Genomic DNA, 57,671 nt, shown 5'->3' with positions numbered 1-57,671 from the left:
CTCGCCGCCGAGATCATTTTTGACCGCGGTCTGGGTGACCTGTTCGTGGTGCGCACCGCCGGCCACGTCGCCGGCACGGAGGTGCTCGGCTCGATCGAGTTCGGCGCGGCGGTCCTCAACGCCCCGCTGGTCGTCGTCCTTGGCCATGACTCGTGCGGGGCCGTCGCCGCGGCCTGCTCTGCGCTCGAGGACGGGCAGACGCCGGGCGGCTTCGTCCGCGACGTCGTCGAACGGGTGACCCCGAGCGTGCTGGCAGCCCGCGCCGCCGGACGCGAGAGCGCCGACGAGATCTTGGCCGAGCACATCGAGCACACCGTGGACTTGCTGCTGGAACGCTCCCGCGTCCTGGCCGAGAGGGTGGCTGATGGCCGTCTCGGGGTGGTGGGCCTTTCCTACCGCCTGGCGGATGGCAGCGCCCGACTCGTCGCCGTCCGCGGCCTCGATGCGGAGGTCCCCGCCACATCGTGACCGCCTCCCCCGTTCGCGGAGCGCATCTGGCAGGCCGCGAAGGCACACGGTCGCCCAGGTGCCAGTGCACCGAGTCCGCGTCCGGTGACAGACCCGCTGTGGTCCGCAGGTGGCCCCTGCGGACCACACCCGAGGTGGGGCTGACCTGGCCGAAGCCGTCGGAGGACAAAGCCGTGATGACTCCGCCGAAGCCTCCGGCGCACGAAACCGGTCGCGCAATCGCCGCCGGCCTGGCCATCACCGCGCGCGACGGCCAGGTCGGCGCCGCATCGTCGTCGAGGGTGCGGAGGCGTACCGTCATCGTGCCGTTTTCCGGTAGACCGCGAGGACGGCCGGGCCGGCCTGCTCGGCCGACACGCACTCCAGTTGGGCGTGGGGGCCGCCATCGGGGAAGAGCCGTCGACCGGTGCCGAGGACAGTGGGGAAGGTCAGCAGCCGGTACTCGTCGATCAGGTTCTCGGCCATCAGTGCGTGGACCACGCTCGGACTCCCGGTGACGATCACATCGCGCTCTTCCCGGTTGACCGTCTCCACGAGGTCCGCGTCGATCACCCGCGAGTTGGCCCACGTCGAGGTGTCGGTCAAAGAGCGGGAGACGACCAGCTTGGGCACGGCGTTCATGCGCCTGGCGAAGGGATCGTCCCGTCCGGGCCAGAGCCGTGAGAACAACTGCCACGTCGTGCGGCCCAGCAGCATGACCCCGTCGTCGAGGGTGTCGCCGAGGCGGAACTTGTCCCCGGCGACCGTCTCGGGACCGTGCCGGAACGCCCAGCCGCCGGACGGCGTCCCGGCGGAGCCGTCCGGGTCGGACACGATGCCGTCCAGGGTGATGAATTCGATGACGATGACGCTCATGGGAGGGGCCCTTCGTTCGACGCTCACCCGTACGTACCGGCGGCGCCGTCCGAACTCATCGCGCCCGGCGGAATTCGTCGAAGGAGATCCGTCGGGGCAGGCCGAAGGCGACGAGTACGCGCGGATCGGCGAACACGGCGTTGTGGGCGACCAGGCCGCCGGTCACGGTGAACACCTGCACGGTGTGCAGCTTCAGCCCGCTCCCGCCGGGCTCCGGCGCGTAGGCGGCGAGCGCGGGCTGTCCGTTGGCGGTGAGGGACCTCGTGCCCCAACCCGCCCCGCGCATGCGGAACACGCGGTCCATGAACAGGCCGTAGTCGCGGCTGCCCCGGTACCACAGCGGCACCGGCGGCATCTCCAGTACGGCCTCCGCGGTGAGGAGCCGCACGAGCGCGGGAACGTCGGCCGCCTCGAAGGCCCGTGCGTACCGCTCGACCACCGCGCGGACGCCGGGATCGGCCTGTGCATCGACGTCGACGGCTTCTCCCGCATCCGCGAGGGCGGTCCGGGCCCGTTGCAGCGCGCTGTTGACGGCCGCGACCGTCGTCCCCATTTGTTGCGCGACCTCGGCGGCGGTGAATTCGAGGACTTCGCGCAGCACCAGGACGGCGCGCTGCCGCGGTGGCAGGAGCTGCGTGGCCGCCACCAGCGCAAGCCGCAGGTCGGTCCGTACCTCTGCCTCGCACCGCGCGTCGGGGAACGGCTGAAGCCAGGGGATGCCGAGGGCCGGGGTGAGCGTCGCCCCGGGATCCTCGCTGGGCGTGCCCAGCCCGGACGGCAAAGGCCGCCGCGCCCGGCCCTCCAGCGCGGTCAGGCACACATTGGTTGCGATGCGGTACAGCCAGGTCCGCACGGACGCGCGTGCGGGGTCGTAGCGGTGGCGAGCCTTCCAGGCGCGCAGCATCGTGTCCTGCACCAGGTCCTCGGCCTCGTGGAACGAGCCCAGCATCCGGTAGCAGTACACCAGCAGTTCACCGCGGTATGGCTCGACGTCCACGGGCCCATCATGGCGCAGGGGAGAGGCACAGGGAGACCGTCGCACCGAAAGCCGCGTTGCCGCACGTCGTCGGCTACCGCGAGGCCGGCCACTACCAGGTCTCCCACACGGTGGATTGCCGCCAGAGCGCGCACGGGGCAGTCGGCGGTGGTCCTGCCGGCGACCCGCCGCATCACGGCCTCGGCGCCGGGCGGCACCAGTACCCCAAGGCGTCGACATCCGCGCCACCGTGGTGATGTCGTACCCCGCGACCGACCGCTGCGGCTCGTAAGCGACCCCGCGTCTCGGTCCTCCCGCTGAACGCCCACTCAGACGAGCCAGTCGGCACGAGCGGGCTGCGCCGGCGGTGATGGCGGCGCGGTCGGGGCACCGGTCGGGAACCTGTCCAGGTGGTGGAGGAGTTTGGTGCGCAGCGGTGCTGCCTTGGGGTGGCCGAGTTCGTCGAAGATCGTCAAGGCCCGCGTCCAGGCTTCACGGGCCGCGGTGGAGTGGGCGGCAGCGTGATGGGTGTCGCCGAGGTCGGCGAAACTGGAGGCTTCGTGGTAGCGGTCGCCGGTCTTGTGGAACAGATCGAGAGCTTGCAGGTAGCAGTCGACCGCCTGCCGGTACTGGCCCAGGTGGTGGTGGACGTAGCCAAGGGCGTCCCAGGCGTACGCCTGAGCGTCGGCGTCGTCGATCTCTTCGGCCAGTGCGAGGGCTTCTCGGCTCCGGGCAAGGGCCTGTCGGCGGTCGCCGAGCCTGGCGTGATACCGGCCGATGTGGTTGAGGGCGATGGCCTGTCCGCCACGGTTGCGGGCGGCCCGGAAGTGCGTGAGGGCTTGGCGCGCGTGACCGAGTGCCTCCCGGCAGTGGCCCTGGTTCAAGGAATTCCGGCCGAGTTCGTGGTGGATGCGGGCCCGGCCTGCGTGGTCGTCGAGTTCACTGAACAGGGCCAGCGCGCGCATGTAGTGGGTGTGGGCGTCGTCCTGGTGTCCCGTGCGGTCGTGGATGAATCCGAGACCGTGGTGGGAGGTGGCCTGTCCGGTCTTGTCGTCCTGGCGCCGAGCGGCGTCGAGGGCGGTGGTCAGGGAGGCGGCCAGCGCCGGCCAGTGTCCCTGCCGGTCGAGGAAGGTGGTGAGGGCCGCGGCGAGCTGCCACGTATGGGTGTCGAAGCCCGCGAGGGTCTGGTTGACGGTGGTGAGGAGGACGTGGCGCTCGGCGGTGAACCACGTGAGCGCCTGCTGGTGGTCGGTGAGTTCCTGGAGGGTGACGCCCGGCTGGGCCCGGGCGGGGGCAATCGGGTCCCGTGTGCAGGTCAGCAGCGCGTCGGCGGCGCGGGCCGTTTGCAGGTAGTGGTCGAGCATCCGGTGTACGGCGGATCCCCGGGTGTCGTCGCCGTCGTGTGTGGTGACCAGTTCGGTGGCATAGGTGCGAAGCAGGTCGTGGAAGGCGTACCGGCCCGGGACGTGCTCCATGAGGAGGCTGCCGCGGGTCAGTTCGGTCAACAGGACGTCGGTGCGGGCGCGTGGCAGACCGATCAGCGAGGCGGCCGCAGGCAGGGCGATGTCGGGCCCGGGATGGAGTGCAAGGAGCCGAAAGAGCCGGGCGGCGTCGCTGCCGAGCGTCTGGTACGACGTGGAGAAAACGGCCCGTATCCGGGTGACCGGGTCCCCGCCGTCCAGGGCGTCCAGACGGCTGTCGGCCTGACGTAGTTCATCGGCGAGGGCGGTGAGCGGGAGGCGGAGTTGGGCGGAGGCGCGGGCGGCGACGATCGCCAGGGCAAGCGGCAGCCCGGCGCACCGGGTGACGATCTCTTCGACGGCGGCGGGTTCGGCAGTCGTCCGTTGCGAGCCGAGACGTTCGGTCAGCAGGTCCCGGGCCTGAGCCGGGGCAAGCAGGTCGATGGTCAGCAGATGGGCGCCTTCTGCCACGGCCAGGCTGGTGAGGCGGTTGCGGCTGGTGACCAGAACCAGACAGCCGGGGGCGCCAGGCAGCAACGGCCGGACCTGATCGGCGTCGCGGGCGTTGTCCAGCACCACGAGTACCCGTCGGTCGGCCAGAAGGCTCCGGTAGAGGCCCGCTTGTGCTTCCAGGGAGTTCGGGATGCGGGCTGGGGGCACTCCGAAGGCGTCCAGGAACCCGCGGATCGCCTCGGCCGGGCCCACCAGGGAACCCCCAGGGTCGAATCCGCGGAGGTTCACATAGAGCTGCCCGTCGGGGAAAACATCCCGTCTCCGATGGGCCCAGTGCAGTGCCAGCGCGGTCTTGCCCACGCCTGCCGTGCCCGACAGGGCCGAGATCACCACCGCGGGCGGCGGCACCGGCCCGTTGCCGGTAGGGGCCGGCAGCAGGCCGTCGAGCTGGGCGAGTTCACTGTCGCGGCCGGTGAAAGCCGCGACGGCCAGTGGCAGTTGGGCGGGGTGCGTACGTGACGATACGGACTCTTCTCGTAAGAGGTGGGGGGCGGTGTCCTGGCGCAGGATGGCCGTCTGGATGGCCCGCAGCGCCGGGCCGGGGTCGATGCCCAGGTCGCGGGCCAGCCGGCCGCGGACGCGATGGTAGTGGTCCAGGGCTTCGGCGGAACGGCCGCCGCGGTGCAGTGCGAGCATCAGCTGGCCGGCCAGACGTTCGTCCAACGGATACGCCGCCGCGCGGGCCGACAGCTCGGGCAGCAATGCGGCGTGCTGTCCGAGGCGTAATCGCACATCGGTCAGGTCCATGTGCGCCGCGAGTCGTTCCTCGAGCAGGGTGTCGCGCAGGGCGTTCAGCCAGGGAGTGTCCAGGGTGGCGAAGGGCTCTCCGCGCCACAGCCGCAGGGCCTGTTCCCACAGGGCCGCGGCGCGGGTGTCGTCCCCGGCGGCGCGGGCCTGTGCCAGGAGGCGGCGGAAGGCGTGCATGTCCACGGTCACCGTGTCGGCGGTGTTCAGCACGTAGCCGCCCGGCTGCCGCGCGATGAGCACGTCGCTCGTGGCGGCCAGAGCCCGTCTCAGCCGGGAGAGATAACCGCGCAGGGTGGTGACAGCCCCCCGCGGGGGACGGTCCCCCCAGACCCGGCCCATCAGCTGATCGGCCGTCACCGGACGGTTGACGTCCACCAGCAGCACCGCCAGGACGCCCCGCTGCCGCGCATGGCCCAACGTCGCGGACCGGCCGTCGATGTCGGCCTCGATACTGCCCAGCACGCCGAATTCCACCGTCATCCTGCCCCCCCCCAGACCCGGCTACCGCACGCCTGTTCCTACCCGTTCGAAGAGCCCGATTCAACGCTTGTCCAACGTTTGTCCACGGCCGGCCCGGCACCTTGGTGCACGGCGGTAACCGCTCCCGCGGACTCCGCTGGTCCGTGTGACGACGGACCGGACGGTGGTACGGCGATGAGTTCGGACACTGCCGCTGATTGACGCACAGAGCTCGATCGAGACACTGAAGGAGCCGTGGAACCCATGAAGGTCACCAAGCCCAAGAGACTGGGTCTGCTCATCGCCGCGTCGGCGATGGCCTGCGCCGGCCTGACCGCCACATCGACCGGGGCAAGCGCACAGGCGAACCCGGGAGCCGTGCCGGCGGCAGCCGCGTCCGCCCGGCCGCTCGGTATCGGGGCAGCCTTCACCCTGATCAACAGAGGGACCGGCAAGTGCGTGGAGGTCGCGGGCGGTTCGCTGGAGGACAACAGCTGGGTGGTGGAGAACGACTGTCTGGCCAACAACACCGTGCCCAACCAGAACTGGCTGCCCGAGTCCGTGGGCAACGGCTTCTACCGTCTGCGGAACCTCAACACCAACCTGTGCCTGGACTTCGCGACCGCGGTGAACGGGCAAGGGGTCAAGGATCACGTCTGCGGCAACGACCTCTACCAGCGGTGGAAGCTGAGCGTCGCGCCGGGCGTCCCGGGGTACCTGACCGTGGTGAGCGCAAGGGCGCCGTTCTGCCTCGATCTCCGGGACGGTTCGGCATCGAACGGGACGCAGATCCAGATCTGGCAGTGCCAGGTCGGCAACAACAATCAGCTGTGGCGCCAGGGATAGCCCACAACAGCGCCCCGGCAGACCTCATCCCTCCCACGACAGCGACCTGAGCGTCTCGGCGCCCGCTGCCCTGCTGGGACCGGGCGAGTGATCCGGTGGCTGGGGGCCGGGACGTCGTTTGTGCGCGAACCCGTCGGTCTTGGCACCGCCGTCCCGCGCCTGTCCTGGACCACGCTCATCGACGCTGCGAAGTGGCATCGGACGGCCTACGAGGTGGAGGACACCGGGCAGGAGGATCGGAGCCGACCGTGCCGCGGGTCGACTCCGACGACTCCGTCGTCGTCCCCTGGCCCTTCGCACCGCTGACGGCCCGCGACCGGGTCGCCGTCGTACCTTGCTAGAGGGCCCTGGGGGGGGGCAGTTCACGGAGGACGGTCTCGATACCTCCATCTTCCAGGTCTGCGGCGGAGGCGAACCACGGTGGTTCGCCTCCGCCGCGCTGATCACGACGAAAGTGGTGTCGGCGGCGTCCAGTTCGCCGACGAGTCCAAACAGGAAGCGTTCGGAGGGTCCTCGTGGCCTTACCCGCTTTCCGCCTCCACGCGGCGGAACGTGTGTCGCGTCGGTGACGCGAGCGGCCCGCGCTCGGCGGCGTCGCGGACACCGGCCCGAACGCGCCACTTGTGGATCAACAACACCTACGAGCCGGGCACTCAGCTGCTGTCCACGAGCCGTGCCGAGCGCGAGGGAACAGCCGGGGTCGACCGTGCGGTCACCTACGACTACGACGAGTCGGGCAACGTCGACTCGGTCACCGACGCCTCCCGGCAGGGCACGGACCGCCAGTGCTTCCGCTACGACAACCTCCAGCGGCTGACCGAGGCGTGGACCCCCGCCGGGGACTGCGCGGCGGCCCCCGACGCCACCGCGCTCGGCGGCCCCGCGCCGTACTGGCAGTCGTACACCTACACGGCGGGCGGCAACCGCGACACCGACACCCGGCACGACATCACCGGCAAGGCCGCGGGAGACGTCACCCGCACCTACCGCTACGACGAGAACGGCAAGGGCCAGCCCAACACCTTGACGTCGGTGTCGTCGGCGGGCGCCGTCGTGGGCAAGGACGCCTACACCTACGAGCCCGGCGGCGGCACCGAGTCCCACACGCCGAGCGCGGGGGCCAAGCAGACGTTCGTCTGGGACTCCGAGGGCAACCTCTCCTCCGTCACGGAAGGCTCCGCCACCACCCAGTACCTGTACGACGCCGACGGCAAGCGCCTGATCAGCCGCGGTCCCGGCGGTGTCTCGACGCTGTACCTGGGCGCCACGGAGATCACCTGGACGAAGGCCACCGGGAAGACGACCGCCCGGCGCTACTACGACCTCGGCGGGGCGAGCGCCGTGCGTCAGGACGACGGCAAGCTGTCCTTCGTCGTCGCCGACCCCACGGCACCGGCGAGATCGCCGTCGACGCCACGACGCAGGCCATGGTGCAACGGCGCACCGTGCCCTTCGGCGAGGCGCGCGGCACCGTGCCGCCGGCCGGAGCCTGGCCGGGGACCAAGGGCTTCGTCGGCGGTACGCAGGACCCGACAGGGCTGACCCATCTCGGGGCACGGGAGTACGACCCGAGGACGGTCCGCTTCCTCAGCGCCGACGCGGTGATCGACCCGACGGACCCGCATCAGCTGAACGGCTACGCCTACGGGCACAACAACCCGCTGCGGCGCAGCGACCCGACGGGCGACTACGACCCGGACATGATGGCGTGGTGCCAGGACAACCCGGGCCGGTGCCAGGGCGGCAGGATCATCCCGAGCAAGCCCTCGAAGCCCCAAGAAGAACCCCAACCCCGGCATGGACAGGAAGCGCGCCCATATGCCGGACGTCCAGAACGAGTGCCTCAAGGGCATCATCAAGGAGCTCTACATCAGGCCGCAGGTGGCGGACAAGGACGTGAAGGGCGACGGCAAGACGGCCACGGTGCTGATCGAGGAGATGAACGAGGGCAAGGGCTTCGGCGGCGACGGAACGAAGTGGCACATCGAGAAGACGGTCGACAAACTCGGCGGACTGCGTGAAATACGAAGGAGTGTGGGCGTGCAGGGGATAACCTCCGACGATCTGGTCACGCAGCTTCTGCGACTGCTTCCGGAAGTGAATCCATATCTCGAAAAGGCGGCGAGGCGTCATGATCTGAGCGCGTCGCAGGTCACCCACTGGGAACAGGTGAACACTCATCCGGGGACACTCGTGTCCGAGGTGCTCGCGCATCCCCTGTTCCAGCCTCTGATGGAATCCCCGGAAATCGACGCACAGGGGGAAGATTTCCTGAAGCGCTGTTTCGAATTCATCGAGGCGCTCGAGGAGGACCCCACGGGCCGGCTGGTGGACACGGCCTACGTCACTTTCGTGGAGTCCTTCCTGGAGAGCCGAGAAGTGCTCGACCGCGCCTTCCGGTTCGCCTGGCCCAGGACCCGTGCCGAGATCCTGTCCATGCTGCGAGCCTGGAACGTCCCCGTGGACCCCGCCTGGGAGGACGCGTCGGGGGAGGGCGGAGAACAGGGCTGAGACCACCCGCACCTGCCCTGCTCATCAGCCACCGTGCGCAGGGGGCCTCGCGCCTGACGGTAAGCAGGTGAATGTCCGCATGGTAGATGGTGGCGATCTTCACATGGCGGGTGGCGATGCCGCGAGCCTGCTTGAGGCGGTTGACGCACCCCTCGACGGTGCCGCGCTGGACGACCTGGGCTGGTGACGGCACGCCACGTACGCTCGTGCGTTCGGCTCCCGGGGTAGGCGGTGCAGCCTCCCAGAAGCCATCGGCCGGCAGGTCGCCTCCTCGCGTCACGGACGCAGGGCATCCGCCGTTACACCGGGCTCGGTCTCCAGCGCGTCACGGTCCAGCGTCAGCATGACGAGGAAGAACAAGGCGCCTGCCAGCAGCAGCCCGCCCACGATCACGACGGAGACCAGCGCCTCACTGGGCGAGACCAGCACGAACAGCGCGATGATCGTCCACACCAGCGCGCAGATCGCCACCGGCAGCTCGAAGCGCCCGAGGTCGAATGCGCCCTTCTTTCGGTCCAGCCGTCTGCGCACCGCCAAGTAGAGAATGATCGTTGCGGCGTAGATGAGGGCCGGGAGAATCGTGGAGGCGGTGATCAGCTCCAGCAGCGCGGCCCCCGGCAGAGCGACCATCAGGACGACCCCGAGCACGAAGATCAGGACCGTCGCCGGGACCGGCGTCTGCGTGCGCGGGCTGACCCGCCGCATCAGCCGGTGGGCCGGGAAGCGCCGGTCCCGCGCCATCGCGAAGACCAGGCGTGCGCACGCCGTCATGGCGACGACGCCGGCGCCGAAGAACGCGAAAGTGATGGCGACCAGCAGCACCCGCTCTGTGACCGGGCCGAGCTGGTCGCGCATGATGGCCGCCACCGGCGACTCATTCGCGGAGATCCGTGGAACGTCCTCGATCGCGACGGTGAGCGCGATGAGGAACAGCATGCCCAGCACCGCGGCCGCCACCACCGACCCCACGATCGCGCGCGGCACGGTGCGGTGCGGGTCCTTGGCCTCCTCAGCCAGATTGGCCGCCGAGTCGAAGCCGACCAACGTGGCGAGACCCATGATCATTGCAAGCATCAGACCGCCACCGACGGCGAAGTAGTCAGGGGCGTGTGCGACGATCCCACGCGAGGTGAGGTTGCCTGCCGCGCCGTCGCCGGTGACCAGCACGGCGACCGCCAGCGCGATCGACAGGACCACCACCAGAGCCACCTCGATGACGACAGCTGCCGTGTTGATGACGCTGACGATGCGGGTGGAGACGATGGCCAGCACGGTCTGCACGAGGAGCACCACCAGCGTGATGACCCGCGCCGCGTCCTCGTCGGCGTTCATGCCGACGAGCGGCATGAACGCCTGGCTCGCCAGCGCGTTGTCGATGGCGACGACGGCGACCGCCAGGAAGCAGAAGGAGAGCCAGCCGAACCCCCAGCCGACCTTCGGCGTGGCCAGCCGTGAGGCCCATTGGTAGGAGGAGCCGCTCAGCGGAATGCGGGCCGCGAACTGCGCGACCACCAGAGCCACGAGAACCTGCCCGATGCCAGCGACGGCCCACAGCCAGATCCCGACCGGCCCGGCGGTCTGGAGCACGTCGTCGTACGTACCGAAGATGCCGACCGCCACCGAGATGAAGGCGAACGAGATCGCGAACACCTGGAAGGAGCCGAGCGACCGCTTCAACTCCTGCTGATAACCGCCGAGCTGTACGGAATCCCCGTCGTCCTGGCCGTTCCCGGAGTCTGCCGGAGCCTCCGCCACGTTCGCCACCTCGCCTCTCCACGGCCGCCGACGCCTGCGGGGCAGCGGCACAACCGCGACCAGTCTCGCTTTCCTGAACGGCCGCATCACGGTCCTACGGTCCGACGCACAGGACGGTCCGCCCGAACGGAGGCTTCGTTCGGGCTCCGGCGACCGGCGACCGGCGACCGGCGACCCGCGGCAGCCGGCACGGATCGGGTACCCAGGCTCCACCGATAGACCTTCAGCCCCGGGCCCTCGGTGCAGGCCCAGCCCGCCAACGCACGGTCATCCGCAGGAGCCCGGGCCGGTCATGCAACGACACGCCGTAGGCGTCTGGCAGGAGGAACGAGCATCCTCCGTCTCAAGGCGGCTGCCGATTGGCATGGCGAGCTGTGCGCTGCCGGCCGCGGCGGGATCTGACCCGCTGCACGAGGCAGTGGGCGGAGTGCATCCATCTGTTCGGCCGGGGCAAGACCGCCCCTGAGGTGGCCGACCGGCTCGGCAACGAGGTCACCGCCCGCGCGGCCATCCATCGTTTCCACGGCGGTGCAGTCAAGGCGCGGCTGGACGCCCCGCGTCCGGGCCGCACGGCGAAGGTGCTGGACGGGCCGACCGCGCGGCGCTGGCCGGTCTGCTGGACGCCTCCGCCGCGGCCGGCGTCATCTGGACCGCTCCTGCCCTGCGCGAGTGACCGCGTGAGCACCGCGGGGTGGAGATCTTCGTCGACTGCCCATGGGAGCTGGTGCGCCGTGATGGTCTTCGCTGGAAGCGGATCTGCTAAAGCCTGCGGCACAAGGCCGAGCCCGTTCTTCAGCAGGCCGCGAAGGCACAGCCGGAGGGCTTACGGACTAACGGATGGAGGCGCACGCGGGCGTGCGGGAGCTGATCTTCCTGGACGAGTGCGGGTTCGCCCCGACCCTGGCCACCGATTGCACCCGGTCCTGCATCGGGCGGCGGGGAGCCCCCCGGGGTCGCTGGGTCAACGTGCTCGGCGCGCAGATCATCGGCACCGGACCGGCACTTCTCTCGCGGCGCACCAGCGTCAAGATCGACGCCGGGACGCTGTGGGAGGTCGTCCTTGTCCACCTGGCGGGCCCGGGCGGCGGGGCGGCCGTCTTGGACCTTGCCGCGGACGGCCTCGGCGTCGATGTCATGCCGGTGCGACGTCCGGGACCCACCGCTGGTACCCGGACGCCGTGTTCGACGTGTCCCTCCGCGATGATCCGTTCGGTGATCGATGCCAGGCTGCTCACGCGAAGAGCCGTGAAGTCTCCTGGCAGGCACTGAGTCTCAGGCGTGACCGGCGTCGAGTCCCAGGACGAGGCGCAGGGTGTCGGTGAGCACCGCGGTGGAGACCGACGGGTCGGCCACCCGCTGCACCCCGAGTCCGATGCCGAGGCTCAGCAGCATCGTCGCCGCCCGATCGGCAGGCATGGTCAGCCGCACACCCGCTTCGTCGGCCAGCCCTTCGAGGAGCTGGGCCAGCATGTCGCGGATCATCCCTGCCCGGGCTGTCATCTCGCCCCGCAGCTCGTCGTCGTGACGCGCCCGGACAAGGAACTCGACTTCGAACGTCGTCCACGCCTGGTCGCCGATGTGCGCCTCGCTCCAGGCCGTGAACGCGGCGAGACGGCTGTCGACCGCACCGTCGCCCATCACGGAGTCGGTGAGCAGAGCGAGCTGCTCGGCGCGGATGTCGTCGAGGACGGCGAGGCAGAGGCGGTCCTTGTTGCGGAAGTTGGAGTACACCGCGCCCTTGGAATAGCCGGCCGTCTCGGCGACGTCACTGAGCGAGGTGGCCGCGTACCCCTTGCTCAGCAACAGGGTGCGTGCGGTCGCGACGAGCCGCTCACGCGTGAGCTCCTGACTCTCGACGCGGCTGAGGCGGGCCATGTGCTGTGTCCTTCTCCCGTTTGGTCGGTCCTGTGCGGCTTTCCAGGAAGCCTGTGTTGGTTTGCCGATCCTATCTCCGACGGGCCCTGTCCCCACGTTTCAAATACCGCTAGTATCCGGATCTCGCCGGTATTCCAGTGGTGTCCTCCCGGTGCCCGCAGGTGCGCCATCGGCAAGCCCAACCGAAGAACCGAAGAGCGGAGCGGCCAGTGACCGTGCACGGCACGCAGACCCCACCCTCCCGAGGCCTGGTGCTCGGCTGTGGCGGCACCCTCGGCACCGCCTGGACCGTCGCCGCGCTGCACTCCATCCGGCAGGCCACGGCATGGGACCCCCGTGACGCCGACGTCCTGGTGGGCACCTCGGCCGGCGCGGAACTCGCGGCGCTGCTGGGTGCAGGCGTCGATGTCGGCGAACTTCTCGCCGCACAGCTCGCCACCGCCTCGGCCCGGCCCGACCTGGCACGGCACTTCGCTCACCCGCCCCGCCGGACACCGCCGCGTCCCGCGCTCATGCTCAGCGCGCCCCGGCTTTCCGCACACGCCCTCACCAGGGCCGTGCCCGCTCTGACCGGCCTGTCCGGTCTGCTGCCCCGAGGACGTGGCGACGCCGCCTGGCTGGCCGCTCTCGCCGACCGCCTCGCCCCCGACGGTGGATGGGTGAGCCACCCCGCGACCTGGCTGGCGGCCACCGACCTCGACACGGGCCGCCGCACCCTCTTCGGCCATCCCGACGCGCCGAAGGCCGCTCTGCGCGACGCGCTCCGCGCATCCTGGGCCATTCCCGGCTGGTTCCCCCCGGTCCGCGTCGACGGCCGCCTCTACGCCGACGGCGGCATCAGCTCACCGACCTCCGCGGACCTGCTGGCGGACCGCGGACTCGACGAGGTGTACATCGTCGCGCCGATGAGCACGGCCGCTCCGGGCCGCCGCAGCGGACTCGGCCGGGCAGAGGCCGTACTGCGCCGTGTCATGACGGGCATCCTGAACGCCGAATGCGCCGCACTGCGAGCGGCCGGCACCCGCGTGATCCGCGTCGAACCCACCGCCGCCGACCTGGACGCCATGGGCGGCAACTTCATGGACCCCCGGCGCCGGTTCGCCGTGCTGGAGACGGCACTGCGCACGACGCGCGCGACGGTCCGCGACGCCCTCACCGCGACACCCCTGCCGCGCACCTGAGTCACGCCACCCTCCCCGCCCGCCACAGGAGCCCTCGACATGCCTCGACCCGACGACGCCCAGGACACCCGGCCCGCCCCCGAGCCCCTCGACGTGGAGGCGCTGGTCATAGGCAGCGGCATCAGCGGCATCGGAGCCGCAGTGGCACTGCGGCAGGCGGGCGTGCGCAACCTGGTACTCCTGGAGAAGGCGGACCGACTCGGCGGCACCTGGCGGGACAACACCTACCCGGGCTGTGCCTGCGACGTGCCCTCCGCCCTGTACTCCTACTCCTTCGCACCCAACCCCGAATGGACGCGCGCCTTCGCCGGCCAAGCCGAGATCCGCGCCTACCTCACCGACACGGCTTCCCGGCACGGAATCACGCCCCTCATCCACTTCCGCACCGAGGTCACCCGGGCGCAGTGGCAGCCGGGCGAAGCCTGCTGGCACGTCGACACCGGCCGAGGCCGATACACCGCCCGCTTCCTCATCTCGGCCGCCGGCCCCTGGCAGGAGCCGCTCACCCCCGACATCCCGGGCCTCGCCGACTTCCCCGGACCTGTGTTCCACTCCTCCCGCTGGCGCCACGACCACCCCCTCGACGGCACGCGGGTAGCGGTCGTGGGCAGCGGTGCCTCAGCCGTGCAGTTCATCCCGGCGATCCAGCCCCAGGTGAGCCGGCTGCACCTGTTCCAGCGCACAGCCCAATGGGTGCTGCCCAAGCCCGACCACTACGTCCCGCGCGTCGAACGCCGGCTCATGCGACGCTTCCCCGCGGCCCAACGCGCCCTGCGCAACGCCGAGTACGCGGCCCTGGAAGCCCTGGGCATCGGATTCCGTCACCCCTCCCTCCTGCGCGCGGTGCAAAGGATCGGCACTTTGCATCTGCGGGCGACGGTCAAGGACCCCGCGCTGCGGAAGGCGCTGACCCCCGACTACACCCTGGGTTGCAAACGCCTGCTGCTGTCCAACGCGTACTATCCGGCGCTGACCCGGCCGAACGTCACCGTGCACGCCACCGCGGTCGACAGCATCCAAGGCAACCGGATCGTCGGCGCGGACGGCAGCACCGCCGAGGTCGACACCGTCATCCTCGGCACCGGCTTCCACATCCTCGACATGCCCATCGCCGGCCGCGTGTTCGACGCCGACGGCGCCAGCCTCGACGACCACTGGAAGGGCAGTCCCGACGCCTATCTGGGCACCACTGTCAGCGGATTCCCCAACGCGTTCGTCCTCCTCGGGCCGCACCTGGGCACCGGGCACTCCTCGGCGTTCATGGTCCTCGAAGCGCAACTCGCCTATATGGCGGCAGCGGTGCGCCGTTCCCGGTCCGCGGGCTGGACCAGCATGGACGTACGCCCCGAAGTCCAGGCCGCCTTCCGCGCCGAGGTCCAGCAGGCCCTGCGCGCCACCGTCTACAACGTGGGCGGCTGCTCCAGCTACTACCTCGACGCCAACGGCGTCAACAGCTTCAGCTGGCCCTGGTCCACCAGGCGCATGCGCCGCCGCCTCGACCGCTTCGACGCGGAGGCCTACACGACCACCTCACGATCACCCTCGTCCGGCCCTCCTCGACAGTGATCAATATCCTCGACGCCCTGGCCACCGCAGGAGGCACACCTCGACATCCTGGTCACCCCGCACAGCGGCGAATGGACCCCCTCATACGCCCTGTACGGACACACCGACGACCCTGGACCCGGCATCGACGACCGCGGCGAACACAGCCTCATCCACCTCCAGCGGGCACCTCCTCGGTGCCAGCCGGCATCGCCGACCTCGGCCGGCACGTTCTCGTCCGGCCGGGTGCCGTGGTTCCCCGCCGTCGTCGAGGACTGGTCGGTGCGGAGGGTGGTGCTGTTCGTGATCGAAGAGAGCGCACGCCTCGGCGGCCGCGCCGACATCATCCGCGAGAGCCTGGACGGCGCACCCTCCACCCGCTGATGGCCGCCGTCGAGCAGCGGTCCGATCCGTGGTTCGAGCCGTGGTTCGAGCCGTGGTCCGATCCGTGGTTCGGCCATGGGAGCCCGCCGCGTCCGCCGGCTGAGGGCTACGGGTCGTCAGAAGTCCGGCCTTATCGGCCCGGAAGTGGTCTAGGCGCTCTTGCGGACCGGTCCTACGCTGGAGGCATGGCCACCGATCCCTTGCTGAGGCGAGGCCCCGACTCGACGGATCTGGTCGTGCGCGCCGGCCCGGTCGGGCCGGCGTGGAACGCGCTGACCGCGGCGGGGCCGGCGCTCTTCACTCCGCTCGCCCTGGGCGTGCCGACCCTGCTCGTCGCCTTCTGGATGACGCTGGCCGGGGCGCGTGCGTCGACCGTGTTCGTGGTGGTGGGGGTGATCGCCGGGCTGGAGTACCTGATCGGCTGGCCGGCGCTGGCCTTTTCCCGGGCCCGGGACATCCTGCGGGTGGAGTTCGCGCCTGCCGGGGTGCCCGCGTCCCTGCGGTTGGTCCGGGCCGCTGGGCCGGACGACTGGCTGCCCGTCGAGACCCTGCGCGAGGTGCGGCTGACCAACAAGGTGGTGGAGCCGTACCAGGGGGACTACAAGCCGGCGGTTTCCACGCTCGCGCTGGAACTCGTCCTGCAAGGCGTCCGGGAACGGCTCGCGCTCCCTGCTGGCGGCGACCCGCAGCGGCTCGCCGACGCGCTGAAGGCCCTGCTCGGCCCGGCTGGGGTCGTGGTGGAGCTGCGCACCGAGCGCATCACGCGCAATCGGCCGCGGCCCAACTCCAGCTGGACCTCCGGCGGTTCGGCTTCGGCCGGCTCGGGTGGCGGCTGATCCGGGCTGCTCGTGGCGCTCCCCGGGCGGGGTGCGCCCGTCGACGCAGTCGGCGGCAGGCGATGCGGGGCAGCCTGTCACGCCGGCCGTGCTCGCGGGCCGGATCGGCTGCTCGTCCGCGACAACTCAGACCGCGGCCTTGATGCAGTTCCGCATGCGCCGCCAGCAGGTCAAACCCTTGCAACCGATCGTCTCGGTCGGCACGTCCGCCCTGGTCACGTTCGTTCGCAGCGCGCAGAGAAGATCCCTCGTCGAGCCGCACGGGCACCTGCCGGAAGCCGACCCGGACAGTGCGAGCGCCGTGGTGGGCCAGGCGGTGTCGCCGAAAGCCTGTGGCAAGTGGGTGCCGAGGTCATGCATGATGCGCGCGTGGAGCATCTTTCTGTCGACGTGCGCGCTTCGCTTCGGTTGTTCGCCTTCTACTTGGCGAACGGCACCATCGACGTCGAGTTGCTCGACGGGTTCGACTACCGCTCGGCCGTCTTTCACTCCGGCTCGTCGCTGGAGCAGGTTTTCGCGATCTACGGCAACGTGCTGCAAGTCGACGAAGTCGGCATGGTGCTGAATGACGGGGACGCGCAGTACCGGGTTGCGCAGTGGATTCGGGCATGCTGTGACCCGGGCTATCGAGTCGAGCCACCCTTCGAAGCCTGGGAGACCGAACTCCACCTTTGAGGACCAGGCGCTCGTCTACGGGGCGTCGCACCCGCATCAGCATCAGGAGCGAGGCGAGGACGACGGCCGTTTGATGGGGCTCGGTGGTCTCACCTCGGCCAGGTCCGGATGCCTTGGACCTGTAGCCCTTGTCGCCGTCCCGCTCGGACAACTGCTGCGCCATCGCATTACGGTGGGACACGAGGGTCTCCTGAGTGCCCGTCGTAGACGTCGCAATCCACACCGAACCCGGAAGGCCCTCAGCTGTTCAAGCACCCAGCCCGGGTGTCACCAACGTGCCGGGGCAGCACGCCTAGGCCTTCTGCTCGTACAGCACTGGACGTGCCCCGAGCGACGGCGGAGTCGTCACGGAGCGGCCAGTTTCGTCTTGATCGGCGATCAGAGCTGCACGTTGCACTCAGGTCGCGCACCGCATCGCCACGACGGCGTTGATGCCGTCTCGCTCTCAGTCAGGAGCTGGTTGACGGTGTTGCGCAGGCCGGCGCTCTGCGTACGGCTGCGCTTGCCGCCGAGGGCGTCCAGCTCGTCGAGGAACACGACGCGGGGGGCCTGGCGGCGGGCCGTCTCGAAGAGCTCGTGCATGGTGCGCTCGGAGTTGCCGATCCACATGTCCAGCACGTCGTCGACCGAAACGGACAGGAAGTTCGCACCGAGCTCTCCCGCGACGGCGCGTGCCACGAACGTCTTGCCGCAGCCGGGAGGTCCGTAGAGGAGGAGGCCGCCGCGCAGGCTCTTGCCGTACAGCTGACGCAACTCCGGGTTGCGCAGCGGCGAGAGGAACGCGGCCTCCAGACGGTCCTTGACCTCCCGCATGCCGCCGACGTCGGCCAGGCGTACCGTGCCCGGAGCATCGACTTCCCAGGCGGGGGCGCCTTCGGGGTCGCCGCTGCCGTCGGTGGCCAGGGGCTCTTCCACGAAGCGCGGCGGAAGCACGTCCTTGACCTGGTCGGCGGCGGCGCTCCAGTTGAAAGGGGCATCGGCCGCGGGCTCCGTGGGCGGGGTCGCCGGGGCCGGCGGCGGCTCAGAAGGCGGGATTCCCGCGGACGAGGGCGTGCCTATCGCGCGTGTCATCAGTGCTTTCGCCTGAGTGTCGCCTGGCGCGTGTTGCAGTGCGACGGCCACCTGCGTGACCGCGTCGTCCTGCTGACCGGCATCCAGCAACAGGCCGGCCAAGTGCAGTCGCAGAGGCACGTCAGCCGGCGCCGTCTCGACGGCCGTGCGCGGCCTGCCCGACGCGCCGTCAGGCAGTCACAGTCGACAACGTGACGACGCCGCCGGGCGCCCCAGCGGAAGAAGCTGCCGGGCGATGACGCCGCCGCACGCGCGGAGTTGGCCCCAAGGGCTCTACGCCGGTGGTCCGCCCATGCGGCTGGGGTCGGTCCGTGCATCGATGGCCGGGCTGACCTGCTGCCGGCCGGGTGGACGGCCCCGGGGGTACCCGCCCGTTCCGTGCGGCACCGGGGCCGCCGGCGGGCATCGACATGCGGGATCTGCGCGTCTGCCGGGCGGACACACATCCGGACTCGGTGGCCTGATCGTGCTGGTCCGGGACAACCTGGGGGATGAATATTTGCGTACGAAACGCCCTTCGTGCATAGGCCATCTTGCGAGTCGATCAACGTGGTTGCTACGTTCAATCGCGTGATCGGATCAACGGGGATATTTAAGGATCAAGGATTCAGGAACCTATACATTGCGACAGCGGCCAGTGCCGCAAGTGTGAGTATTGCAAGACTTGCCATTCCTCTCGTCGCGGTTACGGCACTGGATGTCGGCGAGTTCGAGGTGGGTCTCGTGTCCACCTTTTTGACCCTCCCTTTTCTCTTGATCGGCCTTCCGGCCGGCGTGTGGGTGGACAGGCTGAGGCGCCGCAATATACTGGCTTTCTGTCAGCTGGCCCGTTCCGCCATCCTGATCTCCATCCCCTTGTTCTGGTGGGTGGGCATCCTTTCGATCTGGCAGCTCTATGCCACGGTTCTGCTCTTCGGTTCCTGCAATGTCTTCTTTGACGTTGCCTATCAGAGCTACCTGCCGAGCCTCGTAGGGCGGGACAGGGTTCTGGAAGGGAACGCGAAGCTCGTCGGCGTCCAACAGGTGTTCGCCGTGGGCGGTCCATCCCTCGGCGGCCAGGTCGTCGCGCTGCTCACCGCTCCGGTGTCTTTCGTGGTGACCAGTGTGGGTCTCGCCGTAGCCTCGACCTCCATCTTCCGGATTCGGACTGTGGAGAAGACGCCCGTCCGCAGGCCGGAGTCCCGCATGTTCAAGGAGGTGGAGTCCGGACTGCGCCTGGTGTGGGGACATGCCCGGCTTCTCGCCATCGCGGGCTCGACGGCCTGGCTGAACCTCACGTCGTATGCCGTCTATACGGTGACCATGCTCTTCCTGGCCAGGACGCTGGAACTCTCGCCCGCCTTGATCGGCCTTTTCCTGAGCGTATCCGGCGTGGGTGGGCTACTCGGCTCCTTCTTCTCCAGACGAATATCCGAGAAGTTCGGGCCCGGCCCTGCTATGTGGCTGATCCTGCTGACCGGGTCCCCTTTCGCGCTTGTCCTCGCGTTCGTCGACTCCGGCTGGTCCCTCTGGATCGCTGCGTGCGCGAACGGCATCACCGCATTCATGACAGTCGTTTACAACGTCACCCAGATCAGCTGTGTGCAGGCCCTGGCGCCCGATGAATATCTCGGGCGTGTCAATGCGACAATGCGTTTTCTTACCTGGAGTGCGATGCCGGCCGGTTCCGCGCTGGGCGGCGCTGTGGCAGGGTGGCTCGGGTCGCGCGAGGCGCTACTCGTATGCGCGGCCGCCGGGTGTGTCGCTTTCCTTCCGATCCTCTTGTCACCACTGCGCGGAATGCGCAAGTTCCCCTCGTTGTCCGACGAGGACGACGCAGCTCCCGAAGGCGCTAGCGCCAGAAGCTGAAGTGCCAGGTGTGTCCCCGTGCGGCAGATCGCCCGGTGTGACCCTGAAAAATTACCCTTCCGGATTTTCTGGCTCCATCGTCAGTGAAACCTCCCGCTGTGCGGCCCAACCCTCCTCCGTGATGGCGTTTGGGTGAATTCTGTGCGCGCCGGCGGGGAGGGAGCTGATCCATGCGCAGAAAGGGTTCCCTGAGAATGGCTGTGGGCAGTGACGACCTCGCCGGATCTACTGTGTTCCCGCTGGACCCCCAACTTCTCGACGCCGTCGGTGGGTTCGCAAAGAAAATGGGCGTTGCTCCGGAGGTGGTGGTCGAGAAGGCCGGGCGCCTCCTCACGGCGAGATACGCCGGCCAGGTCGACGGGGCTCCTGCGCTTCCGGACGCCGACACCCCCGTCGGCACGTGGCTGCTGGAGCCGACGACCTGTGGCACGGCCGGGAGCGGCACTGTCACGGCCCCCGCGGCGTCCTTGGCCGCCGACGGCTGCTCTGTTCGCCTCGCGGCTGCACCTCACGGACTCCTTGATCGGGTCGCGGACAGGGCGGCAGGCCACTTCAGTACCTTGCTCGCTTCCTTCGTCTCGGACCCCACGGCGCCCGTCGGCACTCTGGACCTGCTGACCCGAGCCGAACGACGGCAGATCCTGGCCGATGGGCAGGGCATCGAAACGCCTCACCCGGCTGACGCGTCGGCGCATCGGATGATCTCTCAGCAGGCGGCGCGCTTCCCCCAGGCGACAGCCGTGATCGCCGGCGAGCGCTCCCTCTCGTACGCGGAACTGAATGCGCAGGCGAACCGGCTGGCCCGGCACCTCGGAACCATGGGTGTGCGTCCCGGCAGCCTGGTGGCGGTCTGTCTTCGCCCAGGCGTCGAACTCATTCCGACGCTGCTCGGAGTCCTGAAGTCGGGCGGCGCGTACGTCCCGCTGGACCCGGACCACCCTGCGGAGCGAATCGCGTTCCTGTTGGAGGACACCGGAGCGTCGGTCGTCGTCAGCCAGGAGGCCCTTCGCGATCGGCTGCCCTCGGCGGGGCCCGGAGTCGTGTGGGTGGACAGCGACGGGCCGGCCATAGCGGGGCTGCCCGCTGACGATGTGCCTCACTGCACAGGTCCTGACGATCTCGCGTACGTGATCTACACCTCCGGATCGACGGGAACGCCCAAGGGCGTCCGTGTCAGCCACCGCAACTTCGCGGACTTCCTGATGAGCGCCGACGCCGCGTTCCCGCGAACCGGACGCGGCCACGGATCCGTACTGCTGTCGTCCATCGCCTTCGATCTGCCGATCCCCTCGATCTTCCTGCCGCTCATCCAGGGAGAGTCAGTCGTCGTCATGGAGGAGTCGGGTCCGGTCGGCGTCGGCATGCTCGCCGCGGCCTTCGCCCGGGGCGAGCACTTCAGCACCGTCAAACTCACCCCTTCCCACCTTGAACTGCTCCTGGAGGCGCTGGAGGGGAGCGACGCCCAGCTCGACGTGGGCACCCTGGTCGTGGCGGGCGAGCCGTTCACCGCGGACCTCGCGAGGTCGGCCGCCGCTCGCTGCGCCTCGTACACCGTCGTCCTCAACGAATACGGGCCCACAGAGACGACCGTGGGAGCCACCCTGTACGAGGTGGACCCGGGCCTGCCCGCGCAGCGCGGCACGCTCCCCATCGGCCGACCGATGGCGAACACTCAGCTGTACGTGATGGACGGGCACGGACGTCCTGCCCCCGTCGGCGTCCCGGGCGAGCTGTGGGTCGGCGGGGCAGGCGTCGCCCGCGGCTATCTCAACCGTCCCGAACTCACCGCCGAACGCTTCGTGCCCCACCCGTTCTCCGACGACCCGGACGCCCGCGTCTACCGCACCGGCGACCTCGTCCGATGGCTCCCGGACGGCAACATCGACTTCCTCGGACGGATGGACCACCAGCTGAAGATCCGCGGATTCCGGGTCGAGCTCGGCGAGATCGACGCCGCCGTCCTGGCGCACCCGGAGGTGACCCAGGCGGTCACCGTGATGCGCGAGGACCAGCCGGGCGACAAGCGTCTGGTCTCCTACGTCGTCTGCGACGGGCCGGCCGCGGTCTCCCGGCACGGGCGTGACGGCGGCGAGGCCGAGCTGCGCGGGGCCCTGCGCAGGCACGTCGCCGAGCGGCTCCCCGAACACATGGTGCCCAACGCGTTCGTGGTCCTGGAGCGGCTGCCGCTGTCCGCCAACGGCAAGGTGGACCGATCGGCCCTCCCCAGGCCCAGCGGCCTGCGCGCGGAGTTCGACGGGCCGTACGTGGCACCGCGCACCCCCACGGAGGAACGGCTCGCCCGGATCTGGGCCGACGCCCTGGCCGTGGACCGGGTGGGCGTCCACGACGACTTCTTCGACCTCGGCGGGCACTCGCTGCTGGTGATGCGCGTGGTCAACCGCATCACGAGGGACCTGCGACTCGACCTCACCGTCGGAGATCTGTTCGCCTGCCCCTCCGTTGCCGCGCTGGCCGAGCGCGCGGAAGGGCTCCCGAATGCTGTGGCCGGCGCCCTGGAGCCGCGCGGCCGGGGGGAGCGCGACGCTCCCCTCTCGTTCGGACAGCAGCGCCTGTGGTTCCTGCACCAGCTGACACCCGACAGCGGACAGCTCCTGACCCACCGGGTCGTGCGGCTGCGCGGTGCCGTGGACGCCTCCGCACTCGACGCCGCCTTCACCGCCCTGCTGGAGCGTCATGAGGTGCTGCGCACCCGGATCGTGCGCGGCGACGACGGCGAACCGCGTCAACAGGTCGTGCCGACGGTTGAGTTCAGCGTCGAGCGGCGGGATGCGGCCGGGGCCGACGAGGCGCTCAGGGTGGCGCGCGAGGAGGCCGGCAGGCCGCTGGACCCCGAGGAGGGCCCGCTGCTGCGCGTGGTCCTGGTACGCGAGACGGACGATGTGCACCTCCTGCTCGTAGTTCTGCACCACATCGTCTCCGACGACTGGTCGGCCTCCGTCCTGGCCAAGGAGGTCGGAGAGCTCTACGCGGCGGCCGTCGAGGGCCGCTCTCCCGCGCTGCCCGAACTCGCCGTCCAATACGCGGACTTCGCCGTCTGGGAGCGAGACAGGATCCGAGGTCCATTCCTGGAACGTCAACTGCACTACTGGCGTGACCGGTTGGCGGGACTCGAACCTCTCGAGCTGCCCACCGACCGCCAGCGGCCGCCGCGGCGCACGGGCGCCGGCGCCAGCGTGGAGTTCGACGTCCCCGCCGAGGTGTCCGAAGGCCTGCGGCGCCTGGCACGCCGTACGGGCGTGACCCCCTTCATGGCGTTCCTCGCGGTGTTCCAGCTGCACCTTGCCAAGTACAGCGGACAGGACGACGTGGCGATCGGGGTGCCCGCGGCGGGCCGCAACCGGGCCGAGACCGAAGACCTGATGGGCTTCTTCGTCAACACCCTCGTGATTCGCGTGGACTTGTCGGGCGACCCCACCTTCGAGGAGCTCCTCGGCCGGGTAAGGGAGGCTGCGCACGGCGCCTACGCCCACCAGGACGTCCCCTTCGAGCGGCTCGTGGAGGACCTCGCACCCGACCGCGACCTGAGCCACACCCCGCTCTTCCAGGCGATGCTCACGCCGCAGAACCTCTCCGACGAGGTGTGGGACCTTCCCGGTCTGCACAGCGAGGCGCTCCGCACAGGCATGGACGGCGCCCAGTTCGACCTCACCCTCGTCCTCCAGGAGTCCTCCGGCTCCTTCTACGGTCAGCTCAGCTACAGCACCGACCTCTTCGAGCGGGCCACGGCCGAGCGGATGGCGGGGCACTTCCAAAACCTGCTGGCCAGGGCGGTCGACGCCCCCGACGCCCGGCTGAGCGCGCTCGACATGCTCAGCGCCGCCGACCGGCACCAGCTCCTCGAGGAGTGGAACGACACCGGTCACCCGCTGCCCGCCGACAGCGTGCCCGCCCTCTTCGAGAAGCAGGCGGCCGCGACCCCGGACGCACCGGCCGTGCTCCACGAGGACACCGGGCTCAGTTACGGCGAACTCAACGGGCGCGCCAACAGGATCGCGCACCGCCTCATCGCCGCCGGGGCGGGTCCGGGACAGGTGGTGGCGCTGGCCCTGCCCAAGTCGGTGGACCTCGTCGCGGCGCTCCTGGCCGTGGCCAAGACGGGCGCCGCCTACCTGCCGATCGACGTCCAGTACCCGGCCGACCGCATCGCCTACATGATCGAGGACGCCCGGCCCATCTGCGTCCTCACCCATACCACCGTCGAGAGCGCGCTGCCCGCGGAGCCGCACCGGCTCGCCCTGGACGACCCGGGCTGCGCGGCCGGCATCGAAGCGTGCCCCGCCACGGACCCGCAGGACGGCGAGCGGCTCGGGCCCGTCACCCAGGACACGCCCTTCTACGTGATGTACACGTCGGGCTCCACCGGGCGCCCCAAGGGCGTGGTCATGCCCGGCTCGGGCCTGGTGAACCTCACGTCCTGGCTGCGCGCGGCCACCCCCGGCGAACCGCACGGCAGGGTCGCCCAGTTCGCGACGATCAGCTTCGACATCGCCCCCTACGAGATCCTCAGCGCACTCCTGTACGGCAAGTGCCTGGTCGTCGCGCCGGAAAACGTCCGCATCGACCCGGTCGGCCTAGTGCGCTGGCTGGAGCGGCGCGGCATCCACGAGCTCAACGCCCCGAACCTCGTCCTGGAGGAGTTCTACAAGGCGGCCAACGCCGCGGGCGCCGTCCTGCCGGAGCTGCGCGTCATCGCCCAGGGCGGCGACACCCATGTGCTCGGCGACTCGGCCCGCGCCTTCCACGCCCGCCACCCCTGGTGCACCCTGCACAACGGGTACGGGCCGACCGAGACGCACGGCGTCACCGATCACGTGCTGCCCGCCGACGTCGCGCAGTGGCCCGGCGTCGCCCCCATCGGCCGGCCTGTCGGCAACACGCGTCTGTACGTCCTCGACGCGCACCGAAGGCTCGTGCCGCCAGGCGTGGCGGGCGAGTTGTACGCGGCGGGAGTGGGTCTCGCCCACGGCTATCTGGGCCGCCAGGAGCTGACCGACGAGCGCTTCGTGCCCGACCCCTACGGCGCGTCCGGCGACCGCATGTACCGCACGGGTGACCTCGTGCGGTGGCTGCCCGACGGCACGCTGGACTTCCTCGGCCGCATCGACCAGCAGGTCAAGGTGCGCGGCATCCGCATCGAGCTCGGCGAGATCGAGTCGGCCCTCATGGAGCACGCGGACATGGCGTCCTGCGTGGTGCTCGCGTGGGAGAACGGGCCGGGTGACAAGCGCCTCACCGCGTACTGCGTACCCAGGGACGGCCGGGACCTCGACGTGTCCGGGCTGCGGGCGTGGTGCGCGCGGACCCTGCCCGAGTACATGGTGCCCGGCGCATTCGTCCTCCTCGACCGGCTGCCCCTGACGGCGAACAAGAAGGTGGACCGCAAGGCGCTGCCCCCACCGGAGGTCCAGCGGGCGGATCCCGCGCAGGGCTACGCCGCCCCGCGCACCCCGGCCGAGGAACAGGTGGCCCGTGTCTGGGCCGACGTGCTGGGAGTGGAACGGGTCGGCCTGCACGACAACTTCTTCCGCCTAGGCGGCCACTCGCTTCTGGCGATGCGCGTCGTCAACGGCCTTGCGCACACGATGCAGGTGAACGTGCCGGTAGGTGATCTCTTCGCTCATCCGACGGTGGCGGGCCTCGCCGAACACCTGGGCGGCCGGGCCGAGGACGCGGACCGCGTCCCCCTGATCCCCAGGGCCGCCGACGCCGAACTGCCCCTGTCCTTCGGGCAGCAGCGCCTGTGGTTCCTCGACCAGTTGCAGGCCGGGTCGGCCGAGTACCTCTTGCCCGTCGTCGTCCGCCTGCGCGGCGCCGTCGACGACGTGGCCCTGGAGCGGGCCCTCGCACGGCTCGTCGAGCGGCACGAGGCGCTTCGGACACGGTTCGTCGCGGGCCAGGACGGCGACCCGCGGCAAGTCGTGGACACCCCGCGGGACTTCCCGCTGGCCCGGCTCGACGGCGGACACGACCCGCTGGACGCGGTGCGGCGCGAGGCCTTCCGGCCCATGGACCTCCAGGCGGGGCCGCCGGTGCGGGCGGCCCTGGTGCGGGCCGCCGAGGACGAGCACCTGCTCCTGGTCGTGGTGCACCACATCGTGTCCGACGGCTGGTCGATGCGGCTCATCGCGCAGGAGCTGCCGGAGCTGTACGCGGCCGAGCGCGCGGAGCGCCCCGCGGACCTCGCGGCGCTGCCCGTGCAGTACGCGGACTTCGCAATCTGGCAGCGTCAGGTGCTGCGCGAAGCCGCTGTCGACCGCCAGCTGATCTACTGGCGTGCTGCGTTGGCGGGAGTCGAGCCGTTGGAACTGCCGACGGACCGGCCGCGGCCTCCGGTGCGCTCGGGGCGCGGGTCGAGCCTTGAGTTCGAGGTGCCCGGCGACGTGGCGGCGGGGCTGCGGGAGCTGGCGCGACGCGAGGACTGCACGCTGTTCATGGTGCTGCTCGCCCTCTTCCAGGCGCTGCTGTCCACGTACTCGGGCCAGTCCGACGTGGCTGTGGGCGTGCCGATCGCCGGGCGGATCAGGACGGAGACCGAGGGCCTGGTCGGGTTCTTCGTCAACAACCTCGTCCTGCGGGCCGACCTCGGCGGCGACCCGACGGTCCGTGAGCTGCTGCGGCAGGTCAGGGGCCGCGCCCTGGACGCCTACGGCCATCAGGACGTTCCCTTCGAACGTCTGGTCGAGGAGCTGGTCCCCGAACGGGACCTCTCGCGCACCCCGTTGTTCCAGGTGATGCTCGCCCCCCAGGACGGCTTCGACGAGCACTGGCGGTTCCCGGGTCTGGACGCCGAGCGGCTGCCGCTCCGGGCGGCCACTTCCGCCCTGGATCTGATGATGTCGGTGAGGGAGCACGGCGACCGCATCGCGGCGCGCGTGGAGTACTCCACCGACCTCTTCGACCGTGCGACGATCGAGCGGATGGCGGGGCACTTCGGAGTGCTCCTCGCGACCGCGGTCGCCGGCCCGGACCGGCGTGTCGGCGAACTGGAGCTGCTGACCGGCGCCGAACGCGAGCAGCTCCTCGTCCAGTGGAACGACACGACACTCCCGTTCCCCGCGGACCTCGGCGTCCCGGCGCTCTTCGAGGAGCGCGTGCGCGAGCGCCCGGACGCGGTGGCACTCACTGCGGGCGAACAGTCCCTCACTTACCAGGACTTGAACGCGGCGGCCAACCGGCTCGCCCGCCGTCTCTCAGGGCTGGGGGTGGGCCCGGACACGCTCGTCGGGGTCTGCCTGGAACGTGGCCCCGACATGCTCATCGGCCTGCTCGCCGTGCTCAAGGCCGGTGGCGCCTACGTCCCTCTGGACCCCGAATACCCCCAGGACCGGCTGACGTTCATGCTGGCGGACACCGCGGCCCCGGTCGTGCTCACCCAGGAGAGCCTGCGCGGACGACTGCCCGACAGCGGTGCCGCGGTCGTCAGCGTGGACGGCGCCGCGGATGCGGCGGCCGTGGCGCGGGAGAGCGCGGCGGACCTGCCGTCCGAAGCGTGCGGCGACGACCTCGCGTACGTCATCTACACCTCGGGATCCACGGGCACGCCTAAGGGCGTCGGGGTGCCCCGCAGCGCCCTGACCAACCTGCTGCTCGGCCTGCGTGACACGCTGAACCTGACATCCGAGGACCGGCTGCTGTCCGTCACGACCATCATGTTCGACATCTCCAACCTGGAGCTGTACGTGCCCCTGGTCACCGGGGCCCGGGTCGTGCTCGCGAGCAGGGACCAGGCCCGTGACCCGCGGGCGCTCGCCACGCTCCTGGCCGAGCAGCGCGTCACGGTCATGCAGGCGACCCCGTCGGTCTGGCAGATGCTCGTCGACGAGTTGCCGAAGGAAGCGGCGCAACTGCACGTCCTGACCGGCGGTGAGGCGCTGCCCCTGGACCTCGCCGAGCGGCTGACGCGGCGCACCCGCCGGGTCACCAACCTCTACGGTCCGACGGAGACCACCATCTGGTCACTCGCCGCCGAGGTGGGGACCGGAGCGCGCGCCGTCACCATCGGCGGACCCATAGCCAACACGGAGCTGTTCGTGATGGACCGGTTCGCCCGCCTGGCCCCGGTGGGCGTGCCGGGCGAGCTGTGGATCGGCGGGGCCGGCGTGGCCCGCGGCTATCTGAACCGTCCCGAACTCACCGCCGAACGCTTCGTGCGGCACCCCTTCTCGACGGACCCGCAGGCCCGCGTGTACCGCACCGGCGACCTCGTGCGCCGGCTGGCCGACGGCACCGTCGAATACCTCGGGCGCATCGACCACCAGGTCAAGGTGCGGGGCCACCGCATCGAACTCGGCGAGGTCGAGTCCGTGCTCGCGCGCCATGACGCCGTGGAATCCGCGGTGGTCGTCGTGCGCGAGGACACGCCCGGGGCGAAGCGGCTCGTCGCCTACTGCGTCACGGGCCGCGGCGCGGAACGGCCCGGCGTGTCCGCGCTGCGGGCGTGGTGCGCGCGGAGCCTGCCCGAGTACATGGTGCCCAGCGCCTTCGTCATCCTCGACCGGCTGCCCCTGACCGACAACAAGAAGGTGGACCGCAAGGCCCTGCCCGCGCCCGAGGGCGAGCGCCCCGACCTGCGGGAGACGTACGTCGCCCCGCGCACTCCCGTGGAGCGGGTGGTGGCCCGCGTCTGGAGCGACGTGCTCGGCGTGGACCGGATCGGCGCCAACGACAACTTCTTCGAACTCGGGGGCGACTCCATCCTCAGCATCCAGGCGATCACACGCGCCCGGAGGTTCGGCGTGGACATCACCCCGCCGATGATGTTCCGTCACCCCACGGTCGCGGAACTGGCCGAGCACGCGGCACCCGAAGGCGGGACCGCCGAGCCCTCGGTGACAGGGGCGGTGACGCCGACCGCTCACCAGAGGGTCCTCCTGGACGACACCGTGTACCACGGCGCTGCGGGCACCACCGCCCGGCTGATCGCCGCGCCGGACCTCGACGTCGAAGCGCTGCGTCAGGCACTGACCGCGGTGATCGACCACCACGAAGCGCTGCGTCTGCGCGTCGGACGCGACGGCGACGCACCGAAGTTGCACGTCGTCCCGGAAGCGGACGCGCGCCTGGACCACCACGACCTGACGGACCGGACGGAAGAGGCCGCACGCGCCGCGATGGAGGCCGCCTGTCACACCCTGAGGGCGGGTCTCGACCCGGCCGAGGGCGCGCTGCTGCGCGGCGCTGTTTTCGACATCGGCGAACGCCGCGCCCGGCACCTCTTCCTCGTGGCCCACCGGATCGCGGTCGACGAGGAGTCGTGGCCCATCCTGCTGACGGACCTGGACCTCGCCCACCAGGCGCGCCTGGCGGGCAAGGACGTCGTGCTCCCCCTGAAGAGCGCGCCGTTCACGGCCTGGTCGGCACGCCTCGCCGGCACGGCCACAGCGCCCTCCCCGACGGCCCGCGTGCGCACACACGCCGAGTGGGCCCCGAACGGGACGTCCGCGCGCACGTCCGACGAGGAGCGGCGGACCCGGCTCACCGAAGTCGCCCTGGAGGCACTGAAGTCGGCGGTGCGCGACTGGCGAGAGGGGCCGGTGCGGGTCGAGCTCGCCGTGAGCGCCCGTGAACGCCCCATCGACGGCCTGGATCTCACCCGCACCGTCGGCTGCCTGCTGCACCCCGGGGGCGAACAGCCCACTGTGGTGCTGACCGTGGCTCAGCCGACCGCCCCGCCGCCCGCCGGTCTGGGCGAAGAAGTCCAACTGCTTTGGCAGAAAGCCGAGTTCGCTGCACCGGTCGGCGTACGCGTCCACCCCGTGGATGTCACCGCCGTGCTCGACGACGGGTCGCTGTCCTTCGAGCTCGCCTACGCGACCGACACATACACCGAGGGATCGATCGAAGCACTTGCCCAAAGCCTGCGGAGCCGCGTGACGGAACTGCTCGACGAGACCACCGGCGCCGGCCGGAACGCCGTCTCGGCCGACAGCTTCCCGCTCGCGGGACTCGATGAAGCGGGTCTGGCGTCAGTCCTTGAAAGGTTCTCAAAATGACCAACGTCGAAGACATCTACAAGTTGACGCCGCTTCAGTCCGGGATGTTGTTCCACGTCCTGTACGACGCGTCGGACGCGAACCCCTATGTCGCGCAGTCCATCGACGAGTTCACCGGACCGCTGGACGTGACGCGGCTGCGCGCGGCGTGGCAGGCCGTGGTCGACCGGCACTCGGCGCTGCGGACCGCGTTCGTGTGGGAGGGCCTGGACGAGCCGGTGCAGGTGGTGCAGCGCAAAGTGGAGCTGCCCTTCGAGGTCCTCGACTGGCGGTCCCTGCCCGCCGACGAACAGGAGCGTCGGCTCGACGACGTGCTCCGCGAGGACCGAGGCCGCGGCTTCGACCTGGGCTCCGCGCCGCTGCTGCGCCTGACGGTGGTCCGCTTCGCCGACGAGCGTGCGACGGTCCTGTGGACCTTCCACCATCTGCTGCTCGACGGCTGGAGCACGCAGATGGTGCAGAAGGAGGTGTTCACCCTCTACCGCGCCGCCACGGAGGGCACCGCGGCCCGCCTCCCCGACCCCGTACCCTACGCGCGCTACATAGGCTGGCTCGGAAAGCAGTCCCGGGACCGGGCCGAGCAGTTCTGGCGCCGCTACCTGGGCGGATTCGCCGAGCCGACGGCACTGGGCATCGGCGGGGCGACCGGCGCGAACGGCTTCGGGGACGTCGACCTGGAGCTCGGCGCCGACCTGGCGGGCCGAATCGGCGATTTCGCCCGCGCCCACCGGGTGACCGTCAACACGGTGGTGCAGGGCGCCTGGGCGCTGCTCCTGTCCCGCTACGGCGGAAGCGACGAGGTCGTGTACGGATCCACCGTCTCCGGGCGCCCCGCCGGGCTCGAAGACGCGGAATCGATCGTCGGCCTGTTCATCAACACGCTGCCGGTGCGTGCCCGGGTGCGGTCGGATCTGCCGGTGGCGGAGTGGCTGCGCGAACTCCAGCGTGAGCATGTTGAGGTGCGGCAGTTCGAGTACACGTCGCTGGTCGACGCGCAGGGGTGGAGCGCGGTCCCCAAGGGCGATCAGCTCTTCCAGTCCATCCTCGTCTTCGAGAACTACCCGAAGATCCTGGGTGACTCGGACCTGCCGGCGAACCTCGCCGTGCACCACCAGAAAGGCATCGCCCGCACGGGCTACCCCCTCACCGCCGCCGTCGGCCACACCGATGAGCAGCTCCTTGCCGAGTTCACCTATGACAAGGGCCTGTTCCGGCACGAGGAGATCGAGCGTCTCACCGGGCACTTCGCCGCGCTCCTGTCGTCCTTGGTGGCTGATCCGGCGGCCTTGGTGGGCGAGTTGGAGATGCTGGGCGCGGAAGAGTTGCGTGCGCTGGCGGAGGAGTGGGGCGGCGTCGGGGCGGGTGTCGCGGATGCGGCGACGCTGCACGATCTGGTGGCGGAGCGTGCGCGGGAGTGTCCGGACGCGGTGGCGTTGATCGCGGGTGAGGAGTCGCTTTCGTACGGTGAGTTGAACGTGCGGGCGAACCGGCTCGCGCACCATCTGGCGGCGCGCGGGGTCTCGGCCGGCTCTCTGGTCGGGGTGTGCCTGGAGCGCGGGATCGACCTGGTGGTCGCTCTGCTCGGCGTGCTGAAGGCCGGCGGCGCCTACGTGCCGCTGGATCCCGAATATCCGGCGGACCGGCTGGCGTTCATGGTGGAGGACACCGCGGCCGCGGTCGTGGTGACGCGAGCGGGGCTGCGGGACCGGCTGCCCGCGGCCGGGTTCGCCGCCGTATGCCTCGATGCCGACCAGGACGTGATCGCGGGGGAGCCGTCGAGCGACTTGGCGGTGGAGGTGGGGCCGGATGATCTGGCGTATGTGATCTATACGTCGGGTTCGACGGGTGTGCCGAAGGGTGTGCTGGTCGAGCATCGCAGTGTGGTGAACCGGTTGCGGGGGACGGACGGTGACTTCGGGTTCGGTCCGGAGGATGTGTGGACGTTGTTCCACTCGTTCGCTTTCGACTTCTCGGTGTGGGAGATCTGGGGGGCTTTGACCTACGGTGGTCGCCTCGTGGTGGTGGATCAGGAGACGTCGCGGGACGCGGTGGCCTTCGCCCGGTTGTTGGTGGAGCGGAAGGTGACGGTGTTGAACCAGACGCCGTCGGCGTTCGCTCTGTTGCAGCAGGAGGTCGATCAGGCTCTCGCGCGCGAGTTGTCGTTGCGGCTGGTCGTGTTCGGTGGCGAGGCTCTTCAGCCCGCGCGTCTTGCGCGGTGGTGGGCGGTTGTGGGCGGGAGTGGTCCGCGGCTGGTGAACATGTACGGGATCACCGAGACCACGGTGCATGTGACCGCTCGCGAGATCACCCCCGCCGACACCGCCGAGGGGGCGGTGTCGCCCATCGGTCGGCCGTTGGCCGACACGGGCACGTATGTCCTCGACGCGGCGGGGCGTGTGGTGCCGGTGGGTGTGGCGGGGGAGTTGTGGGTCTCGGGTGCGGGTGTGACCCGTGGTTATCTGAATCGTGCGGAGCTGACGGCGGAGCGGTTCGTGGAGCGGGAGGTCGGCGGGACGGTCCGCCGGATGTACCGCTCGGGTGACCTGGTGCGCAGGTCGGCAGACGGCGAGCTGGAGTATCTGGGACGGATCGACGACCAGGTCAAGGTCCGCGGATTCCGCATCGAACTCGGTGAAGTCGAGTCCGCGTTGGCGGCGCATCCCGACGTCTCGGCGTGCGCGGTCCTGATGCGCGAGGACACCCCCGGCGAGCAGCGCCTCGTCGGCTATGCCGTGCTCAGCCCCGGAGCCGCCCCGACCGTCGCCGAGCTGCGCGAGCGATGTCGGGGCAGCCTGCCCGACCACATGGTGCCCGCCGCGTTCGTCGTCCTGGACGAGCTGCCGCTGACCGGCAACGGCAAAGTGGACCGCAAGGCACTGCCCGCCCCCGGCGGCGCACGCCCGAGCCTCGGCGGGGAGTACGTGGCCCCGCGCACCCCGGTGGAAGAGACCGTCGCGGGAATCTGGGCCGAAGTCCTCGGCGTCGACCGGGTCGGCGTCCACGACAACTTCTTCGAACTCGGCGGCGACTCGATCCTCAGCGTCCAGGTCATCTCGCGCGCCAAGCGGCACGGCCTCGACCTCACGCCCCGCATGATCTTCCAACACCAGACCGTCGCCGGGATCGCCGAGCACGAGACGCCGGAGGCCGACCAGAAGGGGCCGGCGGAGCCGGAGGCCCCGAAGGGCCCCGCCCCGACCCGGTACGGGCTCGCGCCGCTTCAGTCCGGGATGCTCTTCCACAGCCTGTACGACGCGTCGGACGTGCACCCCTACACCGTCCAGTTCCTCGACGAGTTCACCGGACCGCTGGACCTGGAGCGGCTGCGCGAGGCGTGGCAGGCCGTGGTCGACCGGCACTCGGCGCTGCGGACAGCGTTCGTGTGGGAGGGCCTGGACGAGCCGGTGCAGGTGGTGCAGCGCAAAGTGGAGCTGCCCTTCGAGGTCCTCGACTGGCGTTCCACGGCCGGAGGCGAGCAGGAGCGCCGGCTCGACGAACTCGTCGAGGCGGACCGGGTGCGCGGCTTCGACCTCGGGTCCGCGCCGCTACAGCGCCTGACGGTGGTGCGGCGCGCGGACGAGCGGGCGACGGTCCTGTGGACGTTCCACCACCTGGTCCTGGACGGCTGGAGCGCCCAGCTGGTCATGCGGGAGGTCTTCGCGCTCTACCGCGCGTCGCTGGACGGTTCGTCCGTCGAACTGGCGGAGCCCGTCCCGTACGCCCGGTTCATCGAGTGGCTGGAGGCGCAGTCGCGGGAGCGGGCCGAGGAGTTCTGGCGCGGCCGCCTCGGCGGCTTCGCCGAGCCCACGGACCTCGGTATCGGCGCCACGACCACGGAGCGCGGCTTCGACGACGTCGCACTGCGGCTCGACGCCGATGCCACCGCCCGGCTCGGCGCCTTCGCACGGGCCAACCGGGTGACCGTCAACACGGTGGTGCAGGGCGCCTGGGCGCTGCTTCTGTCCCGCTACAGCGGCTGCGACGAGGTCGTCTACGGATCGATCGTGTCCGGCCGCCACGACGGGCTCCCCGAGGCCGAGTCCATGATCGGCCTGTTCATCAACACGCTGCCGGTGCGTGCCCGGGTGCGGTCGGATCTGCCCGTCGCGGAGTGGCTGCGTGCACTTCAGGGCGAGCATGTGGAGCTGCGGCAGTACGCGTACACGTCGCTGGTCGACGCGCAGAGGTGGAGCGCGGTCCCCAAGGGCGAGCAGCTCTTCCAGTCGATGCTCGTCTTCCAGAACTTCCCCGGCCTGGGTGACGACGAACTGCCCGACGGGCTCGTCCGCACCTCCCTCCTCGACGTGGAGCGCACCGGCTACCCGATCACGGCCATCGTGTACGACAGCGAGCGGCTGAAGGTGAACATCGCCTACGATCGGGGGCTCTTCCGGCGGGACGAGATCGAGCGTCTCACCGGACACTTCGCGGAGCTCATCGCCTCCCTTGCCCAGGATCCGGCGTCCTTGGTGGGCGAGTTGGAGATGCTGGGCGCGGCGGAGTTGCGTGCGTTGTCGGCGGAGTGGGGCGGTGTCGGGGCGGGTGTCGCGGATGCGGCGACGCTGCACGATCTGGTGGCGGAGCGTGCGCGGGAGTGTCCGGACGCGGTGGCGTTGATCGCGGGTGAGGAGTCGCTTTCGTACGGTGAGTTGAACGTGCGGGCGAACCGGCTCGCGCACCATCTGGCGGCGCGCGGGGTCTCGGCCGGCTCTCTGGTCGGGGTGTGCCTGGAGCGCGGGATCGACCTGGTGGTCGCTCTGCTCGGCGTGTTGAAGGCGGGTGGCGCCTACGTGCCACTCGACCCCGATTACCCCTCCGCGCGACTCGCGTTCATGGTCGAGGACACAGCGGCCGCGGTCGTGGTGACACGCACGGGGCTGCGGGAGCGGCTGCCCGAGAGCGGATTCAGCGCGGTGTGCGTCGACGGCGACGGCGAGGCCATCGGCCGCGAGCCGTCGAGCGACTTGGCGGTGGAGGTGGGGCCGGATGATCTGGCGTATGTGATCTATACGTCGGGTTCGACGGGTGTGCCGAAGGGTGTGCTGGTCGAGCATCGCAGTGTGGTGAACCGGTTGCGGGGGACGGACGGTGACTTCGGGTTCGGTCCGGAGGATGTGTGGACGTTGTTCCACTCGTTCGCTTTCGACTTCTCGGTGTGGGAGATCTGGGGGGCTTTGACCTACGGTGGTCGCCTCGTGGTGGTGGATCAGGAGACGTCGCGGGACGCGGTGGCCTTCGCCCGGTTGTTGGTGGAGCGCAAGGTGACGGTGTTGAACCAGACGCCGTCGGCGTTCGCTCTGTTGCAGCAGGAGGTCGATCAGGCTCTCGCGCGCGAGTTGTCGTTGCGGCTGGTCGTGTTCGGTGGCGAGGCTCTTCAGCCCGCGCGTCTTGCGCGGTGGTGGGCGGCTGTGGGCGGGAGTGGTCCGCGGCTGGTGAACATGTACGGGATCACCGAGACCACGGTGCATGTGACCGCTCGCGAGATCACCCCCGCCGACACTGCCGATGCGGCGGTGTCGCCCATCGGTCGGCCGTTGGCCGACACGGGCACGCATGTCCTCGACGCGGCGGGGCGTGTGGTGCCGGTGGGTGTGGCGGGGGAGTTGTGGGTCTCGGGTGCGGGTGTGGCCCGTGGTTATCTGAATCGTGCGGAGCTGACGGCGGAGCGGTTCGTGGAGCGGGAGGTCGGCGGGACGGTCCGCCGGATGTACCGCTCGGGTGACCTGGTGCGCAGGTCGGCAGACGGTGAGCTGGAGTATCTGGGACGGATCGACGACCAGGTCAAGGTCCGCGGATTCCGCATCGAACTGGGCGAGGTGGAGTCCGCGCTCGTCCGCCACCCCGACCTGGAGTCCGTGGCCGTCGTCCTGCGCGAGGACACTCCCGGTGACCGCCGCCTCGTGGCCTACGCGGTGCCGGCGGCGGGCGTCGCGGAGCCCAGCGTCGCGGACCTGCGCGAGTGGTGCGGCCGCATGCTCCCCGGCCACATGGTGCCCAGCGCCTTCATGCTCCTCGACGTGCTGCCGTTGACCGGCAACGGCAAGGTGGACCGCAAGGCACTGCCCGCCCCCGACGGCGCGCGCCCGAGCCTCGGTGCGCAGTACGTGGCTCCGAGCACCCCCGTGGAAGAGGCGATCGCCCGTGTCTGGGCCGAGGTCCTCGGCCTCGACCGGGTCGGCGTCCAGGACAACTTCTTCGGTCTCGGTGGCGACTCGATCCTCGCGATCCAGGTGATCTCCCGCGTCAAGCGGTACGGGCTGCACCTCACGCCGCGCATGATCTTCCGGCACCAGACCGTCGCCGAGATCGCCCGGCACGTCGAAGAGGGCGCCGTGGTCTGGGCCGAGCAGGGGCCCGTGCAGGGAGAGGCGGCGCTGACGCCCATCCAGCACTGGTTCTTCGGCCTGGAAATGCCGAACAGGGCGCAGTTCAACCAGTCCCGGCTCCTGGAGACCAAGGGACTCGACGCCGCGACCCTGGACGAAGCCCTCGCTCTGCTCGTGGAACACCACGACGCGCTGCGGCTCCGCTTCGAGCACGGCGCCGACGGCTGGCGCCAGACCCACACCGCCGATGAGCCGGCGCCGTGCACGACGCACCACGATCTGTCCGCGCTGTCCGAGGCCGACGTGTGGGAGCGGGTCGAAGCCGCCGCCGACGAGGTGCAGCAGGGCATGGACCTTGCGTCGGGTCCGCTGCTGCGCGCGGCGCTGTTCGACCTCGGTGCAGGGCGGGGCCAGCGCCTGCTGCTCGCCGTCCACCACCTCGCGGTCGACGGCGTCTCCTGGCGGATCCTGTTGCAGGACCTCGCTGACGCCTACCGCTCGCTGGCGGCGGGCGAGCGCCCCGTGCTGCCCCTGAAGACCACGTCGTACCAGGCGTGGTCCGCCCGGCTCCAGCACTACGCGAGCACGCCCGCAGCGACCGGCGAACTCGGCCACTGGACGCGACCGCGCACCTCGTCGCCGATCCCGCGTGACGGGTCGGGAGAGAACACCAACGCCTCGTACGACGCCGTGACGATCGCCCTGGACGGCGAGGAGACCGCGGCCCTGCTGCGGGACGTGCCCCGCACCTTCGGCGCCCGGATCAACGACGTGCTGCTGACCGCCGTCGCCCAGGCGGTCAAGGCGTGGACCGGCGGATCGAGCGCTCTCGTCGCGATGGAGGGGCACGGCCGCGAAGACCTGTTCGACGACGTCGACCTGTCCCGCACCGTGGGCTGGTTCACCAGCATCTTCCCCGTCGAACTGAGCCTCCCGGCGGGCAGCGGGCCGGCGGAGTGCCTGGCGAGCGTCGGCGAGCAGCTGGCCGCGGTGCCGCACCACGGCGTCGGGTACGGAATCCTGCGCCACCTGGGGACGGAAGAGACCCGACGGAGGCTGCGCGACGCGGCCCTACCCGAGATCAGCTTCAACTACCTCGGCCAGTTCGACCGCGACGTCCCCGGCCTCGGCCGCCTGGCCGACGCCGCCGAGCCCCACGGCCGTTCCGTGGACCCGGACGGGCGGCGCGCCCATCTGATCGACATCGCCGCGAGCGTCCAGGGCGACCGCATGTCGCTGAGCGTCGCGTACAGCAAGAACATCCACGAGCGGCAGACCGCCGAGAAGCTCGTCGAAGGCGTGGCCGCCGCCCTCAGGACCCTGGTACGGGCCCAGCGGGAGCGGGCCGCCGCCGGGGGCGCCGGGGACGCCAGGCCCAGGGAGTGCGGGCTGAGCCCGATGCAGGCCGGCATGCTCTTCCAGTCGCTGGCCGAAACAGCCGACGGCACCGCCGACTCCGCCGAAGTCCGCCCCTACGTCGTGCAGTTCGTCGACGAGTTCACCGGGCCGCTCGACGTCGCGTGCTTCCGCCGTGGCTGGCAGGAGGTCGTGGACCGGCACACCATCCTGCGCAGCTCCTTCACCATGGACGGCGAGAGCGGCGCACGCCAGACGGTCCACGCGCGGGCCGAGATCCCCTTCGACGAGGTCGACTGGCGCGACACCGACGCCGACGTCCGACGCGAGCGCCTGGAACGGCTGCTCGCCGACGACCGGAGCCGCGGCTTCGACCCGGCGCGACCACCGCTGATGCGGTTCACCCTCGCGCGGACCGCCGCGGACCGGACCATCGTGATCTGGTCCTTCCACCACCTGCTGCTCGACGGCTGGAGCGCCCAGCTCGTCCAACAGGAGTTCTACACGCGCTACCGGGCCGCCCTCTCCGGGACCGTCCTCGCGCTGCCCGACCCCGTCCCGTACTCCCGCTACATCGAGTGGATCGAGGAGCGCTCGCGTTCCGAGGCCGAGGCGTTCTGGCGCCGCACCCTGGACGGCCTCACGGAGCCCACGGCGCTGGGCGTCGACCGCGAGACCGGCGAGAGCGGCTTCGGCGACGTGGAGTTCACGGTGGACGGCGAACTCTCCGCCCGCATGGGTGAGTTCGCCAAGTCCCACCGGGTCACCGTCAACACGATCGTCCAAGGCGTGTGGACGCTCCTGCTGTCCCGCTACAGCGGCAGCGAGGACGTCCTGTACGGCTCCACGGTCTCCGGCCGCCCCGCCGACCTGCCCGGCGTCGAGTCGATGGTGGGCCTTTTCATCAACACCCTGCCCGTCCGTGCCGCCGCGCCCGGCGAGGCCCGGGTGGTCGACTGGCTGCGGAACCTTCAGGAAGGGCACGTCGAGCTCCGCCAGTACGAGTACAGCTCCCTCGCCGACATCCAGCGATGGAGCGCGATACCCGGTCCTGATGCCCTCTTCCGGTCGATCCTCATCTTCGAGAACTACCCCAAGCTGCTGAGCGGCGACGACCTCCCGCAGGGGCTCAGCCGGCGTCGCCTGCAGTACGTCGAGCGGACCGGATACCCCCTCGTCCTCGGTGCCGCCCACGAGGGCAGCCGTCTCCACCTGCACCTCGTTCATGACCGCAGCATGATCGACGACGCCACGGCTCGGCGCCTGGCGGGCCACCTGGAGCACCTGCTCGCAGGGATCGTCGACGGCGACCCGGAGGGCACGGTCGGCTCCGTCGAACTGCTCACCGCGGCGGACCGCTCTCAGCTCGCCGCCTGGAACGGGCCCGAACTGCCCTACGCCGACGACGTGCCGGTCCACGCCCTCATCGAGCGCCAGGCGCGGGAGAGGCCCGACGCCATCGCCGTCGAGTTCGGCGACGAGACCCTCACGTACCGCGCACTGAACGAACGGGCCAATCGACTCGCCCACCATCTGCGGTCCCTGGGCATCCGGCCCGAGACCATGGTCGGCCTGTGCCTGGAGCGCGGCCTCGACATGATCGTCGCGCTGCTCGGCATACTGAAGTCGGGTGGTGCCTATGTGCCGCTGGACACGCAGTACCCGGCCGAGCGTCTCGCCTTCATGATCGAGGACACGGCCCTGCCGGTGGTGGTCACCCAGCAGCACCTGTCCGCCCGGCTGCCCGCAACCGTGGAGGTCTTCTGCCTGGACCGCGAGGCCGACACGGCCCTGCTCGACTCCGCCCCGGCGACCGATCCCGAACCGCTCGCCGGACCCGACGACCTCGCGTACGTGATCTACACGTCCGGCTCCACAGGCCGGCCCAAGGGCGTCATGATCGAGCACCGGTCGATGAGTGACCGGGTCCAGGAGATGCGCCGCCAGTACGGGCTCACCCCGGACGACGCGTATCTGCAGTTCTCCTCGGTGACCTTCGACGGATCCGTCGGCGAGATCTTCCCGACGCTGATCGCCGGCGCGCGCCTCGTCCCCAGGGGCGACGACTGGACCCCGGTCGAGGTCCTGGAGACCCTGCGGACCAGGGACATCACGGTCTGCCAGCTGCCGCCCTTCGTCTGGAACGAGCTGATTCCGCACCTGGACGAGGGCGCCCGCCCCGGACCGCGGCTGCGTTTGATGAGCATGGGCGGCGAGCGAGTCCTCGCGACCTCGGTGGAGCGCTGGTTCCGGCGCACGTCCGTGCCGCTGTTCAACATCTACGGACCGACCGAGACCACCGTCAACATGACCACGTGCCTGCTCACCGGGCCTGAAGTCGTCGTACCGATCGGGACGCCGGTGGCCAACACCGACGTGCTGGTGGTCGACGGCACGGGCCGCCCTGCCCCCATCGGCGCCCCGGGCGAGCTCTGGATCGGTGGCAAGGGAGTCGCCCGCGGCTACCTCAACCGGCCCGAGCTGACCGCCGAGCGGTTCGTCCGCGACCCGAGGGCCGAAGGGGCGGCGGGGCGGATGTACCGCACAGGAGACCTGGTGCGCTGGCTGCCCGACGGACGAATCGACTTCATCGGCCGCATCGACGACCAGATCAAACTCCGTGGCTTCCGCATTGAGCTGGGCGAGATCGAGTCGACGCTCGGCGCCCACCCCGGGCTCACGGCGGCCGTGGTCCTGCTCCGCGAGGACGAGCCGGGTGCACGACGCCTCGTGGCCTACTGCATCGCCGCGAACGGCGACCGCCCAGCGGTCTCGGAGCTGCGCGCGTGGTGCGCGCGAGGGCTGCCCGACTTCATGATCCCTTCCGTGTTCACGTTCCTGGACGCGCTGCCCGTCATCGCCAACGGCAAGGGTGTGGACCGCAAGGCGCTCCCGGCCCCCGGCGCGGAGCGGGCCGAGGTCGCCACGCGGTACGTGGCACCCGCGACGCCGACGGAGGAACTCCTGGCCGGCATCTGGCGCGAGGTCCTGAAGGTCGACCGGGTCGGCGCCGACGACAACTTCTTCGAACTCGGCGGCGACTCCTTCCTCGGCATGCAGGTCATCGCCCGGGCACGGCGAGGCGGCGTCAGGATCACGCCGAGGCTGCTCTTCCAGAACCCGACGATCACGGACCTGGCGGCAGGCGCGACGACCAAGCGCGCCGCGAAGTCGAAGACCGCACCCGGCGCGACCGGCGAACCCGTCGCGGGGCAGCAGCAGTTCGCGGCCGTCGGCGCCCTCTCGGCGGACGGTGACACCCGCGTGTCCACCGTAGAGCTCAACCGCGGCACCGCGCCGCGGACGTTGTTCGCCTTCCACGAGGGCGGCGGCAACGTCAGCGGCTACGTCCACCTGGCCGAGGCGCTGGCGCCGACGGTCCGCGTGGTCGGCATCGAGGCCCGCAGCGTGGCGTTCGGCGCCCCTCCCCAGACCGACGTGGCCGCGATGGCCCGCGGCTACTGGGAGGCCATCCGCACCCTGCAGCCCGAAGGCCCCTACCTGTTGGCGGGCTACTCCTTCGGCGGCGCCCTGGCCATCGAGGTGACCCGGCTCATCGAGGAGTCGGGCGGCAGCGTCGCCCTGCTCGTCGGTCTTGACTCCTGCCTGCCCGTCAGCGAATCGATGGAGCTGGTCGAGCGCGACCACACCGCCACCACCGACCTGCTTGCGCGCCTGGCCGACGCGGCAGAGGACGCCCCGGAGCGGTCCGAGGACGTCGCCGCGCTGATGCTGGAACTCAATCTGCCGGCCGACATGCTCGCCCTGCGCCGCGCTGAACTCCTCGACCACCTGCGGACGATGGAGGCCCACACCCGGGCGCTCCTGCGCTACCGCCCGACGGCGGTCTCCTGCCCGGTGCTGCTCTACCAGGCGGAGAGCTCGCCCTGGTCGCTGTCGATCGCCGACAGCTGGTCGCCGTTCGTCACCGAACTCGATGCGCGGCTCACACCGGGAGACCACCTCACGTTCCTGCGCGCCGCCCATGTGGGCGAGATGGCCGACGAGATCGCCAAGGCGATCGAGCAGCGCACACAAAGCGGCACTCGGTAGCGGTTCATTCCGTGGCCTTCCCCACATCGACGAAGGTCTCACCGCGATGAATTAGTCCTTTCCGCACGGACAGGAGTCGACTCATGTCGTCCAACCCCCCTTCCTCGGGCGATGTACGCGCGCTGTACGAGGAATTCCCCTACCCGCTGCCGAATTCCGACACCGAGCCCATCTACGACGTGGCCATGGGTCTCGACCTGGTGCTTCCCTCCCTGGAAGACTGCCAGGTGATGGACGCGGGATGCGGTACGGGGCACCGTCTCGTCGGTCTCGCGCTGCAATACCCGGACACGGAATTCCTTGGTGTCGACTTCAGTGAGCACTCGCTGTCGGTGGCCCGGGAGTTGGCAAAAAATCACGACTGTGACAATGTGAGTTTCCGGCACGCCGAGATCGGCGGCGACCATCTTGGGCGCGACTTCGACCTGATCACGAGCACGGGGGTCATTCACCATCTGGCCAATCCCTCGGGCGGCGTGAAATGGTTGCAACAGCACCTGAAAGACGATGGAATAGCCTACACTTGGTATTATCATCCGTACGGCGAATTCGACCGTCTGCTGAGCCGCCGGCTCGTCCACGTGCTCATGGACCACGCCGCCGAGGACATCTCGAAGACGGTCCTGGCGGACCTCGGGCTCGCCCTCTCGGTCGAGCAGTACGGAACACGCACCTCCTTCGCGGAGGTCTCGGCGCAGACCCAGCTCGCCGCCGACGCCGACGCCTACCTCCACCCGATCGTCAACGCCTACCTGTTCCAGGAAGCCGCGGACTTCTTCCGCGACGGCACGGACTGGACCGTCGTGCACGGCATCAACTGGGACGGCGGCTCCAGCCTCATCGACTCGGACCACTGGGCCGAGGGCGAGTTCGGCACGCTCGCGAGCAGCGATGTGTTCCAGAGCACCCGGCTCGGTGAGGTCTTCGCCGGCATGAACGCCCGAGCGCAGCTCGAGTGCGTCGAACTCCGGCTCCGCCCGACCGGATTCACCCTGCTCTCCGGCAACGAAGCCGGCCTCGACCGGTGCACGGAGCGGACCCGCGCCAATGTCCGCAACGCCAATCTTCTGCGCATGAACGCCTGTTAGGGAGAAGCGACCATGATCACAGCTGGCCTGAAACTCACCCACAGTGGCGGACTGGCCCTTCTGGAGGACGACAAGCTCCTCTTCCACATCGAGGTTCAGAAGCTGGCGAACAACGCCCGCTACAGCCCGGTCACCGATCTCCGGCTGATCCCCGAGATCCTCGCCGAGCACGGCTTCAAGGTGTCCGACGTCGACCACTGGGCCCTCGACGGCTGGGACGGCGCGGACTACGGCCACCTCTCCGTCCTCGATCACGGCACGCCCCTGGAACTGAAGGTCGCGCCCTACCGCGAGAACGACACCGTCAACAGCCTGGTCCGCCCCGGCGTCACCGGTGAACTCCCCATCGGCGGCACCACGGTGACCTACAACAGCTATGTCCATATGTCGAGCCACTTCGGGGCGGCCTACTGTTCCAGCCCCTTCGCCGCACGCGGCGAGGACTCCTTCGTCCTCGTCTGGGACGGCGGCTGCTTCCCGCGGCTGTACTTCGTGGACGCCGCGCGGGGCACCGTCGAGAACGGCGGCGAGGTCTTCCCGCTGATCGGCCACTCGTACGCCATGGCCGCGCAGTACTTCGGTCCCTGGGCGCGGAAGACGGGCGACCGTTCCCAGGTCGTCGACGACCTCTCCGTCGCCGGAAAGCTCATGGCGTACATCGCCCTCGGCAAGCCGCAGGATGCCGTACAGGAAGCCTTGCGCGACGCCTTCCACCGGAACTTCGAGGCGCCGACCGACGCCGTCGCCGAGTACCGCCGCGCCGTCATCGGCTGCGGCAGCAACGGCGAGCCCTCGCACCGCTACACGCACGCCTACCTCGGCGACGCGGCCGAGCGCATCGCCGCGCTCGGCGTCTCGGACGAGGACGTCCTCGCGAGCATGCACCAGTTCATGGAAGGGCTCCTCGTCGAGCGGGTCGTCGAGAAGATCACGCGCTGGAAGGGCGAGGGCCCCTGGAACCTCAGCTTCGCCGGCGGCTGTGCCCTCAACATCAAGTGGAACAGCGCCCTGCGCGCCCACCCGGTCTTCAACGACGTCTGGGTGCCGCCCTATCCGGACGACTCCGGATCCGCCATCGGCACCGCTTGCGCCGAGTACGCCCGCGGCAACGGCGTGTCGGCCGTCCAGTGGCACCAGCGCCAGGGTCCTGCCCTGGTCCCGACCCCCCGCACCCCGGAAGGCTGGACATCCAGGGACTGCGCCCCCGCGGAGGTCGCCCGCATCCTGCACGAGAGCGGCGAGCCGCTGGTCTTTCTGCGCGGCCGCGCGGAACTGGGCCCGCGTGCGCTCGGCGCCCGCAGCATCATCGCACCGGCGAACGACCCGGCGATGAAGGACCTGCTCAACGACCTCAAGGACCGCGAGCACTACCGCCCGGTGGCCCCCATCTGCCTCACCGAGCACGCCCCCCGGATATTCGACCCGGGCACCCCGGACCCGTACATGCTCTTCGACCACGACGTGCGCCCCGAGTGGCTGGACCGAGTGCCTGCCATCACCCACCTCGACGGCACCGCGCGCCTGCAGACCGTCAGCGAGGACGACGACCCCGTGCTCGCCGAAATCCTGCGCGCATACCACGAGTTGAGCGGCATCCCGGTGCTGTGCAACACGAGCGCCAACCTCAACGGTCACGGCTTCTTCCCGGACGCCGCGTCGGCGATGAAGTGGGGCCGCACCCGGCACGTCTGGGCCGACGGGGTGCTCTACAGCAAGGCCTGACGGGAGCTCCCGGGGGTGACCGGGCCGCCGGCCCGGTCACCGCCACCGCTTCCCAACGGAAAGACACCTTCGCACCGACCGGTTGTGCCACGAAAGGAAGATGTCACAGTGGATCGTCCGAACCACCCCAGAATTCACCACGTGGGCGTGCAGACCGCAGATCTGGACAACTGCCTCGGCTGGTACCGGGAGTTCTTCGACGCCGAGAAGGAGTGGGAACTCGACCGCTTCTCCGAACTCACCCTCAGCAGGTTGCCGGGCATCCGAAAGCTGATCGAGATCTCCGTCGGAGACATTCGGCTGCACCTCTTCGACCGCACGGGCCACAACGGCAGGACGCCCGACGACGACGGCTTCCTCTTCCAGCACGTGTGCGTCCAGGTCGCCACGCCTCAGGAGCTCGTCGAGCGTCGCCGCCGATGGATCGAGCTCTACGAGTCGGGGCGCTACACCTTCGCCCGACCGGAACTGCCGACCGAGATCGTCGTCGACGACGACGGCGTGCGCAGCCTCTACCTCTTCGATGTGAACGGCCTCGAGTACGAGCTCAGCTACATACCGGATGGTCATCGATGACAAGCGCGAGCGATGGAACCCTTGTCGCCGAACCACGTACCGATGCATGGGAGTTCGGGGACTTCGCCTACGGCCTCGAACCCCTGACGTTGCCGCCGGTCGGCCACGCGACCGTCGCCTCCGCCCTGGTCCCGAGCGCCCTGCCCCCCTGCCGTCCCGACCACGTCCTGATCCGTCTGCGCCTCCTCGCCGAGGGCGGGAAACCGGACCTGCCCGACTCCTTTTCGGACTCCGCCGACGACCAGCTGTTCTGGTTCCGATGGATCACGGGACATCAGATCACCTTTCTGATCTGGCATCTGATGGGCCAGATCCTTGAGCGGAACTCGGAGCGCGAGATACCGGACCGCGCCTCGCTGGCCCGCCTCGAGACGTACGCGTACGGCTACTGCGCCATGCTGCTCTACACCGGGTCCTGTCCGATCGACCTCTACCAGAGCCTGATCAGACCCCGCATGTACCTCCAGCACCGCAGCTTCAGCGGGACCTGGGCCTCGGACTTCGTCCCCGTGCGCGGCCTGTTCCGGGGCCGGGGCGTGGCCAGGGGAGGTGCTCCGGAGGCCGCCGGGCTCGCCCGCGCCGTGGACGTCCACAAGACCATCCACGACGGCATAGCCGCACGCCTCGTACCCGAGGGCCGGTCCCTGTTGCAGCAGTCCATCAAGGAGACCGCCGTCCGGCCCTCGGAGCGCACGGCGATTCTGTACGACAACTTCTTCATGACCCTGCGCGCGCCGGTGAACGGCGACGGCATCACCAGCCAGCTCCTGCGCAGACTGGACGCGGTGGCGTCGGACGTCGCGGCCCGGGGCCTCTACCCACTGGGGCATGGCGGCGACGAACGGCCCAAGGAGCTGCGCAGCGCCGAAGTGGCCCACTGCGAGGACCGCATCGGGCACATCCTGTGCGAGGTCGGCGAGGCCGCCGCCATGTCCGCCAAGCCGCTCTCGTAACCGTGCGCCGCCTCATACCCCTGTCCGGACCGCTGCTCCGGCTCGCGATGGTGAACTTCCTGGCCAGCATCGGCTTCGGGATGTACGCCTCCGGAAACGCGATCTACTTCACCCGCTACGTCGGACTCCCGGTGTCCCAGGTCGGCGTCGGCCTGACCGTCGCCGGCCTCGTCTGGCTTCCCCTCTCCATTCACCTGGGGCAGTTCGCCGACAAGGTCGGAGCGCGCCGGGCGACCGTCGTCATGGGCGTGGCGCAGGTGCTGCTGCTCGTCGCCGCGACCGCGGTCCACGGGCTCGCGGAGTTCGTCGTCGTGGTCTCCCTGCTCGGCGTCTTCGTCCAGGGAGGCTGGATCTGCCGCGAGGCGCTCGTCGCGGAGATGGTGGAAGGCGAGGCCCGGGTGAGCGTCTCCGCCTACCTGCGCAGCGCGTTCAACGTGGGGATCATCCTCGGCGCGCTCGCCGCGGGGCTCGCCCTGACCCTGGACGACGCACCCGCCTACCTCGGACTCATCTCGGGCAGTGCCCTGGCCGAGGCGGCGGCGACCGTCCTGTGCCTGGGGCTGCCGAAGCGAGAGGCGGGGCCGCAGCGGCGGGCCGACGCCGTGCCGATCCGCCACGCCGTGCGCGATGTGCCGTACCTGACGCTGTCGGTCCTCTACGGCCTGCTCGCCGTCGGGGACATCGTGCTGCGCATCGGCATCCCGCTGTGGATCGTGACGCTTTCGGGGCTGCCCCGGGGCCTCGGAGCCTGGCTCTACGGCCTCAACGCCGTCCTGGTCGTGGCCCTGCAGGTGCCGCTCAGCCGGGGCGCGGAGACCTTCGGAGGGGTGCGCAGGCTGCTGCTCCTCGCGAGCTTCGCCTCCACGGCGTCGTGCCTGGCCATCGCCGTGAGCGCCGGAGTGCCCGCCCTGGTCGGCGCGGGGGCCCTGGTGGCGTCGGTGGTGCTCCTGTCACTGAGCGAGGTGTGGAGCTCCGCGGCGGGCTGGAAGCTCCGGTACGAGCTTGCACCGGCCCGGGCCCAGGGCACCTGGGGCGGCGTCTTCGCCCTCGGCAGCTCGGTCAACCTCGTCGTCGGCCCCGCGGTGGTCACGCTCGTCGTCGAGCGGTACGAGGCGACCGGCTGGGCGGCGTTGGCCACGGGGTTCTTCCTGGTGGCCGCGGCGGTCGTGCCCGCGATGGCGTGGGCGCTACGGACGAGGGCCGCAGGCCCGGCGGACGAGGTCGCGTCGCAAAGGGCCGGGACGCAGGGGACCGGATCGCGCGGGGCCGAGGGGAAAGAGGCCAAGACGAAAGAGGTCAAGTCGTGATGGGCGCCAACGAATCCGAGGCCGTCGACGTGGCGGACGCCGTGCTCGCCGCGGCGCACCGCCACCCCGAGCGACCCGCGCTGGCCGCGGGGGACGAGTCCTGGACGTATGCCGAACTGACCCTCCACGCACGACGCGTCGAGCAATGCCTGCGCGACGGCGGCGTCCGAGCCGGTGATGTGGTGGCCGTCCAGGGCCGCAGAAGCCCACGAGTCGTGGCGGCGCTGCTGGGCGTCCTGCTGGCCGACGCCACGTACCTCGCGCTCGGCGAGAACGTGCCCGCCGCCCGCCTGCGGCACATGCTCGCCCAGGCGGCGCCCCGCGTGGTACTGGCCGAGGAGAGCACGGACCAGGAGCTGTTCCGGCGCGGCGGACCCGGCGGCCCGGTCGTGATGACGCACGGCGAGGCGGGCGGCCACGAACCTGCTCCGGAGCGGAGCCACGAGGGGCACACCACCCCTGCCGAGCGCGGGAACCTCCCCGCCTACCTCGTGTACACCTCCGGAACGACCGGCGTGCCCAAGGGAGTCGTCATCGCCAGACGCTCCCTGGCAGCTCACCGCAGAGCCGTCCACGCGCTCTTCGAACTGGTCCCGGAGGACCGGGTCCTGCAGGCGTCCTCGCTCACGTTCGACGTCGCCGCCGAGGAGATCTGGCCGGCCCTCGCCGCCGGCGCCCTGGTCGACATCCTCCCCACGGGCCTCGGCGACGTGAGCTATGACCGGCTCGGCCGGATCCTCCACGGACGCGGCATCACGGTGTGCAACCTGCCCGCCTCGTACTTCAGCGGCTGGGCCGCCCACCTGGACCAGAGCGACACGGCTCTGCCCACGCTGCGCCTGGTCGTCACGGGCAGCGAGGAACTGCCGGTGGAGGCGGCCCGTGGCTGGTGCTCCGCGGGGCGCCCCCGCCTCGTGCACGCCTACGGGGTCTCCGAGGCCACGATCACCTCGGTGGCCTGCGAGGTGACCTCGGACCTGACGGCGGGGGAGCGGGTCCCCATCGGCGTGCCGTTGTCCGGAGTGCGCACGGCGGTCGTCGACGAGCGGGGCGCCCCTGTACTCGCGGGGTCTGAGGGGCAGTTGCTCATCGGCGGGCCCGGCGTCGCTCTCGGCTACCTCGGCACGGATCCGCTCCCCGAGGACCGCTTCGTCCGGGGGACGCTCGGCGGAGCCGGGCACGGCACCTGGTACCGGACCGGGGACCGGGTGCGTGTGGAACGCGGTCTGCTCCACTTTCTGGGACGCGACGACGACCAGCTCAAGGTCAACGGCGTACGCGTCGAACCCGGCGAGATCGCCGCGGTACTGGCCGCGCAGCCCGCGGTGACAGACGCCAAGGTGTTCCAGATCGGCGAGACCCTCGTGGGCTGTGTGTGCACCCCGAGCCCCGTCGACCGGGCGTACCAGGAGACGGTGACCGGCCGGCTGCGCGCCCTGCTCCCCCCGGCCATGGTCCCCGCCGCGATCCTCGGCTGGGACGCTTTCCCCCTCACCGAGGGCGGCAAGGTCGACGTGCGGGCCCTGCGCGCGGCGGCCACGGCCCGCCTGGACGGCGGCACCGGACCCGAGGGCTCCCCTGACGTGCGGAGCGTCCTGCGGCGGCTGTGGCAGGACGCGCTCGGAGTGCGCGAAGTCGGCGCCGACTCCGACTTCTTCGCGCTCGGCGGCGGATCCCTCACGGCGGCCCGGCTCTCCAGCGCCCTGCTCAGGGAGACCGGCGTCACCGTCAAGCTCAGGACGGTCTTCGCCCACCCGCGCTTCGACGACTACCTCCAGCAGGTCGAGCTCGCCTCTGCCGGCAGGCCTGAACAGATCGGACCACAGTGACCAGCCAGCAACTCGAGCAGCGTGCGGCGGAGACGCCGCACGCCAGCCACCCGATGTCGTTCGAGCAGGAGTCGATCTGGCTCAACGACCAGTTCCAGGACGGCCACTCGCGGTACGTGGAGTCATGGGCCCACCGCATCGACGGCCGCCTCGACGTGCCCGCCGTCGAGGCCGCCCTCTCCGAGATCGTCCGGCGCCACGAGGCGCTGCGCACCCGCCTCCACCTGGCCGGGGAGCGGCCCGTGCAGACCGTCCTGCCCGCGGCGCCGGTCACGGTCACCAGGCGGTCGGTGCCCGCCGACCGGCTGGCCGAGGCCCTGCGCGAGGCGCTGACCGCGCCGCTCCCACTCGACGCCCCGCCGCTGCTCAGGGCGTACCTCTTCGAACCGGCCCGCAATGTGGACGGCGACGCGGTGCTCCTCGTCGCCCTGCACCACGCCGCGATCGACGGCACCAGCCTTCATCTGCTCGATGCCGAGTTCAGCGCCTGCTACCGGGCCGCCCTCGCAGGCACCGGGCATGGGCTGCCCGAACTGCCGCAGCAGATCGGCGGATACGCACAGCGCCGCCGTCGGTCGGCGCGCCTGACGGACGCCGCACACCTGGCGTACTGGCGGACCGCGATGCGCGACGCCCCCGACGAGACGGCCTTCCCCACCGATCGTCCGCGGGCGGCGGTGATGAGCCACCGCGGCGGACAGGTCGAGTTCACCCTCGATGCGTCGGTAGCCCGTGGCGTCGGCGCGCTCGCGGAGCAGCGCCACAGTTCGCCGTACGTGGTGCTGCTCGCCGCCCTGACCGCGCTCACACATCGGTTGAGCGGGCAGCGCGACCTGGTCGTCGGGACGCCGGTCTCGCTGCGGGACGAGCCCGCGGTCGACTCGATGATCGCTTGCCTTGCCGAAGTGCTGCCGGTACGTCAGAAGGTTGTTCCCGCGCAGTCGTTCGCGTCTTTGGTGGCCGCGACCCAGGAGGCCGTACTGGACACGGTCGAGCACAGGGAGGTCTCCTTCAGCCGGCTCGTCGGCGAGCTGGGCGTGGAGCGCACCCTCAGCAGGTTCCCGCTCTTCCAGATCGTCTTCACCGCCGACTCCCAGGAGGCCGCGGGGCTGAACCTGCCCGGCGCGAGCACCGAGCGGCTGTCACTCCACAACGGCACGGCGAAGTACGACGTCTTCCTGAGCGTGGTGCCCGAGGGCGACGGGCTGCGCGGCTTCCTGGAGTACTCGACCGACCTGTTCGACCAGCGCACCGCAGAACTCCTGGCGGAGCGTTATCGGATGGTGGTCGCGGACGCGGTGGCCCGCCCTGAGACCGCCCTTGCGGACCTGCGGATCCTGTCCGACGCCGAGGAGCGGCTCATCCGCGACTGCTGGACCTCGGGCCCTGACCAGCAGGGTCAGGATGCCCTCATACCCCTGGCGCACACGGTCTTCGCCGACCGAGCGCGGCGGACCCCTGACGCCCCCGCCGTGGTGCGCGGCGAGGACACCCTGTCCTACCAGGACCTCGACGCGTCGGCCGACGCCGTCGCGGCGCTGCTCGTCGAACGGGGACACGCGGGCCGTCGGGTGGCCGTCTGCGTGGAGCGCACCTTCGACCTGCCGGTCGCGGTCCTCGCGGTGCTCAAGGCGGCCGGCGCCTGCGTGCCGCTGGACGCCGGATACCCAGCCGAGCGCATCGGCCACATGCTCCGGGACAGCGGCGCCACGGTCCTGGTGACGCGGCGCTCGGTGGCCGCCGGGCTGACGCTTCCCGGCGACCTCCCCGTGATCTTCCTGGACGACGTTCCGCCGCACCGGGCCGCCGCGGGCGGAGCGGCGAAGGCCCCGTCCAGGCTGCCTGCCGTCGGTGACGACGACATCGCGTACGTGCTCTATACCTCTGGATCCACCGGCCGCCCCAAGGGCGTGGCCATGCCGCACCGCTCGCTGGCGGGCCTCGTCGACTGGCAGCATCGCCGCTCCCACTCCCGTCCGGGCGCCCGCACCCTTCAGTTCGCCCCCCTCAGCTTCGACGTCGCCTTCCAGGAGCTCTTCGCCACCTGGGCCTCCGGAGGCGCCGTCGTCCTGATCGACGACGCCGTGCGCACCGACCCCGAACGGTTGTGCGACGTGCTGAGCGAGCACCGCGTCGAGCGGCTCTTCCTGCCGTACGTCGCCCTACAGCAGCTCGCCCGCTACGCGTGCGCCGCAGAGCGCCGGTGCCCCTCGCTCAGGGAAGTGGTGACCGCCGGGGAGCAGCTCTTCGTCACGCCCGCGATCCGAAGGTTCTTCACCGACCTCACCCACGCGTCGCTGGAGAACCAGTACGGCCCGACGGAGACGCATGTGGTCACCTCGGAGCGCCTCGCAGGACCCCCCGCGTCCTGGCCCGAGCGCCCCTCCATCGGCCGTCCCGTCCCGGGCGCCCGCGTCTACGTGCTGGACGGCGCCCTGCGGCCGTGCCCGGTCGGCGCCACCGGTGAACTCCACATCGGCGGCCGGGCTCCCGCACAGGGCTACCTCGGTCTTCCCGAACTCACCGCCGAGCGGTTCCTGCGCGACCCCCACGTTCCGGCGCCCGGGCGTGTGTACCGCACCGGCGACCTGGCAAGGCTGCTGCCCGACGGCCGCATCGAGCTCCTCGGCCGCACCGACGACCAGGTGAAGATCCGTGGCCATCGGGTGGAGACGGGCGAGGTCGAGTCCGCCGTCAAGGCCGTTCCCGGAGTGGCCGACGCCGTGGTGGTCACGACCGACGGGGCGCCGGGGGACGGCAAGCGCCTCGTCGCGGGCTACCTCCCCGCCGCCGCGGACGGCATCACGCCCGAGGCCCTGCGGTCCGCCCTCCGCGACCGCTTGCCCTCCTTCATGGTGCCGGCCACGTGTGTGCCGCTGACCTCCTTCCCCTTGACGCCCAGCGGCAAAGTGGACAGGACAGCACTCGCACTCGATTGCGCCGGAAGGCAGGCGACGCCCCCGCCGGGCGAGCCCGCGCGCACGCCCACCGAGAAGCGGGTCAGCGAACTGTGCGCCGAGGTCCTCGGAATCGGCGCCGTCGGCGCCCTCGGTGTCGACGACGACTTCTTCGCGCGGGGAGGCGACTCCCTGCGCGCCGTGCGGCTGGCCCTCGCCCTGCGTGAGGAGTTCGGCGTCGCGTTCCCGATGAACTGCGTGTTCACCGCGCCCACGCCCGCGGCTCTGGCTCGGCTCGTGGACCGGCTCGGGCGGCAGCCGGAAGCCCCGGACCCGACGGCCGACCTGGTCCTGCCGCCGGACATCGTGCCCGCGCCGCAGGTACTCACCGTCGTCACCGACCCCGAGGAGGTGCTGCTCACCGGCGCCACCGGCTTCCTCGGCGCCTTCCTGCTGCGTGAACTCCTCATCCGCACGTCCGCCAGGATCCACTGTCTCGTGCGCGGTACCGACCAGGCGAACGCGGCACAGCGGCTGCGCGCGGCCCAGGAGGCGTACGGCATCGCGAACGAGGAGGCACAGGGGCGGATCGTCGTCCACGCCGGCGATCTCGGGCTGCCCCGGCTCGGCCTGCGCGAGGAGGTCTTCGACCGGCTCGCGCGCACCGTGGACGTCATCCACCACGCGGGAGCCAGCGTCAACCTCGCCCAGGCGTACGCTCAGTCGCGGCTCGCGAACGTCTGCGGCACCGTCGAGGTGCTGCGGCTCGCCGCGGCCCACCGCACGGTCCCGGTCCATCACATCTCGACGGTCGGGGTGTTCGCGGGACCGGCGCTCACCGCCCGCCGGCTCAGGCCCGACGAACCCCTCACCCCGGTCGAGGCGCTCGTGCACGGCTACACCCAGAGCAAGTGGGTGGCCGAGCGGCTGGTCGAGACCGCGAGGGAGCGCGGCCTTCCGGTGACCGTATACCGGCCGACCCGCATCGCGGGGGACTCCACCACCGGCGCCTGCCAGAGCGCGGATTTCCTGTGGCTGCTCCTCAAGGGCTGCGCGCAGGCGGGCCTCGCCCCACGCCTCGACGACGTCGCCTTCGACCTGGTCCCGGTGGACTACGTCAGCCGCGCCGTCGTCGCCCTGGCGAGCAACCCCGAGGCCGCGGGCAGGAACTTCCACCTCGCCGGTGTGCGGCTCATGCCGTTCGGCCGTGCCGTTGCGTGCGTGCGACGCGAGCTGGGCCTCTCCATCACGGGCGTGCCCGTACGGGAGTGGCTGCGCGCCATCGAGGCCCTGCCCGACAACGCCGCCTTCCCGCTGCTGGGCGTCATGGGCGACGGTCGCGACCCCGACCGAGAGGGCAGCGTCCGCTTCGATGCGACCGACACCCGCCGGCTGCTGCGGGACACGGGCATCACCTGCCTGGACATCGATGCGAAGGCCTTCGCGGGCTACGTGCGGTACTTCGCCGATTCCGGGTTCTTCCCGACGGCCGTCGACGAGGGGAGCCGGCGATGAGCGCTTCGGCACCGAGTCCGGACACACCGCGGATCCTGCTCCTGGGCGGGACCGCGGAGAGCGCGCGGAAGGCGGCGGAATGCGGCCTAGCCGTGGTGAACGTCGACAAGCCCGCCCTCTTCGAACCCTCCGCCATGGAGCACTGCGCGCAGACCCACCTGATCGACTACCAGGACATCGGCCTGGTCACGGCGCTGGCCGGGGCGCTGCACCGACACGTTCCGTTCACCCGGGTCCTGAGCCAGACCGAGGCGGGTCCCCTGGTCGCGGGGCACCTCACCACGGCCCTGGGCCTCGCGGGCAACGGCGTCGACGTGACCCGCGTGCTCCACGACAAACTCGCCCTGCGCGGCCTCCTGAACACCCGGGACCTGGGCCGGGTCGCCGCGGCGCGCGGGACCACCCACGCATCGCTGCGGGACTTCGTCGCCCATCACGGCGGGGCGGTGGTGAAGCCGACGATGGGGTCGGGCAGCCTCGCGGTGCGCAAGGTCCGCTCGCCGGGCGAGGCGGCCGAGGCCTGGGACTGGCTGGCCTCGTTCGGCGTAGGCGACTTCATGATCGAGGAACTCCTGATCGGCCCCGAAATCAGCGTGGAGAGCTTCTCCGTGGCGGGTCGGCACTTCGTCCTCGCGATCACCGGCAAGGACAACGGCGACGGCGTGGTCGCGCTGGGCCATGTCGTTCCGGCGGAGGTGAGCCGGGACGAGGCCTGCGCGGTCGCCGCGCTCGTCTGCCGGATGCTGGACGCCGTCGGCCTCGTTGAGGGCCCCGCGCACACGGAGGTCATCCTCACCGCCGACGGGCCGCGCGTGGTGGAGTCCCACAACCGCTGCGCGGGAGGGCACATCAACGAACTCGTGGCCATGGTGTACGGCGTCGACCTGGAACGGCTCACGTACCGACTGGCTCTCCCCGCCCCGGTCACCGTTCCGCAGCCGGCCGCCGACGGCGCCGCCGCGGTGCGCTTCCTCACGCCGCCCGCCGGGCGCGTGGAGTCGGTCGAGGGCGTCGACGAGGCACGCGCGGCCGATGGTGTGGTGCGCGTCGAGGTCAAGGCCGAGCCGGGCCAGGACGTCCGCCCGCTGCACTGGTCGGAGGACCGGTCCGGGGTGGTCGTGGTGCGCGCGGAGAACAGCGCGGCCGCCGCGCGCAGGGCCCGACAGGTCGCCGAGTCGATCGAGATCCGCACCAAACCGTCCGAGCGGCAACCCTCGACGACGATGGGCGAACTGCTCGCCGCCGCGGACGAGGTGCTCGATCCGTTCGCCCAGGTCCAGTAGGCCCAAGTTTCGCACGCCCAAGGTCAGTTCGCTCAACAGGAAGGCTGCCACGCATGCGCGCCACCGTCATCCACGCCTCCCACGACGTACGAGTGCAGGAGGTGCCCGACCCGGTGATCCGCCGGCCCACCGACGCCGTGGTCCGGGTCGTGCTCTCCTGCGTCTGCGGCACCGACCTGTGGGCGTACCGGGGCGTGGCCGACTTCGAGCCGGGCCAGCGCATCGGCCACGAGTTCGTCGGCGTCGTCGAGGACGTCGGCGCCGACGTCGTGGGCTGCGCCGCCGGCGACCTGGTCGTCGTGCCGTTCGTCTGGTCGGACGGCGAGTGCGGCTACTGCGCCGAAGGGCTCACCACGTCGTGCGAACGGGGAGGCTTCTGGGGCACGCAGGGGTCGGACGGCGGCCAGGGCGAGGCGGTGCGTGTGCCGTATGCCGACGGCACCCTCGTACGCCTCCCGAACGAGGCGGCGTCCGACCGGCGGCTGCTCACCGCGCTCCTGACGCTGTCCGACGTGCTGGGGACCGGCCACCACGGCGCGGTCGGTGCGGGCGCGGGGCCCGGCGCGACGGTGGCCGTCGTCGGTGACGGCGCTGTCGGACTCTGCGCTGTGCTGGCCGCGAAGCGTCTGGGCGCCGAACGGATCATCACGCTCGGCAGGCATTCCGCCCGTACGGACATCGCGCGGTCCTTCGGCGCGACCGACGTCGTCCCCGAGCGTGGGGAGGAGGCGGTCGAGGCCGTGCGCGAACTGACTCGCGGCCGGGGTGTGCCCGCGGTCATCGAGGCCGTGGGGACTGCGCAGTCCCTGTGGACGGCGGTGCAGATCACCAGGGACGGCGGCTCGATCGGCTGCGTCGGCGTGCCGCACGGCAGCAACACGGGCCTGGACCTCAACGACGTCTTCGAGCGGAACGTCGCGCTGCGCGGCGGCGTCGCACCCGTGCGGACCTACATTCCGCAGCTGCTGCCCGACGTGCTGGACGGGGTGATCGACCCGTCGCCGGTGTTCGACCTGACGGTCGGACTCGACGGCGTGCCGGGCGGCTACAAGGCCATGGACGAGCGAACGGCTCTGAAAGTGCTCGTCAGTTACTGAACGTCCCCCTTGAATTCCCCATGCGAGAAAAGCCAATGAACAGCAAGCGCCAACCGAATGGAGTGACCGTGGCTAAGTGGCCCGACAGTGTTGTCTCATGCGTCGACATGAACGGCGACGAGCTGGCCGGCGACGTACTGAGGTACGCGTTCCGCCAACTGCTCGGCAACAACGGATACGTACACGTCGTGGACGTCCCCGAATCCTTCGACCACGTCGCCTTCCTCAAGGAGCTGGGGGAGTTCCAGCCCACGCCCACCGGCACCCTCGTCGGGGACGTGAAACCCGAGCGCGGCATGGACGACGTCAACCACGGTCAGAATCGCGGGGGGTTGCAGCCCCATACGGAGGGATACGAGTTCCGCGGCACGCCACCGCGGTATCTCGCGCTGTGGTGCGTCAAGCCGGCCGAGGGGCGCGGCGGCGAGACCACGATGCTCGACGGCAACCGGGTTCTCGCGGAGTTCGACGCGAGCGAGCGGCAGCACTTCCTCGACACCGTCTACCAGTGGAAGTCCACGGAGGGTCTCGCCCGCCGCGGCGTGGTGCCCACGGCGGAGCACCCGGTCCTGGAAGAGCGCGACGGCGAGCTGATCTTCCGCTACTCGACCAGCTACCTGGAGATACCCGAGGGCGACGAGCTGGCACGGCGTCTGATCGACCGCGGCGGAGCCCTTTACGAGGACCACCACATCGCCATCCGCTACCAGAAGAGGGACCTCGTGGTCTGGGACAACTGGCGGATGCTGCACTCCCGCAACGCCTTCGAGGACCCGCAGCGGCACCTCAAGCGCGTCCAGATCGCAGGCTGACCCCGAAAGGCTGGCACACCATGAACGGCGCCCGAGCAGTGCTCAACACCCTTGTGCACGGTGGCATCGACGTCTGTTTCACGAATCCGGGCACCTCCGAGATGCACCTCGTCGCAGCCATGGTCTCGACTCCGGAGATCCGCGGTGTCCTCTGTCTGTTCGAGGGGGTGGCCACGGGCGCCGCCGACGGGTACGGCCGGATGGCGGGCAAGCCCGCTTCGACACTGCTGCACCTGGGGCCCGGCCTCGGCAACGGTCTTGCGAACCTGCACAACGCCCGCCGCGCGGGTACGCCGCTGATCAACCTGGTGGGCGACCATGCGACGTACCACAAACCGTTCGACGCGCCCTTGGACTCCGACATCGAGAGCATGGCCGCGACGGTGTCGGCGTGGGTGCGCAGGACGGAGCGTTCCGCCGACGTGGGGCAGGACGCCGCCGACGCCATCCGGGCTGCCCGGACTCCGGTCGGCCACCTCCCGGGGGGCGTCGCCACGCTCGTCCTGCCGTCGGACGTCTGCTGGTCCGACGGCGGAATCTCCGTGCCCGTGCCTGTCGCGCAGGCCCCGTCGTTCGACGAGGTCGAGGTAGAGCGGATCGCCAAGACCCTGCGCGAGAACGAGGGGTGCCTCCTGCTCGTCGGAAGCGGCAACATGCGGCGCGCGGGCCTGGCGGCGGCGAGCCGCATCGCCGCCGCGACCGGGGCCGAGGTCCTGGCTGAGAAGTCCCCGGCACGGCACGAGCGAGGGGCGGGACTCCCGCGCTTCGACCGGTTGCCCTACCCCAGGGACCTGGCGGTACGACGCCTCGCCGGAGCACGGCATCTCGTCCTCGCCGGC

29 protein-coding genes and 4 pseudogenes (2 of these 33 cut by a window edge) are annotated in these 57,671 nt (G+C 70.6%); 26 read left to right on the top strand and 7 right to left on the bottom strand.

All coding sequences use genetic code 11. From position 1 onward, the window contains the following. On the top strand, positions 1–468 hold the 3' portion of the coding sequence (locus tag KMS84_RS00345) for a carbonic anhydrase (RefSeq protein ID WP_256913946.1). The gene continues 177 nt to the left of window position 1, outside the view; the window shows 468 of its 645 coding nt (coding positions 178–645); its start codon lies off the left edge, out of view; its stop codon occupies positions 466–468. Between the two features lie 297 nt (positions 469–765). Here the strand turns inward: KMS84_RS00345 and KMS84_RS00340 are convergent, their stop codons facing one another. The 4 genes and pseudogenes from KMS84_RS00340 to KMS84_RS00325 all read right to left on the bottom strand — a co-directional run bounded on the left by KMS84_RS00340 (position 766) and on the right by KMS84_RS00325 (position 5,499). Then, complete coding sequence (locus tag KMS84_RS00340) at positions 766–1,323, bottom strand: dihydrofolate reductase family protein (protein WP_256913945.1); 558 nt, start codon at positions 1,321–1,323, stop codon at positions 766–768. Positions 1,324–1,378: 55 nt separating this feature from the next. Continuing rightward, complete coding sequence (locus KMS84_RS00335; protein WP_256913944.1) at positions 1,379–2,320, bottom strand: RNA polymerase subunit sigma-70; 942 nt, start codon at positions 2,318–2,320, stop codon at positions 1,379–1,381. 74 nt (positions 2,321–2,394) lie between these two features. After that, positions 2,395–2,564: pseudogene (locus KMS84_RS00330) on the bottom strand (molybdenum cofactor biosynthesis protein MoaE); the annotation flags it as partial. A gap of 64 nt (positions 2,565–2,628) precedes the next feature. Then, on the bottom strand, positions 2,629–5,499 hold the full coding sequence (locus KMS84_RS00325) for an AfsR/SARP family transcriptional regulator (protein ID WP_256913943.1): 2,871 nt from the start codon (positions 5,497–5,499) through the stop codon (positions 2,629–2,631). Positions 5,500–5,742: 243 nt separating this feature from the next. Between KMS84_RS00325 and KMS84_RS00320 the strand changes: the two genes are divergently transcribed. The 5 genes and pseudogenes from KMS84_RS00320 (at position 5,743) to KMS84_RS00310 (ending at position 8,835) form a co-directional block, all read left to right on the top strand. Further along, positions 5,743–6,324 (top strand): RICIN domain-containing protein, encoded by a 582-nt coding sequence (locus tag KMS84_RS00320; protein WP_256913942.1) that lies wholly within the window; start codon positions 5,743–5,745, stop codon positions 6,322–6,324. 87 nt (positions 6,325–6,411) lie between these two features. Further along, a pseudogene (locus KMS84_RS43525) lies at positions 6,412–6,549 on the top strand (glycoside hydrolase family 78 protein); the annotation flags it as partial. A gap of 396 nt (positions 6,550–6,945) precedes the next feature. Beyond that, positions 6,946–7,866 carry a hypothetical protein gene (locus KMS84_RS00315; RefSeq protein ID WP_256913941.1) on the top strand — a complete coding sequence of 307 codons (921 nt, stop codon included), beginning with the start codon at positions 6,946–6,948 and terminating at the stop codon, positions 7,864–7,866. Beyond that, a pseudogene (locus KMS84_RS41840) lies at positions 7,797–7,949 on the top strand (RHS repeat-associated core domain-containing protein); the annotation flags it as partial. The gene KMS84_RS00315 and the pseudogene KMS84_RS41840, both read left to right, overlap by 70 nt. Before the next feature lie 172 nt (positions 7,950–8,121). Beyond that, positions 8,122–8,835: a hypothetical protein gene (locus tag KMS84_RS00310; protein WP_256913940.1), complete on the top strand. Its 714-nt coding sequence runs from the start codon at positions 8,122–8,124 to the stop codon at positions 8,833–8,835. 276 nt (positions 8,836–9,111) lie between these two features. Here the strand turns inward: KMS84_RS00310 and KMS84_RS00300 are convergent, their stop codons facing one another. Further along, positions 9,112–10,590 (bottom strand): APC family permease, encoded by a 1,479-nt coding sequence (locus KMS84_RS00300; RefSeq protein WP_256913939.1) that lies wholly within the window; start codon positions 10,588–10,590, stop codon positions 9,112–9,114. A gap of 837 nt (positions 10,591–11,427) precedes the next feature. Between KMS84_RS00300 and KMS84_RS00295 the strand changes: the two genes are divergently transcribed. Further along, on the top strand, positions 11,428–11,859 hold the full coding sequence (locus KMS84_RS00295; protein ID WP_256913938.1) for a hypothetical protein: 432 nt from the start codon (positions 11,428–11,430) through the stop codon (positions 11,857–11,859). Between the two features lie 3 nt (positions 11,860–11,862). Here KMS84_RS00295 and KMS84_RS00290 read toward each other — a convergent pair whose 3' ends face one another. Beyond that, a complete protein-coding gene (locus KMS84_RS00290) occupies positions 11,863–12,465 on the bottom strand; it encodes a TetR/AcrR family transcriptional regulator (protein ID WP_256913937.1) in 603 nt (200 codons plus the stop codon). Between the two features lie 209 nt (positions 12,466–12,674). Between KMS84_RS00290 and KMS84_RS00285 the strand changes: the two genes are divergently transcribed. The 5 genes from KMS84_RS00285 to KMS84_RS00265 all read left to right on the top strand — a co-directional run bounded on the left by KMS84_RS00285 (position 12,675) and on the right by KMS84_RS00265 (position 17,086). Further along, positions 12,675–13,646 (top strand): patatin-like phospholipase family protein, encoded by a 972-nt coding sequence (locus tag KMS84_RS00285; RefSeq protein ID WP_256913936.1) that lies wholly within the window; start codon positions 12,675–12,677, stop codon positions 13,644–13,646. A 39-nt stretch (positions 13,647–13,685) separates the two neighbouring features. Then, positions 13,686–15,212 (top strand): flavin-containing monooxygenase, encoded by a 1,527-nt coding sequence (locus KMS84_RS00280; protein WP_256913935.1) that lies wholly within the window; start codon positions 13,686–13,688, stop codon positions 15,210–15,212. A 225-nt stretch (positions 15,213–15,437) separates the two neighbouring features. Further along, on the top strand, positions 15,438–15,575 hold the full coding sequence (locus KMS84_RS41195; protein WP_308287944.1) for a mycothiol transferase: 138 nt from the start codon (positions 15,438–15,440) through the stop codon (positions 15,573–15,575). A gap of 185 nt (positions 15,576–15,760) precedes the next feature. After that, positions 15,761–16,411 carry a hypothetical protein gene (locus tag KMS84_RS00270; RefSeq protein WP_256913934.1) on the top strand — a complete coding sequence of 217 codons (651 nt, stop codon included), beginning with the start codon at positions 15,761–15,763 and terminating at the stop codon, positions 16,409–16,411. 339 nt (positions 16,412–16,750) lie between these two features. Then, positions 16,751–17,086 carry a DUF7677 family protein gene (locus KMS84_RS00265; protein ID WP_256913933.1) on the top strand — a complete coding sequence of 112 codons (336 nt, stop codon included), beginning with the start codon at positions 16,751–16,753 and terminating at the stop codon, positions 17,084–17,086. A gap of 444 nt (positions 17,087–17,530) precedes the next feature. Here the strand turns inward: KMS84_RS00265 and KMS84_RS00260 are convergent. Continuing rightward, positions 17,531–18,334 (bottom strand): annotated as a pseudogene (locus KMS84_RS00260) (AAA family ATPase); the annotation flags it as partial. Positions 18,335–18,676: 342 nt separating this feature from the next. On the opposite strand from KMS84_RS00260, the gene KMS84_RS00255 reads away from it, so the two are divergent. The 14 genes from KMS84_RS00255 to KMS84_RS00190 all read left to right on the top strand — a co-directional run. Next, positions 18,677–20,005, top strand: coding sequence for an MFS transporter (locus KMS84_RS00255; protein ID WP_308287943.1), 1,329 nt, complete (start codon positions 18,677–18,679; stop codon positions 20,003–20,005). Positions 20,006–20,703: 698 nt separating this feature from the next. Then, positions 20,704–30,018 (top strand): non-ribosomal peptide synthetase, encoded by a 9,315-nt coding sequence (locus KMS84_RS00250; RefSeq protein ID WP_256913930.1) that lies wholly within the window; start codon positions 20,704–20,706, stop codon positions 30,016–30,018. Next, positions 30,015–41,753 (top strand): non-ribosomal peptide synthetase, encoded by an 11,739-nt coding sequence (locus KMS84_RS00245; protein ID WP_256913929.1) that lies wholly within the window; start codon positions 30,015–30,017, stop codon positions 41,751–41,753. The genes KMS84_RS00250 and KMS84_RS00245 overlap by 4 nt, the downstream gene beginning before the upstream one ends. Positions 41,754–41,836: 83 nt before the next feature. Beyond that, on the top strand, positions 41,837–42,841 hold the full coding sequence (locus KMS84_RS00240) for a class I SAM-dependent methyltransferase (RefSeq protein WP_256913928.1): 1,005 nt from the start codon (positions 41,837–41,839) through the stop codon (positions 42,839–42,841). A 12-nt stretch (positions 42,842–42,853) separates the two neighbouring features. Beyond that, the gene (locus tag KMS84_RS00235; protein WP_256913927.1) at positions 42,854–44,563 is read left to right on the top strand and encodes a carbamoyltransferase N-terminal domain-containing protein; all 1,710 of its coding nucleotides are present in this window, start codon (positions 42,854–42,856) and stop codon (positions 44,561–44,563) included. A gap of 141 nt (positions 44,564–44,704) precedes the next feature. Beyond that, a complete protein-coding gene (locus KMS84_RS00230; protein ID WP_256913926.1) occupies positions 44,705–45,139 on the top strand; it encodes a VOC family protein in 435 nt (144 codons plus the stop codon). Further along, positions 45,136–46,092, top strand: coding sequence for a 3-methyl-L-tyrosine peroxygenase-related protein (locus KMS84_RS00225; protein WP_256913925.1), 957 nt, complete (start codon positions 45,136–45,138; stop codon positions 46,090–46,092). The genes KMS84_RS00230 and KMS84_RS00225 overlap by 4 nt, the downstream gene beginning before the upstream one ends. Positions 46,093–46,094: 2 nt before the next feature. Then, a complete protein-coding gene (locus tag KMS84_RS00220; protein WP_256913924.1) occupies positions 46,095–47,399 on the top strand; it encodes an MFS transporter in 1,305 nt (434 codons plus the stop codon). Then, entirely contained in the window at positions 47,399–49,228 is a 1,830-nt protein-coding gene (locus tag KMS84_RS00215) for a non-ribosomal peptide synthetase (RefSeq protein ID WP_256913923.1), read from the top strand. The genes KMS84_RS00220 and KMS84_RS00215 overlap by 1 nt, the downstream gene beginning before the upstream one ends. Then, positions 49,225–53,640, top strand: a complete 4,416-nt coding sequence (locus tag KMS84_RS00210) for a non-ribosomal peptide synthetase (protein ID WP_256913922.1) — start codon at positions 49,225–49,227, stop codon at positions 53,638–53,640. Before KMS84_RS00215 ends, KMS84_RS00210 begins: the two co-directional genes overlap by 4 nt. After that, on the top strand, positions 53,637–54,923 hold the full coding sequence (locus KMS84_RS00205) for an ATP-grasp domain-containing protein (protein ID WP_256913921.1): 1,287 nt from the start codon (positions 53,637–53,639) through the stop codon (positions 54,921–54,923). Before KMS84_RS00210 ends, KMS84_RS00205 begins: the two co-directional genes overlap by 4 nt. Positions 54,924–54,976: 53 nt before the next feature. Next, a complete protein-coding gene (locus KMS84_RS00200) occupies positions 54,977–56,020 on the top strand; it encodes a zinc-binding dehydrogenase (protein ID WP_256913920.1) in 1,044 nt (347 codons plus the stop codon). A gap of 107 nt (positions 56,021–56,127) precedes the next feature. Beyond that, entirely contained in the window at positions 56,128–56,832 is a 705-nt protein-coding gene (locus KMS84_RS00195) for a TauD/TfdA dioxygenase family protein (RefSeq protein ID WP_256913919.1), read from the top strand. A 20-nt stretch (positions 56,833–56,852) separates the two neighbouring features. Beyond that, positions 56,853–57,671, top strand: partial view of an acetolactate synthase large subunit gene (locus tag KMS84_RS00190; protein ID WP_256913918.1) — the 5' portion only. It continues 741 nt past the right edge of the window; 819 of the gene's 1,560 nt are visible here — the first part of the coding sequence; the start codon lies at positions 56,853–56,855; the stop codon falls past the right edge of the window.

Origin of the sequence: Streptomyces hilarionis (assembly GCF_024539675.1) — a bacterium.
GTDB classification, from domain to species: Bacteria; Actinomycetota; Actinomycetes; order Streptomycetales; family Streptomycetaceae; genus Streptomyces; species Streptomyces hilarionis.
The sequence above is the reverse complement of the archived record's forward strand: the minus strand, read 5'-3'. Positions and strand labels throughout refer to the sequence as shown.

What these genes read in the sequence shown, in the direction of transcription:
- KMS84_RS00195 (WP_256913919.1), top strand. Translation starts at nt 56,128, where the DNA reads ATGAACGGCGACGAGCTGGCCGGCGACGTACTGAGGTACGCGTTCCGC.
- KMS84_RS00280 (WP_256913935.1), top strand. Translation starts at nt 13,686, where the DNA reads ATGCCTCGACCCGACGACGCCCAGGACACCCGGCCCGCCCCCGAGCCC.
- KMS84_RS00270 (WP_256913934.1), top strand. Translation starts at nt 15,761, where the DNA reads ATGGCCACCGATCCCTTGCTGAGGCGAGGCCCCGACTCGACGGATCTG.
- KMS84_RS00310 (WP_256913940.1), top strand. Translation starts at nt 8,122, where the DNA reads ATGGACAGGAAGCGCGCCCATATGCCGGACGTCCAGAACGAGTGCCTC.
- KMS84_RS00295 (WP_256913938.1), top strand. Translation starts at nt 11,428, where the DNA reads ATGGAGGCGCACGCGGGCGTGCGGGAGCTGATCTTCCTGGACGAGTGC.
- KMS84_RS00235 (WP_256913927.1), top strand. Translation starts at nt 42,854, where the DNA reads ATGATCACAGCTGGCCTGAAACTCACCCACAGTGGCGGACTGGCCCTT.
- KMS84_RS00250 (WP_256913930.1), top strand. Translation starts at nt 20,704, where the DNA reads ATGATCTCTCAGCAGGCGGCGCGCTTCCCCCAGGCGACAGCCGTGATC.
- KMS84_RS00340 (WP_256913945.1), bottom strand. Translation starts at nt 1,323, where the DNA reads ATGAGCGTCATCGTCATCGAATTCATCACCCTGGACGGCATCGTGTCC.
- KMS84_RS00215 (WP_256913923.1), top strand. Translation starts at nt 47,399, where the DNA reads ATGGGCGCCAACGAATCCGAGGCCGTCGACGTGGCGGACGCCGTGCTC.
- KMS84_RS00225 (WP_256913925.1), top strand. Translation starts at nt 45,136, where the DNA reads ATGACAAGCGCGAGCGATGGAACCCTTGTCGCCGAACCACGTACCGAT.
- KMS84_RS00205 (WP_256913921.1), top strand. Translation starts at nt 53,637, where the DNA reads ATGAGCGCTTCGGCACCGAGTCCGGACACACCGCGGATCCTGCTCCTG.
- KMS84_RS00245 (WP_256913929.1), top strand. Translation starts at nt 30,015, where the DNA reads ATGACCAACGTCGAAGACATCTACAAGTTGACGCCGCTTCAGTCCGGG.
- KMS84_RS00320 (WP_256913942.1), top strand. Translation starts at nt 5,743, where the DNA reads ATGAAGGTCACCAAGCCCAAGAGACTGGGTCTGCTCATCGCCGCGTCG.
- KMS84_RS00240 (WP_256913928.1), top strand. Translation starts at nt 41,837, where the DNA reads ATGTCGTCCAACCCCCCTTCCTCGGGCGATGTACGCGCGCTGTACGAG.
- KMS84_RS00325 (WP_256913943.1), bottom strand. Translation starts at nt 5,499, where the DNA reads ATGACGGTGGAATTCGGCGTGCTGGGCAGTATCGAGGCCGACATCGAC.
- KMS84_RS00200 (WP_256913920.1), top strand. Translation starts at nt 54,977, where the DNA reads ATGCGCGCCACCGTCATCCACGCCTCCCACGACGTACGAGTGCAGGAG.
- KMS84_RS00290 (WP_256913937.1), bottom strand. Translation starts at nt 12,465, where the DNA reads ATGGCCCGCCTCAGCCGCGTCGAGAGTCAGGAGCTCACGCGTGAGCGG.